Origin of the sequence: Rhizobium sp. R693 (assembly GCF_002211315.1) — a bacterium.
Taxonomy (GTDB): domain Bacteria; phylum Pseudomonadota; class Alphaproteobacteria; order Rhizobiales; family Rhizobiaceae; genus Rhizobium.
The window spans coordinates 1-57,268 of the sequence record NZ_LOKY01000013.1 but is presented as its reverse complement, the minus strand read 5'-3'; the positions used below and the strand labels follow the sequence as shown (position 1 = coordinate 57,268).

The following is a 57,268-nucleotide window of genomic DNA, read 5'->3' as shown; positions in this document are numbered from 1 at the left end:
GGCGACACTCGTCTTTCCTGTTGTTGTGATTTCGTCGAGGCCGTCGCCGTGAACAACCCACACGCTTTCCGAGCCGAGATCGCGCATGACCTCGGCAATCGGGACGACCCACTGCGGCGCGTAGACGCCAAGCAACTGGCGGAGGACACCAGCCGGATTGGAGAGGGGGCCGAGCAAATTAAAGATGGTGCGCGTGCCGAGCTCGACACGCGTGGGGCCAACATGGCGCATGGCGGAGTGATGCTGCTGGGCGAACATGAATCCCACACCAGCCTCGCGAATGCACCGCGAGATCACCTCAGGGGTTACATCCAGCTTGACGCCGAGAGCGGCAAGGCTGTCTGCCGCACCCGATTTCGAGCTCAGGGCCCGGTTGCCATGCTTCGCCACAGGTACACCAGCACCGGCGACGATAAGGGCGGCCAGCGTCGAGATATTGTAGGTCCCGCTTGCGTCGCCGCCGGTCCCGACAATGTCGATTGCGTCAGCAGGTGCATCGACGGTCAGCATCTTCGAGCGCATCGTCGTGACGGCGCCGACGATCTCGTCGACAGTTTCACCGCGGACGCGCAATGCCATCAGGAAACCGCCGATCTGCGAAGGCGTCGCCTGACCGGACATCAGAATCTCAAAGGCCTCGCGGGCCTCCTCACGTGTCAGCGGCTCGCGGCTCGCAGCCTTCGCCAAAAGCGGCTTCAGATCGGTCATGCGCTTCTGTTCCCCTTAGCGGACTGCCGCCTGATCGGCGAGAGACTGATTGATCGATGCGCCGTACTGCGTTTGCAGCAGGTTGACCATCTGATCGAGAATGTCGTCGCCGGCGGCGTTTGCCGTTGCTGTGATCTGCTGGTCCTGGTTGTTGAGCACGTCACCCGTCGGTTCCGTGTTGACTTCAGTGACCTTGAGAAGGATTTGCGTTGTCGGGTCGGCGCCAACGGCATTGGCAATCGTGTCAATCGGGCCGGAGAATGCGGCGCTGACACCGGCGCGGCCAAGAACGGCGTCATCCGTGCCACGGGTGATGCCACTCTTGCTTTCAACCGTAATGCCAAGCGGCGCGGCGATATCGGCGAGCGATGTTCCCTTCTGTGCCTGCTGCTTCAGTTCCTCGGCCTTCTTGGCAAGTTCGAGCTTCTGTTGTTGGGCCGTCCAGTCGGCGACGGCCTTATCGTGCACTTCGCTCAGTGGGCGGTCGCGCTCCGGTGTGACATCACGGACTTCGAACCAGAGATAGCCGTCTGTACCGATCGAAAGGGAAGGCGCGTCCGCGCCGGCGTCCGTCCGGAAGGCTGCGCCAAGAACCTGCTGCTTGGCCGGAATATCCTTGACCTCATTGCCATCCTTGTCGAGGCCAGTGGCATCGACGGCATCGATCACGACTGCCTTCAGCTTAAGCTGCTCTGCAATCTGTTCCAGCGTCGACCCAGAGCCACGCAGATCCTCGATCTGATCGTGTACATTGATGAGTTCTTGCGAGGCATTGGAGACGGCCAATTGCTTACGGATCTCTTCCTTGACCTCGTCAAGGCTCTTCACGCTCTCGGGCTTGATGTTGCTGACGCGGAGAATGACCGGGCCGAAGGTACCATCGACAACAGGTGTCGTTCCGCCATCCTTCGACACTGCAAAGGCCGCATCGGCAATTGCCTGATCAGGAACCTTGTCCTTGGAGAACTCACCCAGGAACACGTCGGTTGCCGTCTTGCCCTGATCGGTCACCAGTTGATCGAACGTCGTACCGGTCTTCAACGCGGTTGCGGCAGCGTTGGCAAGATCCTTGTTCTGGAAGGTCAGCTGCTCGATCGTGCGGGTCTCGGGAGTGCGGAAGCTGTCCTTACGCTTTTCGAAATCCTCGCGGATCTGATCGTCCGTAACAGACGCAGCATCGGCGATATCCTCCGGCTGAAGCTTGAGGAAAGCGACCTTGCGATATTCCGGCGCGCGGTAGCGCGTCTTGGCACCTTCAAACCACTTGGCGAGCACATCCTCGGCAGGCGCCTTGATCGGCTCGATATTGGCATTGGTCAGCAGGAGGTAATCGATGCCACGGCTTTCCTGGCGATGGAGCTTGAGCGCATCGACGAGCGTCTTCGGCGCCGTGAAGCCGTTCGAGATAGCGTCGACGATCTGGCTGCGGACGGCAACCTTGCTGCGCTCCTTGATGTAGTCGTCCTCGCGGATACCGGCATTACGCAGTCGCGACGTAAAGAGCGTGCGGTCGAACTGGCCGTTGACCGCCTTGAAGGCCGGGTCGTCACCGATCAACTGCGCTAGCCGATCCTGCGACAAGCCAAGGTTCATGTCGTTCGCCAACTGGTCGAGCGATGCGCCGGCGACGAGCTGTGCCAGCACCTGCTGTTCGACGCCAAAGGCGCGAGCCTGGTCGGGCGTCAGGCGCATGCCGAACTGTTGGCTGAGATTTGCGACCTGTCGCTGATAAGCCAGACGAAATTCGTTTACATCGACGTGCTGGTCTCCAACGCTGACGACCGTCGTGCTGCTGCCACCTGATATCAGCGACCGTGACACGCCCCAGATGCCGAAAGAGGCGACCAGAAGCAGCATGAGGAGCTTGGCAACCCAGGTATGAGCAGCTCTTCTCAGAAGATCGAACATCGAAACGCAAACCTCGCATTATATTCGCCCGTTCGCGGGCAAAGCTTTCGACGTTCCTTAGAACAAAGCCGGCAGGAAATGAAGGGTTATCGCGCGAAAACATCTGCGCTATACCTGCAACCATGCAGGAGCACCTCGCGCCGCAAAAGATCCCGGATGCCGGAACCTTTCCCGGGACTAAATCGTTGAACAGCATCCGGAAAAGAGGAGCAGACCATGGCCGATATGAAAACCGCCTCCGCCCAGTCAGCAACCGCGCGTGTGAAGGCGGAGATCGCGGCAGACGATCTTTCCGCACAGGTCGCAGCATTGCGTGAAGACCTTGCACGCCTGTCCGAAAGCGTTGTGGCGCTTGGACACGGCGCCAAGACCGCCGTAGCCGACGAAGCCTCGGTCATGACGGAACGACTGCGCGACAAGGTACGGGAGGAGCCGATCTTCGCGCTCGCCGTGACAGCCGGCGTCGCCTATCTTTTCGGATTGATGAGCCGTCGATAAGATCGGTCGGCATTTGACCAGGCGAGGGCCGGGCGTATTGGCGCCCGGCTTTTGATTTGTCGTCTAGCGACGTATGACCCGCCCAACGGCAATGAGCAGGCACGCGCCGGCAAAACCAGCGATTAGGTAACCGAGCCAGCCAGCAAGCGTGATTCCCAATCCCGACAGTATGGCATTGGCGACAATTGCACCCACAATACCGAGTATTATGTTCATCAACAGACCCATGTTGCTGTTCATGAACTTTTCCGCGAGCCACCCGGCAATGCCACCGATAATGATAGCGGCTACCCAACCTACGCCTGCGTCTTCCATATGATTTTCCTTCCAACGAAAAAACGAGGTCCGCGCTAGCGAGGGAATTGAGGCGGCTCTGCGAACGAGGCTACCCAGGAGCGACAAGTGATCGGTAGCCTGAAGACAGGCCTGGAACCCGAACGATGTTGCAAACCTTGCGCTCGCATAAAGACTCAACTCTCCCACAAGAAAAAAGATAGGCGATCCGTTTGGTTGCGCAACGCAAATGTTCGCCTGAAGACGAGCGAGGCGAGGCCAGTTGACGTGACCCGTCGCTAAGTTCGGTCAAGCGTTGCCGGTCCACTTGGCGACAACGATCCGCCTAAATCGACTTATCACAACCACTAGGCGCAGTCTCTAAAAAACTCGACATTATGTCGAGTAACTCCTTCAGCGTTTTCGAAGGTCTGTGAGACCTCCTTAGCGCGCGTCTCAGAAGGGAAGCCTATTGCATCGCATTCCGCGATAGAGCGCAGAACAAGCGCCGTATTTATCAGTTCCTACGACCATGCGAAAATGCATACCAATCTTGAGAGATCCGGCCATATCAGCCACGTACTAACAATACCAATATACGATCAGTTTTGTTGGCTCTGAAGGCTCGTCGTCTTCTGCGGCTAGCGAAACCGACCACACTCTGAAGAGTATTAGCGGCCGATTATGCCGTGAATCGTATTGCCGACCCCGCATATGTGTACGAAAAAGCTCATTCCCAACGAAATCGCAGCCTTTCCTTAAGCATTTGCTTGCTCAACCTGCAATCTATGTCATGGTAACTCCTTCACATGAGAGGGGTTCCAGCCATGATTAATCTACAGTCGGCCCATAATGACACCACCCATGACCAACGTCTGCTCGATTGCCGTGCCGACGTTGAACCCGCACTCCATCAGATCATCCGCGATGCGCAGCAAAAGGGATGGGCGCCGGCGGAGGTCGCGATGGCCATCGCGGATGCGGCGGACGACTATATTCTGTTGTTGGCCAGCCGGAAGGCGACGTCACATTGACAGGTCGCGCATTGGAATTGGGGGCAAGGACACGAAAACGATCTGCGGACAGGTAGCGACAATGAAATGGGCATTTGCCCGCAGAGACCACCGCATACGAGAAGGGGCTTGATTTCGCGCTGCGGTTCGAACGGAATTCGTTCCGCCGTGTTTCATGCCCTTGCCATCGATCGGCCTCAGTGACCGAACGCGGACAAACTGGTGGCAACGACGCGGTCGAGCGCGTGGGTCTAGACCGAGCAAGGCCGCTCCTGCAGCTATTAGGTAGCAAGCGAGCGAGGCCGCGGCGAGGCGCTCATCACCGCGAATTCATACTATGTCTTTGATTCTGTTGGTGAGAGCGTCGGGGTTCGAACCCGAGACCTACTGATTAAAAGTCAGTTGCTCTACCGGCTGAGCTACGCTCTCCCTGGAGCCGAGTGGTTCGCCCGGCTGGAAGTGCGCGGAACATATGCAGGTGCCCCATTGCGGTCAACCAAAAAATCATCGTTCCCTGTGCATTAGGCACATTTCTTGCGAATGGCCCTGAAAAGTCAGCTGACGGCCCATCCGCCGTTTCGCCTGTCACCGGGTTTTCACCCTGATTGCGAAGCTCGGCACTCGCATGTGAAGCGACCACAAAAGAAAAGCGCCCGAAGGCGCTTTGTCAAAGTTGGGGGAAACGAGACCATGAACCGGACGGGCGAAAGCTCGAGTGCCGCTTCGTTGGCCACCCGGGAAAGCGGAAAAATCCGGGCATCCTTTCGCGCCGCCATGTCCGCTTGGCGCGGCTCATAATCTCGCCTTATAAATGCACGAAGCGTCAGAAGGTTCCCGAAAAAAACTTAAATCGAATCAAACCCTTCCGAGGACCATTCGACATCTTCACAAAGTCACGCGACGCTCTAGCTAGCCCCTTATACAACCAAGGAGAATGCGATGACCAGCGTGACCACAGCCACACCGACGACGACCCGAAAAGTGTTGCGCGGGCGACCTTATAGCCTCGGTGAATTTGCCAGGAAATATCGTCTCGAGGAAACCGAAGCGAAGCGTCTCTACGAAAAGTTCGGGCCATCTGCCACAGAACTCGATCTCCTTATGGCGGCCAAGCGTCGTTTGCCGACTCACTGATTTGTCAACGCACTTCCGAAACGAGCTGCGCCACAACAGCGACGGTCGGAAGTCGAGTGGTTCCATTTTCATCGTCCTCGGAGTTTGGCGGCGATGCTCGCGGCGATCCGAATTCGTTCGCTGAATGGCGCTCCAAACGATCCCGCCGTCTCAATGCATTGGATCGAATGCTGCTAAACCTGGCTGTGTCCGAGAGATGGCGCCGAGCAATGCGAGGCGGATGCGCTCGATGCCGTTGATCCCACGGAAAACTGAACTCTCATTACCAAGATTTCATTTCATTCTATCAGCATTTCGTGCCAATCCGGGCCGATGCTAATCTGCCGTTCAGCTTCGACATGGTCATCTTGCTGACGCTGCATTGGCGGCTTGTTGACAGAGGCCGGAATGAACGACGTCACGAATACGCAAAAAACCAAGCCGACAAAGGCGAGCGCCGATCTGGCGACCGTTCTTGCCGCCTCGCGCAAACAGTCCAAGGGCCGTTGGCGTGGTCGCCTATTGGTATTGCTGCTGCTGATTCTCGCCGGCGGCGGTGTAGCTTACTTCTATTCGCGGCAGGAGGGGAACCAATACAGCTACGCCACCCAGCCCATCAAACGCGGCGACCTGACCGTGCTGGTTACGGCAACGGGGTCGGTGCAGCCGACGGAGCAGGTGGACATCTCGAGCGAGCTGTCTGGCACGGTTCGCGACGTGAACGTCGACTACAACAGCGAGGTCAAGGCCGGCGAGGTTCTTGCCGCCCTCGATACGAACAAGCTTGAGGCTGACGTCAAGAGTTCGCGGGCGAAGCTCGATTCGGCCAAAGCAAACGTCGTGAAAGCGACAGCTGACCTCGAGTCGGCGGAGAGCTCTTTCCAGCGCTCTCGCAACCTCGTTCAAAGCAACGTTTCTACGCAGCAGAGCCTCGAGGATGCGCGCTACAAGTACGATTCGGCGGTCGCCGCGAAGGACATCAACGTCGCTGCCGTGGCCTCTGCAGAGGCTGATCTCCGGCTTGCCGAAGTCAACCTCGCCAAGGCGAAGATCGTTTCGCCGATCAACGGCGTGGTTCTCACTCGTTCTGTCGACCCGGGCGCGACGGTCGCGGCATCGCTGTCGGCGCCCGTCCTCTTCGTTATCGCCGGCGATCTGAGGAAGATGGAACTGCAGGTCGATGTCGACGAGGCCGATGTAGGCCAGATCACGGTCGGTCAGAAAGCAGCCTTCACAGTCGACGCCTATCCCAATCGGAGCTTTCCGGCCGAGATCAAGCAGATCCGATTTGCGTCCGAAACAACGAACAACGTCGTGACCTACAAGGCGATCCTGTCGGTCGACAATGCTGACCTGTTGCTGCGCCCCGGCATGACCGCCACAGCTGACGTAACAGTAGAGGCGGTCAAGAATACCCTCATGCTTCCCAATTCGGCACTTCGCTATGCCCCGCCGGCCGCAGAATCTCCTCGCAGTCGCGGCATTTTCGGCCTGCTCAGGCCACCGCGCATGGGACCGCGGACCAGCAACCAGGGTGGCGAATCCCTGACTGGAGCCAAGCGGCGCATTTGGGTGTTGAAGGCAGGCAAACCGGCTGCTGTCGTTATTCAGGTAGGGTCTTCCGACGGACAATTCACGCAGATCGTTTCCGGTGACCTGAAAGAAGGCGACGCCGTGGTCACCGACACCACCTCGCAGGCGAAGTAGGCGGGGCTCACGATGACGAGCCCGCCACTCATCGAATTCAAGCACGTCTCCAAGATCTATGGCCAAGGAGAGGCGGCAATTCGCGCCCTAGATGGGGTCGATCTGTCGATCCGTGAACACGAATTCGTTGCCATCATGGGGCCCTCCGGCTCAGGCAAGTCGACCGCCATGAACATTCTTGGCTGCCTCGATGTGCCGAGCGCGGGCGACTACGTCTTCCAGGGGGTATCCACACAGGGCTTCGACCGCAGCCAGCTGACATTGTTGCGCCGTCATATGCTCGGTTTCGTGTTCCAGGGGTTCAACTTGCTGCCGCGCACCTCGGCTTTGGAAAATGTGGAGCTGCCACTGATCTATCGCGGCATGCATGCGAGTGAGCGCCACCGAAAGGCAAAGGAGGCGCTCGGGCTTGTGGGTCTTTCCGGTCGCGAGCATCACAAGACACAAGAACTTTCCGGTGGCCAGCAGCAACGCGTCGCCATTGCCCGCGCGATTGTGACCGAACCCTCGCTGCTTCTGGCGGACGAGCCGACCGGCAATCTCGATACCAAGACCAGCGTTGAGATCATGGATTTGATGACGCGCCTGAATCGTGAACAGGGCATCACGATCGTCATGGTGACGCATGAGCCTGACATTGCCGCCTATGCGCAGCGCCTGCTGCGCTTCATCGATGGCAAGCTGGAGACGGAACTCGAGCATCGCGGGAGGGCGGATCATGTTCTTTGAGACGCTGAAACTTGCGCTACGAGCGATCAGCCGGAACATGCTCCGCTCCTTCCTCACCGTGCTCGGCGTCGTCATCGGCGTGGCGGCGGTCATCGCGTTGGTAACGATTGGCAACGGAACGACCGCCCAGGTCTCGGCCGAGCTTTCGAGGCTCGGCACCAACATGCTGTTTGCGCGTCCGGGCCAATTCGGCCCGGGTCGCGCGAGCTCGGAAGCCCGCCGCTTCACTGTCAAGGACGTCGATGCCATCCGCGATCAGGTTAACGGCCTCCGTGCCACTGCGCCGCTCAATCAGACGACCGCAACGGTCATTTACGGCGGGCAGAGCCACTCGACGACCGTGATGGGGACGACCAACGACTACTTCATCGCACAGGATTGGGACATGGCGACCGGCCGCACTTTCGATGCGGCAGAGGAACGCGGACGCCCGCGCTGCATCCTCGGCGAGACGGTCCGCTCGCAACTCTTCGGCGCCGCCGATCCCACGGGGCAACAGATTCGCGTCGGCAAGATTTCGTGCAGCGTCATTGGCGTTCTTGCCAAGCGTGGCCAGTCCGGCATGGGCAACGACCAGGATGATGTCGTCGTTATGCCCGTCAAGGTCTATCAACGCCGGATCGGCGGCAAGGCGAACGCCAATGTCCAGATGATCGTGATTTCGGCGCGCGACGGAGTATCGACGTCGAAGGTCCAGGACGAAACCGAAAACCTGCTTCGCGAACGGCGCAAGATTATCCCCGGCCGCGAGGATGACTTCAACGTCAATGACATGACGCAGATTGCGGATGCAATGACCGGCACGACGACGCTGCTGACCAGCCTGCTCGGAGCCGTCGCCGCGATCAGCCTGCTCGTTGGCGGTATCGGGATCATGAACATCATGCTAGTGTCCGTGACCGAGCGCACCCGCGAAATCGGCATACGCCTGGCAATTGGTGCGCTGGAAAACCAGGTGCTGTTGCAGTTCCTTGTCGAGGCCGTCGCACTCTCGGTATTCGGCGGCATCGCTGGGATCCTGCTTGGGGTCGGCCTCGGCTATGGGGCGGTGACGGTCCTCAAGGTGCCTTTCGTCGTCAGCCCGACGATGATTGCAGTGGCGTTCGCGTTCTCTGCAGCGATCGGGATGGTGTTCGGGTACTTCCCGGCGCGTCGCGCGGCACAACTCAATCCGATCGAGGCACTGAGACACGAGTAATCGGTCGCGTAGCCGTCTTCTTGACCTTCGCGGTGAATGCTCCCGACATTAGCCACGAGCACGATCGGGCAGGGACGGGCGCTACCCCGTTCGCCCTGCGCCGCCACGCCATTTGTTAGCAGATCGGAAGCGCTTGACGGGGAGGAACGTCGCTCTCACGTCACGCTTTCTCGGTGCCAGCTTGCCGTTCGAAAGCGCACTGATATATCATCAGCTTTTATAGTCGCCTCCGCGACCCGCAGACATTTTCAGAAGCCACGGATACGCGAATGCAGAACTCTCTCAGCCACCTTGCCTATCTCACCTTGGAGCACGCGATCGTGACGTTGACGTTGCAGCCGGGCGCCTTGGTGACTGAAAAGCACCTGATCGACCTTGCCGGCCACGGGCGTACGCCGGTGCGCGAGGCGATTCAGAAGTTGGCTTGGCAAGGGCTGATCGTGGTGAAACCGCGTGTCGGGCTACAGGTGGCGGAGATCAAGCCGACAGACCATAACAATGTGATGCAGGTTCGCCGCGAACTCGAGCCGATCGCCGCCGCATTGGCTGCCGAATTTGCGACAGTAGAGCACCGAAGAGAGCTGGGCGAATGCGCACAGGCGATGGAAGTGTGCGCCACAACCGGCGATTTGGCGGCATTCTTCGCCGCGGACAAGGCCTTTGACGAAATTCTGGAGGAAGCCTGCCCCAACGCCTTTATTACGTCGGCCCTTGGACCGGTTCAGACTCATTCGCGTCGCCTCTGGTCCGCGTCCACGAGCCCTGGCCGTATGGATCAATCCATCTCGTTACACGTGACAGTCATGCGAGCCATCCAGCAAGGCAAATCCAAGGATGCCGGCCAAGCCATGAGCGCGCTGATCGACTATCTCAGCAACCACAATTGAAAACGGCCCCGTTCTGGGGCCGCAGATCAGTTTATCTTGATGAGTTTAACCAACGAATGCTCGTTCGATCACGAACTCTGCTGGCTTGCTGTTTGCGCCCTCGTTGAGGCCGGCCTTTTCCAGCAGATCCTTCGTATCCTTCAGCATCGCGGAGGAACCGCAGATCATGCCACGATCGATTGCCGGATCGAGCGGCGGGACGCCGAGGTCGGTAAAGAGCTTGCCGGACGAAATCAGGTCGGTGATGCGGCCGCGGTACTCAAAGTCCTCGCGAGTGACTGTCGCGTAGTGGCGCAGCTTGTTGCCAACGACTTCCTGCAGGAGTTCGTCGTTCTTGATCTCTTCGACCAGATCGAAGCCATACTTCAGTTCGGCTACGTCGCGGGTTGTGTGGGTGAGGATGACTTCCTCGTACTTCTCATAGGTTTCAGGATCACGGATCAAGCTTGCGAAGGGCGCAATGCCGGTGCCGGTCGAAAACATATAGAGACGACGGCCAGGCGTGAGGGCGTCAAGCACCAGCGTGCCCGTTGGCTTCTTGCGCATCAGGACCTGGTCGCCTGGTTTGATCGCCTGCAGATGCGAGGTCAGCGGGCCGTCCGGAACCTTGATCGAGAAGAACTCAAGCTCTTCTGCCCAGGCGGGGCTTGCGATCGAGTAGGCACGGAAGATCGGCTTGCCCTCGACCATCAGTCCGATCATAGCGAATTCGCCGGACCGGAAACGGAAGCCCTGCGGACGCGTCATCGTAAACCGAAACAGCCGATCCGTGTAATGGGTCACGCTGAGCACGGTTTCGGCATAGACTCCGGCCGGAAGCGGGGAGGCGAAGTCTTCGGTCTTTGCAGGGGCGTTCATTTCGGTATCGGATCCCGTATTCGTCGCACGATGATTTCAATGCCAGCGAGATATTACAAATAGTGTCGCGATTAAAGGTATTCCATTCTTTCTCAGGCGACTTGCACGAAATATGCGTGTCGCGGTCAGGATTCCGTGGCCTTGCAGCGCTTCCTCGCTTTTGCGCTGGCGAAGCGAAGCAAAGGATGCATATTAGGCAAAAACCGCGTCTGCCGGGCGCGGACGCCATAGGCTGCTCGGGGAAACATGAAGATTTTCAATTACAAGCGCGTACCTTACGCGGAAATGCGCGCATTCTCCGTCCATATTCTGACGGCATCCGGCTCCTTTCTCGCGTTTCTCGGCGTCGTCGCGGCAGCCGAGCACAGGTTCATCGATATGTTCTGGTGGCTCGGCCTCGCGCTTCTCGTTGATGGCATCGATGGACCGATTGCCCGCAAGGTCAGCGTCAAGGAAGTGCTGCCAAACTGGTCGGGCGATACGCTCGACAATATCATCGATTACGTGACCTATGTCCTGCTGCCGGCTTTCGCGCTCTATCAGAGCGGCATGATCGGCGAGCCATGGTCCTTCGTGGCGGCAGGGATGATCGTCGTATCAAGCGCAATCTACTATGCCGATACGGGCATGAAGACCGAGGAGTACTTCTTCTCGGGCTTTCCCGTGGTCTGGAACATGATCGTCTTCACCTTGTTCGTCATCGATGCCAGCGCGATCGCGGCTCTCGCCGTCGTCCTCGTCTCCGTCATCCTTACCTTCCTGCCAATCAATTTTCTGCATCCAGTCCGCGTACAGCGCCTACGGCCGCTCAATCTCGGCGTCTTCTTCTTGTGGTCGGCGCTCGGAATGTATGCATTGCTGATGCATTTCGTGATCCCGCAATGGGCGCTTGTCCTCTTTATCCTCAGTGGTATCTACCTCTACTGCATCGGCGCCGTGCTGCAGTTCTTCCCGGCGCTTGGACGGCGCGATTAGGGAGAAGGCAATGGCAAGAACGCAGGCGGTTTCATTCAGCAAGACTGGCGGACCTGAAGTTCTCGAATACATCGATATCGAGCTGCCGCCTCCCGGCGCAGGAGAAGTCCAGATCAAGCACGCGGCCATCGGCCTGAACTTCATTGATGTCTACTTCCGGACCGGTCTCTATAAAGCGCCGCATCTGCCTTTCGTGACTGGCAAGGAAGCGGCCGGTACGATTACGGTAGTCGGCCCCGGCGTGGAGGAGTTTAAGGTCGGCGATCGCGTCGCCTATGCCGGTTCGGATGGCGCCTACAGCGTCGAACGAAACATCGAAACGAAGCACCTCGTGAAGGTTCCGGACGGTATTCCCCTGGAGACGGCCGCTTCGATGATGCTGAAGGGAATGACCGCGGAGTATCTTCTCAACCGGACCTACAAGGTCGACCCCGGGACCACGATCCTGTTTCATGCCGCAGCCGGTGGCGTCGGTCTCATCGCCGGGCAATGGGCCAAGGCGCTCGGCGCAACCGTGATCGGCACCGCGGGCTCGGACAGCAAAGTGCGTCTAGCTCTCGGGCACGGATACGACCACGTCATCAATTACAATACCGAGAATTTCGCAGAACGTGTGCGCGAGATTACCGCTGGCGCTGGCGTTCACGTCGTCTATGACTCGATCGGCCGCGACACGTTTCCACAATCGCTCGACTGCTTGAGACGGCTCGGCATGTTCGTGTCATTCGGCCAGTCTTCAGGGCCGATCGAGAACTTCACACTTGCCATGCTCGCGCAGAAGGGGTCGCTCTTTGCAACGCGGCCCACACTTTTCACCTACATCGCCACACGCGAAGAGCTAACCAATTGTGCAAACGCGTTATTTGATGTTGTTTTGAGCAATAAAGTGCGTATCAATATCAACCAAACCTATCCATTACGTGAGGTCGGGCGGGCGCACATGGATTTGGAGTCCAGAAAAACTACCGGAACTACGCTGCTGATCCCATAATGACCTGAATGGGCAGGGTCGGCAGAGGGAAATGAGGGGAACGTGTCGTTATCTGATGTGCCGGGTCCCGGCGCGTTGTTGTCGGTCCAGCAACTGACGAAACTCTTCGGCAGCTTTGCCGCCTGCAACCATATCGATCTCGATATCGCCCCCGGCGAAATCCATGCCCTCCTTGGTGAAAACGGCGCTGGCAAATCGACGCTCGTCAAGATGCTGTTCGGCGTCCTTGAGCCGACCGAGGGCAATATTCTATGGGAAGGCCGGCCGGTCGCAATCGGCTCGCCAGGCGACGCCCGCAAGCTCGGCATCGGCATGGTCTTCCAGCATTTCTCGCTCTTCGAGGCGCTGACCGTCGCTGAAAACATCGCGCTTTCGCTTGATGACAGCATCCCGATCGGCAGAATTGCGGAAGAAGCAAGGGCGCTCTCACGCGCTTATGGCCTGCCGCTCGACCCGCATGCCCACGTTGCCGATCTTTCCGTCGGCGAACGCCAGCGTATCGAGATCGTGCGCGCACTGCTGCAAAACCCCAAGCTCATCATTCTTGACGAGCCAACTTCGGTGCTGACACCGCAGGAGGCAGACAAGCTTTTCGAAACGCTCTTCAAATTGAAGGCGGAGGGCAAATCGGTCCTCTACATCAGCCATCGGCTCGAGGAAGTTCAGCGCATCTGCGATCGCGCGACCGTGTTGCGCAATGGCAGGGTCACAGGCGCCTGCGATCCACGTCAGGAGACGCCGGCTTCTCTCGCCCGGATGATGGTCGGAAGCGACGTTGCGACCGTTACGCATCCCGATCGCGGCAACAAGGGCGAGGTGCAACTTTCCGTCGCCAATCTTTCCGTCGCCGCACGCACGCCCTTCGCCATGCCCTTGAAGGACGTGTCCGTGACCGTTCGTTCCGGCGAGATTCTGGCGATCGCGGGCGTTGCCGGCAACGGCCAGGGCGAACTCTTCGATGCGCTCTCAGGAGAGTATCCTGTGAGTTCACCGGATGCGATCACGATCCGCAAGAAGGCCGTGGGCACCCAAGGCATCACGGCGCGGCGTCTGCTTGGCGCCGGTTTCGTGCCAGAAGAGCGTCATGGCCACGCCGCCGTCTCGACGATGAAGCTCTCGGACAATCTCGTCCTGGCGCGCAGCCAATCCGACCGCAGGGCCTTCCTCGCCGGCGGTTTTCTCAACGTCATTCGCCGTGGCGCCGTCAAGACCGCAACGAAGCGGATCGCCGATGCGATGGACGTGCGCAAGAGCGGCGAGGATCCGGCGGCAGGCTCGCTTTCCGGCGGAAACCTACAGAAGTTCATCGTTGGCCGCGAACTCGACCGCCAGCCGGCGGTTCTCGTCGTCAATCAACCAACCTGGGGCGTCGATGCAGGAGCGGCCAGCCGCATTCGCCAGGCGCTTGTGGATCTGGCGCGGAACGGCTCGGCGGTCGTCGTTATCAGCCAGGACCTTGATGAAATATTCGAAGTCGCCACGGAGATTGCCGTGATTTCTGAGGGGCGGCTTTCGCCACCCTTCCCGGCAGGAGAACTGTCTCGGGAAAAGATTGGCCTCTTGATGGGCGGCCTGCACGAGAGCAAGACCACCTCGGAGGCGGCCAATGCGCATTGAACTCGAAAAGCGGCGGCAGTCATCCAAACTCTACGGCTTCGTATCGCCGCTGTTGGCATTGCTGCTGACGCTGATTGCCGGCGCGATCATGTTTGCCATTCTTGGCAAAAACCCGGTCGAAGCCCTCGACGCCTTTTTCCTCGAACCCTTGCTTGAAGTGTGGTCGCTGCACGAACTTGCCGTCAAGGCGGCACCACTGATCATGATCGGCGTCGGGCTGGCGGTCTGTTACCGCTCCAACAATTGGAATATCGGCGCCGAAGGACAGTTTACGATCGGCGCGATCACCGGCTCTATTCTGCCAATCGTATTCACGGAGTGGCATTCACCTGCCGTGCTGCCCCTAATGCTTATCATGGGCGCCATCGGCGGCGCTCTGTTTGCGGCAATTCCGGCGCTGCTGAAGGCGCATTTCAATACCAACGAAATCCTGACGAGCCTGATGCTAGTCTACATCGCACAGCTTTTCCTCGATTGGCTGATCCGAGGCGCCTGGCGTAATCCGCAGGGCTTCAACTTTCCCGAAAGCGTGCCATTTCCACCGGAAGCCACGCTGCCGGCGATCTGGGAAGAATCTGGCCGGGCGCACTGGGCCTTCGTCTTTGCGATCGTCGCTGCGTTGCTCGTCTGGTTCATGCTGAAATACACGCTGAGGGGCTTTGAGATCGTCGTGCTCGGCCAGTCCGAGCGGGCAGGGCGGTTCGCCGGCTTTTCGTCGAAGAAAATGATCTGGTTCAGCTTCCTGTTTTCGGGGGGGCTTGCCGGACTTGCCGGTATCTCCGAAGTATCTGGATCGATCGGACATTTGCAGCCCGCGATTTCCCCCGGCTATGGCTTCACGGCGATCATCGTCGCGTTTCTCGGACGTCTCAACCCGCTCGGCATCATTGCGTCCGGTCTCGTGCTGGCTTTGACCTATCTCGGCGGCGAGGCTGCGCAGCTATCGCTTGGCGTATCCGACAAGGTGACGCGCGTCTTCCAGGGCCTGCTGCTCTTTTTCGTGCTCTCCTGTGACACCCTCATTTATTACAAGATCCGCGTCGTCTGGTCGCGGGTAAGGGGAGGTGTCGTGTGAGCATCTTCGAAGCCATTCTACTGACGGTCATTACAGCCTCCACGCCTCTAGTCATTGCCGCGCTGGGCGAGCTCGTCGCCGAGCGCTCGGGTGTTCTCAACCTCGGCGTCGAAGGCATGATGATCATGGGGGCCGTCGCGGCCTTCGCGAGCGCGCAGATTTCGGGCTCTCCTTATATCGGGCTGCTTGGCGGAATTGTCGCCGGCGCATTGTTTTCGCTGCTGTTCGGCTTTCTGACTCTGACGCTGGTTGCCAATCAGGTGGCGACGGGTTTGGCACTGACCATCCTCGGACTTGGCGTTTCAGGAATGTTGGGTGAGGGCTATGTGGGTGTGCCCGGCGTCCGCCTCGCGCCGATCGTCATTCCGTACCTTTCCGACATTCCGCTCGTCGGTTCTGTGCTGTTCCATCAGGACCTGACCTTCTATCTGTCGCTTGCACTGCTGTTCGGCGTCAGTTGGTTCCTGTTCCGCAGCCGCACCGGCCTGAAGCTGCGCGCCATCGGCGACAGTCACAGCTCGGCCCATGCCCTTGGCATCAGCGTCATCCGCACGCGCTACCTCGCCGTTATGTTCGGTGGCGCCTGTGCCGGTTTGGCGGGCGCACAACTTTCCCTCGTCTATACGCCGCAATGGGTGGAGAACATGTCTTCCGGCCGCGGCTGGATCACGCTCGCCCTCGTCGTCTTCGCATCCTGGCGTCCATGGAGGGTTTTTGCGGGTGGCTATCTGTTCGGCGCAGTCACAATCCTGCAGCTTCACGCACAGGCTTTCGGGGTTGGAATTCCAGCCCAGTTTCTGTCGATGCTCCCCTATGCTGCCACTATTGTGGTTCTTGTCATCATTTCTCATAATCGACGCACGACGTTGATCAACACGCCCGCGTCGCTGGGAAAAGCATTCGTGCCGGAGCGCTAAACAGAAGAATGAAACGCGCTTCCGGAAATTCCAAACCAACAGGGGTTATCATGAAAAAACTCGCACTCGCATTTGCCGCATCGGCTGCTGCGGTCCTGAGCGTCGGTTCCGCCGCGCAGGCTGCAGACAAGACCAAGGTCTGCTTCGTCTACGTCGGATCGCACACGGACGGCGGCTATTCGCAGGCTCACGATCTTGGCCGCCAGCAGATCCAGAAGGAATTCGGCGACAAGATCGATACGCCTTACCTCGAAAACGTGCCGGAAGGCCCCGACGCCGAACGTGCGATCGAGCGTCTGGCGCGTTCGGGCTGCAAGCTGATCTTTACGACCTCCTTCGGCTTCATGGACGCCACCGTGAAGGTCGCCGCCAAGTTCCCGAACGTGAAGTTCGAACACGGCACCGGCTATAAGTCAGGCCCGAACCTTGCCACCTACAACTCGCGCTTCTACGAAGGCCGCTACATCCTCGGCCAGATCGCAGCAAAGACCTCGAAGAACCATGGCGCCGCCTACATCGCATCCTTCCCGATCCCGGAAGTCGTGATGGGCATCAACGCCTTCGAGCAGGGCGCTCGCTCCATCGATCCCGACTTCAAGCTGAAGGTGATCTGGGTGAACACCTGGTTCGACCCGGGCAAGGAAGCCGATGCCGCGAAGGCCATGGTCGACCAGGGCGTCGATGTGCTGACGCAGCACACGGATACGACTGCTCCGATGCAGGTCGCCGAGGAACGCGGCATTCATGCATTTGGCCAGGCCTCGGATATGATCGCGGCCGGCCCGAAGGCTCAGCTGACGGCAATCGTCGACACCTGGGGCAACTACTACTCCAAGCGCGTTCACGCTCTCCTCGATGGCACCTGGAAGTCCGAGCAGAGCTGGGACGGCTTGAAGGATGGTATCCTCAAGATGGCCGACTACACCAACATGCCTGATGACGTGAAAAAGATGGCCCAGGAAACCGAAGCCAAGATCAAGTCCGGCGAATTGCATCCCTTCACCGGCCCGATCAACAAGCAGGATGGCACGCCTTGGCTGAAGGCTGGCGAGAAGGCTGACGACGCCACGCTGCTCGGCATGAACTTCTACGTCGAGGGCGTCGACGACAAGTTGCCGAAGTGATTTCGGCAAATTGTTAGCACATGCGAAAAGGCGCTCGTTTCGAGCGCCTTTTTTGTTGCGCTGCATACCAGAAAGTGCATTTACAAAAGTAATACTATATGATTTTTTCCTCCTGTGCCGCGTGGAGGCGGCTTTGGGAGGAAATTATGAAATTGAAGACTGCACTCTTGGGTGCCACGATCTTGGCTGCCTGCATGTTCGGCTCTGCATCGGCTGCTGAACTTGTTGTCGGCTTTTCGCAAATCGGCTCGGAATCCGGCTGGCGTGCTGCCGAAACCACCGTCACGAAGGAACAGGCCAAGAAGCGGGGCGTGGACCTGAAGTTTGCTGACGCGCAGCAGAAGCAGGAAAACCAGATCAAGGCGATCCGCTCCTTCATCGCCCAGGGCGTCAACGCCATCTTCCTGGCTCCGGTCGTGGAGACCGGCTGGGACGCGGTTCTGAAGGAAGCGAAGGAAGCCGAGATCCCGGTTATCCTGCTTGACCGGACGATCAAGGCGCCTGAAGACCTCTACCTGACCGCCGTTACCTCGGATCAGGTTCACGAAGGCAAGGTTGCTGGCGACTGGCTGGTAAAGACTGTCGGCGACAAGCCTTGCAACATTGTCGAGCTTCAGGGTACGACCGGTTCTTCGCCGGCTATCGCCCGCAAGAAGGGCTTCGAGGAAGCCATTGCAGGCAAGGCAAACTTCAAGATCGTTCGCAGCCAAACCGGTGACTTCACCCGCACCAAGGGCAAGGAAGTCATGGAAAGCTTCCTGAAGGCAGAAAACGGTGGCAAGGATATCTGTGCGCTTTATGCTCACAACGACGACATGGCCGTGGGCGGCATCCAGGCGATCAAGGAAGCCGGTCTGAAGCCGGGCAAGGATATCCTGGTTGTCTCGATCGATGCCGTGCCCGATATCTTCAAGGCCATGGCCGCCGGCGAGGCGAACGCGACCGTGGAACTGACGCCGAACATGGCAGGTCCCGCGTTCGACGTGCTCGACGCATACCTGAAGGACAAGAAGGCTCCGGCGAAGTGGATCCAGACGGAATCGAAGCTCTACACGCCCGCTGACGATCCGATGAAGGTCTACGAGTCGAAGAAGAACCTCGGCTACTGATTTTTGAGGCTAGAACCGCACCGGCCCATCTTGGGCCGGTGCGGACCTACCGAATGCCAGTTGGGACTTCATATCCGTCCACAGCGCGGCAGTGTCGGTTCATATCAGGAAAAGCCGCCTTCATGTTTCAAGATTACGAGACTGTTCTAACCGCTTCCGGGATATCGAAATTCTTCCCGGGCGCCATTGCGCTCGACAAGGTCGATTTCGCGCTGCGCAAGGGCGAGGTGCATGCGCTTCTGGGCGAAAACGGCGCGGGAAAATCCACGCTTATCAAATGCATCACGGGCGCCTATCACCGCGACCAGGGTCGGCTCGCGCTTGACGGCACTGAGATCAATCCGTCCGATACACTTGCTGCCCAGAAGCTCGGCATCGGCACTGTGTACCAGGAGGTCAATCTCCTGCCCAATCTCAGCGTCGCCGAAAACCTATATCTCGGTCGCCAGCCGAAACGGCTCGGCATGATCGATGTACGTGCGATGAACCGGCAGGCGCGGGCACTGCTCGATCAGTACGGCATAGACGTTGACGTCACCGCGCAACTCGATCGGTTTTCGGTCGCCGTGCAGCAGGTGGTAGCAATCGCGCGAGCCGTGGATTTGTCCGGCAAAGTTCTTATCCTCGACGAGCCGACTGCAAGTCTTGATACCCAGGAAGTCGCGATGCTCTTTCGCATCATGCGTAACTTGAAAGAACGCGGCCTTGGCATTGTCTTTATTACTCATTTTCTGGAACAGGTATACGAAGTCAGTGATCGCATCACGGTGCTCCGAAATGGCAGGCTGGTCGGCACCCGCGAAACGTCGGAGCTGTCTCGCCAGAACCTCATCTCCATGATGCTCGGGCACGAATTAGCGAATGCCGAGGCCACGGCGCGGGCACACACTGTTAACGCTGGCCCGGTCAGATACAGGTTTGAAGGCTACGGCAAGCGCGGCAAGGTGAAGCCGTTCGATCTCGACGTCCGTGTCGGCGAAGTGGTGGGCGTCGCGGGGTTGCTCGGGTCAGGCCGCACGGAGACTGCCGAGTTGCTTTTTGGAATCGAGCAGGCTGACAGCGGAACGGTAAAAGTCGATGACAAGAAGGTGACGCTGTCGAACCCGCGCGCCGCGATCCGCAATGGCTTCGGCTTCTGTCCGGAAGATCGCAAGACTGACGGGATTATCGGCGACCTCTCGATTCGCGAGAACATTGCGCTGGCGCTGCAGGCACGCAGGGGCTGGGCCCGCCCGATCTCTCGTGCCGATCAAAACGCTCTGGCCGACCGCTACATCAGTGCTCTCGACATCCGCACGACGGACAGGGAGAAGCCGATCCGTCTGCTGTCCGGCGGCAATCAGCAGAAAGCAATCCTGGCGCGCTGGCTTGCTACGAATCCGGACTTCCTGATCCTGGATGAGCCAACCCGCGGCATCGACGTCGGTGCCCATGCCGAGATCATTCGCCTGATCGAAGATCTCTGCGCGAAGGGTATGTCGCTGATCGTTATTTCTTCGGAATTAGAAGAGCTTATCGCCTATAGCTCACGTATTTTGGTCCTTCGCGATCGCGAGCACGTCGCGGAACTGACGGGTGACAATCTCAGCACCGCTAGCATCGTCGATGCCATCGCCGCCGCCCAGAAGAAGACGGAGGACGCATGAAGTCGTCGCTCAATGCACTGCTGATCCGCCTAGCGCCACAACTCATCGCTCTGGCAGTCATTCTCCTATTGAATTTCATGATGTTTCCGCAGTTTTTTAATGTTGTTGTTCAGAATGGTCGGTTTTACGGCAGCTTGATAGATGTGCTGAACCGCGGTGCGCCAGTCGCCTTGCTGGCAATCGGCATGACGCTGGTAATTGCGACCAAAGGGATCGACCTGTCGGTCGGCGCTGTGATCGCGATCTGCGGGGCGGTTGCAGCCTCATCCATCGTGTCCGGTCATTCGCTTGCGATGACGCTGTTGGTAACGGTCGGGGTCGGGCTCCTTTGCGGCGTATGGAACGGACTGCTGGTGGCCGTGCTGAATATCCAGCCGATCATCGCGACGCTCGTGCTGATGGTGGCCGGACGCGGGATCGCGCAGCTCATCACGGAGGGGGTCATCATGACGTTCAATGATGAAGGGTTGATCGCGCTCGGCAGCGGCTCCTTCGCATTCCTGCCCATGCCAGTGATCATATGGCTGGTCATGGCCGCGCTGGTGATCCTGCTTGTGAGGCGCACGGCGCTTGGCATGCTGATCGAAGCGACCGGCATCAATCGACGTGCCAGCATGCTTTCTGGCGTACGGACGCCGGTACTGCTGATGGCCGTTTATATGTTGAGCAGCCTTTGCGCTTCCATTGCCGGGATCATCGTCGCGGCCGATATCAAGGGCGCGGATGCGAACAATGCCGGTCTCTGGCTGGAGCTCGATGCGATCTTGGCGGTCGTCGTCGGTGGCAACTCGCTGCTGGGCGGACGCTTCAGCATCCTGGGATCGTTGATCGGAGCTATGATTATTCAGGCTGTGAACACCGGCATTCTGCTCTCAGGATTTCCGCCGGAATTCAACCTTATCATCAAGGCGGTGATTGTCATCGTGATCCTTGTCATTCAGTCGCCGGCGGTTCAATCGGCGGCGGTAATTCTCAGCCGGCGATCGAGCAGCGTCAGGGAAGGGCAGATTCAATGAACTCGAAATATCTGCCGCTGCTGGCAACGGTCGTCATCTTCGTTCTCTCCTACGCGATCTGCACCCTGCAGTATCCGAACATCCTGTCCACCCGCGTGATTGGCAACCTATTGACCGACAATGCCTTTCTCGGCATCGCCGCGGTCGGCATGACGTTTGTGATCATTTCGGGCGGGATTGATCTATCGATCGGCTCGATCATCGCGTTCACCGGCGTCTTCCTCGCGGTCATCCTGCAGAACACTACAATCCACCCGCTCGTTGCGTTTGTGCTAGTGCTGATCATCACGACCGCCTTCGGCGCAGCAATGGGCGCGATCATTCACTATCTCGAAATGCCGGCTTTCATCGTGACGCTTGCGGGCATGTTCCTGGCACGCGGTATGGCGTTCGTGTTGTCGATCGACAGCATCCCTATCAATCATGACTACTACACCACGCTGACAGGCCTCTATTACAAGATGCCGGGTGGCGGGCGGCTGACGCTGATCGGCGGCATCATGCTTGTCGTCTTTGCGGTGGGGATATTCCTGGCGCATCGCACGCGCTTCGGCACGAATGTCTACGCGCTCGGCGGCGGGTCGCAAACGGCGCAACTCATGGGCGTTCCGGTGGGCCGTACCACGATCCAGATCTATGCATTATCCGGCTTTCTCGCCGGCCTATCCGGAATCGTTTTTTCGCTCTATACGTCGGCCGGTTATTCTCTGGCAGCAGTCGGCGTCGAACTGGATGCGATCGCGGCAGTCGTCATCGGGGGGACGCTGTTGACCGGCGGGGCGGGATTCGTGGCAGGTACCTTCATCGGTATCCTGATACAGGGCCTCATTCAGACCTACATCACCTTCGACGGGACGCTGTCGAGCTGGTGGACGAAGATCTTGATTGGCCTTTTGCTTTTTGCATTCATTCTAATGCAGAAGGTTATTCTCTTCCTTTCCAGTATGAATAAGAGGTATGCCTGAACGGGGAGGTATTCGTTGCGTAACAGATTGCTTGAGACCGGAAAGACAGCGCGCAAATCGCGAACGAGCCACGCACAGGTCGTGGATGAGCTCGGCAGGGCAATTGTTGCCGGAACCTATCCTGTGGGAAGCATTCTGCCGGGAGACGCCGAACTTGCGCAGCGCTTCAAGGTCTCACGCACCGTCCTTCGGGAAACGATGAAGACGCTCGCTGCAAAAGGCATGATCGTCGCCAAGGCCCGTGTCGGGACGCGCGTCACAGAGAAAAACCTCTGGAACATGTTCGATAGCGAGATTATAGCCTGGCATTTCGATAGTGGCGTGACGGAAGAATTCCTGCTGCAACTTTACGACATCCGGCTAGCTTTCGAGCCGTTTGCTGCTGGCCTCGTCGCAGAGCGGGCGAGCAAGGAAGACATTGAACATCTGCGTGAACTTGCAACGGAGATGGCCGCGCCGGGGCACACCAGCGACAGCCTAGCTCTCGCCGACCTCCATTTCCACCTCGCCGTTGCCGACGCCTCTCACAACCCGTTCATGCGAACGCTGGGAAGCCTGATAGAAGCCGCGCTGGTCGGCATGTTCCGTATCAGTACCCCCCCCTCGCAGAACGGTTTCTCGGGCATCGCGGACACCCACATGCGCATTGTCGAGGCGATCGTCGCCGGCGATGTCGATGGCGCCCGTAAGGCCATGGAACTCGTGATCGTCGACGGCCGCGATCACGTCCGCGATGCCTATGCGGCGATGACCAAGGCATCCGCCTGATCCATTTTTGATCTTTGTTCCGCACTTGTCTTGCTGCTATGAGGCAGCGAAAGCTGCATACAATGGATTCTCGGAGCGCATTATGGAACGCACTTGTCTCGCTATCATTCTCGCTGCGGGTGACAGCACGCGAATGAAGTCGTCGAAATCGAAAGTGCTGCACGCCGTCGCGAACCGCCCAATGATCGCTCATGTCGTGGATGCCGTGGCAAAAAGCGATACTTCATCTGTAGCGCTCGTCGTTGGGCGCGATGCCGACGACGTGGCGAAGGCCGCCCAAGTCGGAAGCGTCAAAATCGAAACCTATCTGCAGAAGGAGCGACTCGGCACCGGTCACGCGGTCCTGGCAGCACGCGACGCCATTGCCCGCGGATATGACGACATCATCGTGACCTACGGCGATGTTCCGTTGCAGACCGAAGGGCCACTCAAGGCTGCACGGCAGGGCCTTGCCGACGGCAGTGATGTCGTTGTCATCGGTTTCCACACCGACAAGCCGACGGGTTACGGCCGCTTGCTCGTGAAGGACGGCGAACTAATCGCCATCCGCGAGGAACGGGAGGCCACGGATGCCGAGCGTGCGGTGAACTGGTGCAACAGCGGCCTGATGGCGATCAACGGCCGCAAGGCGCTCGATCTCCTATCCCGCATCGGCAATGCCAATGCCAAAGGTGAATACTACCTGACTGACCTCGTGGAAATTGCCCGTTCCGTCGGCGGCCGCGTCACGGCTGTCGACGCACCTGAAATCGAAATGACCGGCTGCAACAATCGCGCGGAGCTCGCCATGATCGAGCGGCTCTGGCAGGAGCGCCGACGCGACGAGATGATGATTTCAGGCGTGACGATGATTGCACCGGAGACCGTGTTCCTTTCCTATGATACTGCGATCGCGCAGGACGCGCTGATCGAGCCGAACGTAGTGTTCGGTCCGGGTGCGACGATCGACAGCGGCGCGATTATTCATGCTTTCTCACATATTGAAGGCGCACATGTCAGCGCCGGCGCAATCGTTGGCCCATTCGCCCGCTTGCGTCCGGGAGCCGATCTTGCCAAGGGCTCGAAGGTCGGCAACTTCTGCGAAGTCAAGAACGGGACGATCGGCGAGGGCGCCAAGGTCAATCATCTCACCTATATAGGCGACGCCAAGGTCGGAGCCGGGGCGAATATCGGTGCCGGTACGATCACCTGCAACTACGACGGCGTCAACAAGCACGAAACGCTGATTGGGGCGAACACCTTCATCGGATCAAGCTCCTCGCTCGTGGCGCCGGTCAGCATCGGCGACAACGCTTACGTGGCCGCCGGTAGCGTCATCACCGCCGATGTTCCCGCCGATGCGCTCGCCCTGGGCCGGGCGCGCCAAGAGCTGAAGCCGGGTAGGGCCTCCGTGCTTCGCGCGCGCGCGCTGGCGATCAAGGCTGCAAAGAAGGCCAATGCATAGGCTTCCGCGTAACGCGCGGAAACCGAAAGTGACCGCCGAGGCCATTGAGAAAACAGACAGAATCGTTACGAGTGGCCTCTAATATGGAAGGCTTTGGGGACTTTTATGTGCGGTATTGTTGGAATCGTTGGAAGCAGCCCGGTTGCGGGACGTCTCGTTGATGCGCTGAAGCGGCTCGAGTACCGCGGCTACGACTCAGCTGGTGTTGCCACCATACATAACGGCGAGATGGCGCGTCGTCGTGCCGAGGGGAAGCTCTTCAATCTCGAAAAGCGCCTCGATAGCGACCCACTGCCGGGAACGATCGGTATCGCACACACCCGCTGGGCTACGCATGGCGTTCCCAACGAGATCAACGCACACCCCCATTTCGTCGAGGGCGTGGCCGTCGTCCATAACGGCATCATCGAGAACTTCTCCGAGTTGCGTGACGAGTTGACCGCCGAAGGTGCCGTCTTTGAGACTCAGACAGACACCGAAGTCGTCGCCCACCTCATGGCGAAGTATCTCCGTGACGGCCTTGAGCCTCGCGCGGCGATGCTCAAGATGCTGAATCGGGTAACCGGCGCCTATGCGCTTGCGATCATGCTCCAGAACGACCCCGGCACGATCATGGCTGCACGATCCGGCCCGCCGCTTGCCGTGGGCTACGGCTCGGGCGAAATGTTCCTCGGCTCGGATGCGATCGCGCTTTCGCCCTTCACCAATGAGGTCACCTACTTGGTCGATGGCGATTGGGCCGTACTTACACGAGACGGCGCGACAATCCTCGACTTCTCCGGCAACGAGGTGAAGCGCCCGCGGCAGATATCACAGACGACTGCCTATGTGGTCGACAAGGGCAATCACCGCCACTTCATGGAGAAGGAAATCTACGAGCAGCCTGAGGTCATCTCGCATGCCCTCAGCCAGTACGTCGACTTCGCCAGCAACACGATAAGCGACAGCATCAAGGCGATCGATTTCAAGGCCACCACCAGCCTGGCGATCTCGGCATGCGGAACCGCCTATCTCGCAGGTCTCGTCGGCAAATACTGGTTCGAGCGCTACGCGCGTTTACCGGTCGAGATCGACGTCGCGTCCGAATTTCGTTATCGCGAGATGCCGCTGTCGCCCTCGCAGGCCGCGCTCTTCATCTCGCAGTCAGGCGAGACGGCCGACACGCTGGCATCGCTCCGTTACTGCAAGGAGAACGGGCTGAAGATCGGTGCGGTGGTCAACGTGAAGGAATCGACCATCGCCCGCGAGTCGGATGCCGTTTTCCCGATCATGGCAGGTCCGGAAATCGGCGTTGCCTCCACCAAGGCCTTCACCTGCCAGTTGGCCGTCCTGGCATCGCTGGCGCTCGGCGCCGGCAAGGCAAGGGGAAGCATCAGCGCGGAGCAAGAAAGGGAACTGGTCCGCCATCTCGCTGAAATGCCGCGTATCATGAGCCGCGTGCTGAACCTCATCCAACCGCAGATGGAGAGCTTGTCGCGCGAGCTTTCGAAATGCCGCGACGTCCTCTATCTCGGCCGTGGCACGAGCTTCCCGCTTGCCATGGAAGGGGCGCTGAAGCTCAAGGAAATCTCCTATATCCATGCCGAGGGTTACGCCGCAGGTGAACTCAAGCATGGGCCGATTGCGCTCATCGACGAAAACATGCCTGTTATCGTGATCGCGCCGTTTGACCGCTTCTTCGACAAGACCGTGTCGAACATGCAGGAAGTTGCCGCGCGTGGCGGGCGCATCATCTTCATTACCGACGAGGCGGGTGCGGCTGCATCGAAGCTGCCGACGATGGCGACGATCGTGCTGCCTGATGTCAACGAGATCATCGCGCCGATGGTCTTCTCACTGCCGATCCAACTGCTAGCCTATCACACGGCCGTTTTCATGGGCACGGACGTCGACCAGCCGCGCAATCTGGCCAAGTCGGTCACGGTGGAGTGACCGCTTGTTCGCCCCCAGAAGACTTGTGCGCCTTGGTAATTTCTGGCAGCTTTCAGCCAGGAAAGCATGGGGGAGCTGATTTCCGATAGCCGGCCTGCTCAACGGAGTTATCAGCACGCGATGAAGGAAAAACTGCCCCGACTGCCGATAGCCACTCGTCTCAGGAACGACTTTCTGGCGGGGCTGATTATTTGTGCGCCGGTCGCTATTACCCTGTGGCTGACATGGTCGGTCGTGCGGTGGGCGGATAGCTGGGTCAAGCCCTACCTCCCGGCTCGCTATGACCCGGATAATTACCTCAATTTTGCGGTGCCAGGCTCGGGCCTGTTGATCGCGCTTGTCGCGATCACCCTTATCGGCTTCCTCGGTAAGAACCTCATCGGCCAGAGTATCGTGCAGTTCAGCGAATCGCTGGTGCGGCGCGTGCCGCTGGTGCGCAGCATCTATCAGAGCGTGAAGCAGATTTTCGAGACGGTGCTGAAGGACAAGACAAACTCCTTCAAGAAGGTCGGCCTCATCGAATATCCCAGCCCCGGCCTCTGGGCGCTCGTCTTCATCTCGACGGATGCAAAAGGCGAGATTGCAACGAAGTTCAAGGCGATGGGCGAGGACATGGTTTGCGTATTCCTGCCGCCGACACCGGTGCCGACGGCAGGTTTCTTGATCTTCACGCCGCGCGAAAAGATCGTTCCGCTCGATATGTCACCGGAGGACGCTGCAAAGCTCCTGATCTCCGGCGGCCTGGTCACGCCAGAAGAGCTTGCCGGGCGGATGACAAAACAGGAGCGGACACGCAAGCCGCTGCCGGCGCCCATCGAGATGTAACTTCCATACCGGCTCGCCCCGCAGCGGCATTAGGTCTGTTTGTTCCGCCGTGTTGCCGTGCGATGGGTTGAAGGATGACATACGCAATGCTGATCAGACCCGCCACCGCCGAAGACCGTTCCTCTATCTGGACCATGATCGAGCCGACGATCCGAGCCGGGGAGACCTATACGCTCGATCGCGACATGAGCGAGACCGATGCCCTCGCTTACTGGCTGGGGCCGGACAAAGAGACCTTCGTCGCCGAAGACGAGAGTGGCGAGATTCTCGGCACCTATTATCTCCGCGCCAACCAGGCGGGTGGTGGTGCGCATGTTTGCAATTGCGGCTACATGACCGCGGCGGCGGCGACCGGCACGGGCGTGGCGCGACAGATGCACGAGCACTCGCTCGTCCGAGCCCGCGAGCGTGGTTTCCGGGCGATGCAGTTCAATTTCGTTGTCAGCGCCAACGAACGCGCAGTTCGCCTCTGGCAATCGTTGGGCTTTGAGACGGTCGGGCGCTTGCCCGGCGCCTTCGAGCACCCGACAAAAGGCTACGTTGACGCTTTCGTAATGTTCCGGACGCTGTGAGGCCGGGCTCGGCTTCACCCTGCGTGCAGGAAGCGGATCGCCTCATCACGACGGAATAGGTAGAGCAGGGTACGTACGGCCTTGCCGCGCTCGCTGGTAAGTTCCGGATCGCGCTCGATCAGATAGGCCGCATCGCGGCGGGCGATTTCCAGCAGATCGGCATGTGCCTCAAGGCTCGCGATGCGAAAGCCTGGGGTTCCCGACTGGCGCGTGCCGAGCAACTCGCCTTCGCCGCGCAGCTTCAGGTCTTCCTCCGCGATACGGAAGCCGTCTTCGGTTTCACGCATGATCGAGAGACGGGCATGAGCTGTTTCGCCAAGAGGCCCCTTGTAGAGCAGAATACAGGTCGAAGCCTCGTCACCGCGCCCCACGCGTCCGCGAAGCTGATGCAGCTGCGCCAAGCCGAAGCGCTCCGCATGCTCGATCACCATGATTGTTGCATCAGGAACATCGACGCCGACTTCCACAACTGTTGTTGCGACCAAAAGGCGGATTTCGCCGTTCTTGAACGCCATCATCACGGCGTCCTTTTCCGGGCCGCTCATACGGCCGTGGATCAGGCCGATGCCGGGACCGAGAGACGAGACGAGAATTGCATGGCGCTCCTCGACAGACATCAGATCGCTCTCCTCACTCTCCTCGACGAGCGGGCAGATCCAGTAGGCCTTCTTGCCTTCCGCCAGCGCGCTCTTGAGACGCCCGACGATCTCGCCGGTACGTTCAGCTGGGATAGTAATCGTCTGTATCGGTTTCCTGCCGGCGGGCTTCTCCGTCAGCTTGGAGACGTCCATGTCGCCGAAGGCGGCAAGCACGAGCGTTCGCGGGATGGGAGTGGCCGTCATGACGAGCATGTGGGGCGTGATGCCTTTCGCCGTCAGCCGGAGGCGCTGGTGGACTCCGAAGCGATGCTGCTCGTCGACAACGGCCAGCATGAGGTTGCGGTAGTTGACGCTATCCTGGAAGAGGGCATGGGTACCGATGATGATCTGCGCCTCTCCGGATGCGATCCTTTCGAGGATGTCTTCGCGTTCACGACCCTTGGTGCGGCCGGTAAGAACCTCGATTCCGAGGCCCGCGGAAGCGGCAAATTTGGAGATCGTCGCGTGGTGTTGACGGGCTAGAATTTCCGTTGGGGCCATGAGAACGGCCTGGCCGCCGCTTTCGATGATCGCCGCCATTGCCATCAGCGCGACCAGCGTTTTGCCGGAGCCGACGTCACCTTGCAGCAGACGCAGCATGCGGTCTTCGCCGGCCATGTCCTTCAGGATATCGGCAATCGCGGTATTCTGGCTGTTGGTCGGTGAGAACGGCAGAGCCTGCAGGATCTGGGCGCTGATCTTTCCGGTCGGATGAACAGGCTGGCCGGCAACCTTGCGCAGTCGCTGGCGCACCAGGCTTAGGGATAGCTGGCCGGCCAGGAATTCGTCGTAGGCAAGGCGGCGGCGAGCAGGGGCTTGCGCATCAATATCCGAGGGATCATGTGGCTCGTGCAACCCGTGGAAAGCGTCTGCCACCGAGGGTAGGCCCTGTTTCTGCGCGAGGGCCAGGTCGATCCATTCCGGCAGTTCCGGCGTGCGCGGCAGTGCCGCTTCGATGATCTTGCGCAGTGTCTTCGGCGAAAGCCCTGCTGTGAGCGGGTAGATCGGCTCGACGAGGGGCAGGTTCTCGGCTTCGCTGGCCTTCACGATGTAATCAGGGTGAACCATTGAGGCGCGGCCATTGAACCAGTCAATCTTGCCGCTGACGGTTACCTCCTCGTCCAATGGCAGCTGCTTTTCCAGCCATGCCGCCTGGCCGCGAAAGAAGACAAGCGTCAGTTCACCGGTCTCGTCGTGCAGCATGACCCGATAGGGAACGTTGCTTTTGCCCCGCGGCGGCGCCTGATGGCGATCGACGCGTGCTGTGACAGTCACGATGGCGCCTTGCGGCGCGCGGGCGATACCCGGCTGGTTTCGACGATCGATCAAAGAATGCGGCGCATGAAACAGCAGATCAACGACGCGCGTATCGTCAGGCGCTTCGCGCCCCAGCAGCTTCACCAGCAGCTCGGCGATCTTTGGACCGACACCGGGCAGAGCGGAAACTGGCGAAAACAGCGGATCGAGAATGGCTGGGCGCATGGCGGCAAAATGCGATGAACAATGCGGCCTTGGCAAGGCTGACAAGCCGCTTTCGAGGGTCTATAGAGGCGCATCAACAGGAAGGTAAAGCCATGACGGGTGTGTCACTCTCGAGCGCCGATCTTGATCCGCGCCGCCGCCGAATCCTCTTTCGCTGCTGGCATCGCGGTATCCGCGAAATGGATCTGGTCTTCGGGCAGTTCGCCGAAAAGGAGATCGCCACCCTGTCGGAGGCCGAACTCGACGAGTTCGAAACCATCATGGCCGAAGAGGACAACGATCTTGTACGCTGGATCATGGGAACATGGCCGGTACCCGAGCGTTTCCAGACGCCAATGTTTGCACGCCTTACCGCTTATAAGCCCGATTTCGAATATCCAGCCGACGCCCTGCCCAGGAATGCCTAATGACCTCAGGTTTTGACGCAAGGAAGCTGTCAGCCGTCGCCGAGCCGCTGACAATCGGCAACGTGCCGACAGGTATGGAGGCTCTGTTGCTGGCCGATCTGGCAAGGGCAGGAGAGCCAGTCGCCTATGTGCTTTCCGATGGCCAGAGGATGGTGGACCTCGAGCAGATGCTCGGCTTCGTTGCGCCCGAGATCCCGGTCCTCACCTTGCCGGCCTGGGACTGTCTCCCTTACGACCGCGTTTCGCCGAGCGCCGACACGTCGGCGCGCCGTCTCGCGGCGCTGGGCGGTCTGATCGCGCATCACAAGAAACCACACGCGGCGATCGTGCTGGTGACCGTCAATGCGATGCTGCAGAAAGTCGCTCCTCAAGAGATTATCGAAAGCCTTGCCTTCTCGGCCCGTCCCGGGAACACCGTGCGGATGGACGATATTGCCGGGCGCCTGGAACGCAACGGCTTCGACCGCGTCGCAACGGTTCGCGAGGTCGGCGAATATGCTGTGCGCGGCGGCATTCTCGACGTCTTCGTGCCGGGTTCCGAGGAACCCGTTCGCCTCGATTTCTTCGGCGACACGCTGGAAAGCATCCGCAGCTTCGATCCGGCAAGCCAGCGCACAACAGGGCAGGTCCGCTCTCTCGACCTGAACCCGATGAGCGAAGTGACGCTGACGCCCGATACGATCAGCCGCTTCCGGAAGAATTACCTCTCCTCGTTTGGCGCGGCGACTCGCGACGATGCACTCTATCTCGCCATATCGGAGGGGCGGCGCTATCCTGGCATGGAGCATTGGCTGCCGCTCTTCTACGAGAAGCTAGAGACGGTGTTCGACTATCTCAGAGGCTTCCGGATGGTCACCGATCATACTGTGCGCCAGGCCGCTGAGGAACGCTCCAAACTCGTCTTCGACTACTATGACGCACGCCTAAATTCCGGGCAGCCCGCCAAGGGGCAGATGGCGCAGGGAACGCCCTACAAGCCGGTGACGCCCGGCCAGCTCTATTTGGACGGAAAGACTTTCGCCAACACGCTCGATGCTTTCAATGCGATGCGCATTTCCCCCTTCAACGAACACGAGGGAGAGGCGCGGCGCGTGATCAATCTAGACGCTCGCCAAGGCGAGCGCTGGGCGCGCTCGAATGCCGAGGGTGGCGGCAATGCCGAGCGCATCAATGTGTTCGACGCTGTCGTAAAGCACATTGCCGACAAGCGCTCCTCTGGCGCGAAGGTGCTGATTACTGCCTGGACGGAAGGCTCACTGGAGCGTCTGTTGCAGGTGCTGAACGAACACGGGCTCGAGCGCGTGAAGCCGGTCGGTGCGCTGAAGGAGATCGACGGCCTTGCCAAGGGCGAGGCGGCGGCCGGCGTGCTCAGTCTCGAATCGGGATTTGAAGTCGGCAATCTCGTCGTTATCGGCGAACAGGACATTCTCGGCGACCGTATGGTGCGGCGTTCGAAGCGGCGCAAGCGCGCTGCCGATTTCATCTCCGAGGTTGCCGGGCTCGACGAGGGTTCGGTCGTCGTCCACGCACAGCATGGTATCGGCCGATTTGTAGGCCTGCGAACCATCGAAGCGGCCGGTGCACCGCATGCCTGCCTTGAACTGCAATACGCAGACGAGGCGAAGCTCTTCCTGCCGGTCGAGAACATCGATCTCCTGTCGCGCTATGGCGGCGAGGGGACGGAAACGCAGCTCGACAAGCTCGGCGGCGGCGCATGGCAGATGCGCAAGGCCAAACTCAAGAAGCGGCTGCTCGATATGGCGGATGCACTGATCCGCATCGCCGCCGAACGCCTGACGCGTCATGCGCCTGTGCTGACGACGCCGGAAGGGCTTTACGACGAGTTCGCCGCCCGCTTCCCTTACGACGAGACAGAGGATCAGGATAATGCCATCGAGGCTGTGCGCTCCGACCTTGGAGCGGGCAGGCCGATGGATCGCCTCGTTTGCGGCGATGTCGGCTTCGGCAAGACGGAAGTGGCGCTTCGTGCTGCTTTCGTTGCGGCGATGAACGGCATTCAGGTTGCTGTCGTCGTGCCGACCACCTTGCTGGCGCGCCAACACTTCAAGACCTTCTCCGAACGCTTCCGCGGCTTGCCTGTGCGCATCCAGCAGGCCTCACGCCTCGTCGGCTCGAAGGACCTAGCATTGACGAAGAAGGAAGTGGCAGACGGCAAGACGGATATTGTCGTCGGCACCCATGCGCTTCTTGGCGCCGGGATCAAGTTTGCCAATCTCGGACTGCTGATCATCGACGAAGAGCAGCATTTCGGCGTCAAGCACAAGGAGCGCCTGAAGGAGCTGAAAAGCGACGTCCACGTCCTGACACTCTCGGCGACGCCGATCCCGCGCACGCTGCAGCTGGCGATGACAGGGGTGCGCGAGTTGTCGTTGATCACGACGCCGCCGGTCGACCGCATGGCGGTTCGCACCTTCATTTCGCCATTCGATTCGCTCGTCATCCGCGAAACACTGATGCGCGAGCATTATCGTGGCGGCCAGAGTTTCTATGTCTGCCCGCGGCTTGCCGATCTCGAAGACGTGCATGCCTTCCTGCGGTCGGACGTACCAGAACTGAAGGTCGCGGTCGCGCACGGCCAGATGCCGGCCGGCGAGCTTGAGGACATTATGAATGCCTTCTACGAGGGCCGTTATGACGTACTGCTGTCGACGACCATCGTGGAATCGGGGCTGGACGTGCCGACGGCCAATACGCTGATCGTGCACCGCGCCGACATGTTCGGTCTGGCGCAGCTCTATCAGCTGCGTGGCCGCGTCGGACGTTCGAAGGTGCGAGCCTTTGCGCTGTTCACGTTGCCCGTCAACAAGGTCCTGACGGCGACGGCCGAGCGCCGTCTCAAGGTGTTGCAATCGCTCGACACGCTCGGCGCCGGATTCCAGCTTGCCAGCCACGACCTCGACATCCGCGGCGCAGGAAACCTGCTCGGCGAAGAGCAGTCCGGCCATATCAAGGAAGTCGGTTTCGAACTTTACCAGCAAATGCTCGAAGAGGCGGTTGCCGAGGTGAAGGGCGTCGATGAGATCCAGGATACCGGCTGGTCGCCGCAGATCTCGGTCGGCACGTCAGTTATGATTCCAGATGGTTATGTGCCTGATTTGCACCTGCGTATGGCACTCTATCGCCGCCTCGGCGAGATCACGGAATTGAAGGAAATCGATGCCTTCGGCGCCGAAATGATCGATCGCTTCGGCCCGATGCCGATCGAGGTCCAGCACCTCCTGAAGATCGTGTACGTGAAATCGCTTTGCCGCGTCGCCAACGTGGAGAAGCTTGATGCAGGCCCGAAAGGCATCGTCATCCAGTTCCGCAACAAGGAGTTTCCGAACCCCGCTAACTTGGTTGGCTATATCGCCAAACAGGGGACCATGGCGAAGATCCGGCCGGACCAGAGCGTGTTCCTCACACGCGACCTGCCAACGCCGGAAAAGCGGCTGCAGGGCGCAGCCGTTATCATGACGCAACTTGCGGAAATGGCGAAGGTGTAACGACGCTCAATTCATGCCGGCGCGCGCTTCCGCCTTCGCCTTGGCGATGTCTCGAAGCGCGCCCGCCAACACATCAGGCGTCTGCGCGCCGCTGACGGCGTACTGCTGATCGAAGATGAAGAAGGGGACACCGTTCACTCCCATCTTCTGCGCGGCCTCGATCTCAGCGATTACGAGGTCCTTGTCGGCGTCGGACGCCAGCAGGGAGGAGACGACGGCACGGTTCATGCCAGCCTTCTCCGCGATATCGAGCAGAACGGCATGGTCACCGACATTGCGGCCTTCCTCGAAATTCGCCTTGAACAGGGCATTGACGACAAGGTCCTGCTTCTCGCGATCCTCGACCATCGCCCAGTGGATCAGGCGATGGGCATCCAGCGTATTCGGACCGATCTTGATCGCGTCGAAGTTGAAGTTGATGCCGACCTCACGACCAAGCTCACTCAGCATCTTGTGCCCCTGAGCGACGCGCTCGGGACCGCCGAGCTTCTGCTCCAGCGCCTTCTTCTGGTCGACGCCATCAGGCGGGTAATCGGGGTTGAGGCGGTACGGGCGCCAGTTGATGTCCACACCGACCTCGTCCTGAACTTCAGCGATCGCAAGCTCAAGCCGCGCCTTGCCGAGATAGCACCACGGGCAGACGACGTCAGAGACAACGTCGATGGTAATGCGTTCCATGGGCTTTTCCTTTTTTCTTCCTGAAATCGAAACCTTCCCGCCATCTAGGCCCTGCGGCGGGCGACTTCAACCAGGCAGGAAAAAGGAACTTCCTATTGCACGCTCTGATCCCACCACGCCGGCAACTGATAGCCGTAGAGCGGGACGGTGTCTGGATGACCGATGCGCTTGCTACGGGCAACCCATTGCTGATCAACGTGGTAAAGCGGCAGGACATAGTGCCCCGACAACAGCATGCGATCATGAGAACGCACCGCTGCCGTAAAGTCTTCGGCCGAGCGTGCCGTAAGGATGTGCTGGATCAGCGTATCGACGTCGGGATCGGCAACGCCGGCGAAGTTGTCAGTGCCTTCGCGCTCCTTGGCGCCGGAAGACCATCGTCCCAACTGTTCGATGCCGGGAGACAGAGATGACGTGTAGGACTTCACGATGACGTCGTAGTCGAAGCTGTTCGTACGGCTCTGATATTGTGAATCGTCGACCGTGCGGATCGTCGCGCCAATGCCAAGGAGTTGCAGTGAACGCTGATAGGAAACGGCAAGTTTTTCCTGATCGGTGTTCTGAGTCATGATCTCGAAAGTAAGCGGCCGGCCGCTGGCGTCGCTCATCTTGCCATTCTTGATCGTATAACCTGCTTCCTTGAGGAGCGCGGCCGCCTGTTTCAGGACATTGCGATCGCGGCCCGATCCGTCCGTCACCGGAAGCTTGTAGGTTCCGTCCAGAATCGCCGGATCGATTCGATCCTTGATCGACCCTAGAAGCTTCAGTTCGCGTTCGTCAGCTGGCACCCCGAAGCTCGACAGATCGGAGTTCTGCCAGAAACTCTGGGTGCGGATATAGGCATTCGAGAAGAGGTTCTTATTCGCCCATTCGAAATCGAAGATCAGCGACAGTCCCTCGCGAAGCTTCACATTGGCGAAGACCGGTCGCCGAGTATTAAAGACGAAGCCAAACATGCCGCTCGGCAGCTTCGGTTCGAACGTGTCCTTCACGACGTTGCCTGATGTGACAGCAGGAAAGTTGTAGGCGCTTGTCCAATGGACGGGACTGCCGTCCGGGTAGATGTCAATGTCACCCTTCTTGAAGGCCTCGAAGAGTGTCGTGTCCTGCAGGAAATACTGGACCGATATCTGATCGTAGTTGTCGAGGCCGACCTTGGCCGGAATGTCCTTGCCCCAGTAGTTGGGATCGCGCTCGAACGTGATGCTTTCGCCGGGCTTCAAGGACTTGATCTTGTAGGGGCCGGATCCCACCGGAGGCGTGAGCGACGAACGATCGAATGTTTCCGGATCGATGGCATGTTTCGGCAAGATCGGCGTCGATCCGGCGAGAATCAGCGGGAATTCGCGATCGGCCTTGTCGTTGAAGGTGAAGCGAACGCCGTGGTCTCCGACCTTCTCCATCTTCTCAACGGCATTCAACCGGGTGCTGAAGGGAACGCGGCCCTTCTCCTTGAGCAGATTGAGCGTGAAAATCACGTCATCGGGTGTCACCGGCTGACCGTCAGACCATTTGGCAGCGGGGTTGAGATTGAACTCGATAAAGGTCCGGTCTTCGTCCCATTCAACGGATTCCGCCAGCAGCCCGTAGAGCGTGAAAGGTTCGTCGCGCGAGCGCAGCATCAGTGTCTCGAAGACAAGGTTTCCGTATTCCGGGTCCCACATGCCGCGCGCCGTCGTGCGCATGCTTTTCAGGATGAAGGGATTGAGGCTATCGAAGGTGCCGACGACGCCATAACTGATCTTCCCGCCCTTTTTCACATCGGGATTGACATAGGGAAGGTGCTTGAAATCGGCGGGTAGGGCCGGCTCACCATGCATCGCGATGCCATGCACGGGCTCTGCGAGAGCTGCACTGCCAACCAAGGTGAAAATGACGGGGAGAACGATCCGGAGCATCGTTGAGGTCCTTTCCGGGAACGGCACGATTCGGCGCAAGACTATCACGCAGCCACCGCAGTTCACCATCCGCGCCGAATTCTTTCGGATGACCCCGAAAAGGTCAAAGAAACACTGGATATCTCACGCGACGCGATGTAACAGGGGAACCCGAAGTCGGGGGGTCATGCATTTGCCTCATTGTTTTAAGAGGTGGAATGCGAACAACCCTGTTGGTGAGGATGGCACGTTGTCGTCCCTAAGGGATTTCAGGAGACGGAATTCGTTATGATGTTCAAGGCTGAAAACAAAACGCGGGCGGCCCTGTCCGTTCTGGCAGTGATGCTCGGTGCTGCAGCAGCTCCCGTGTCGTCCTTCGCGCAGGATGCGGCGGCCTCCGCCGACGCTCCCGCCACGGCTGCCGGCGCCCCACGTCTCGGCTGGTACAAGACCTGCAGCAAGCAGGAAGACAATGACGTGTGCGTCGTCCAGAACGTCGTTCTCGCAGGCGGTGGCCAGCTCGTCACCGGCGTTGGCCTCATCAGTGTCTCGGGCAAGATCAACAACAAGAGCCTTCAGGTCTCGGTGCCGCCGGCCCGTCTGATCCCGCCAGGCGTGGCGCTGCAGATTGACGGCGGCAAGGCCCAGAAGATCGACTACCTGATGTGCATGCCCGACCGTTGCGTCGCCCAGATCCCGCTGACCGACGCCATGGTCGCCAGCCTGAAAAAAGGCACTGATCTGGTTCTGACCTCGATCAACTTCCGTCGCGCGCCGAACCCGATCAAGATCTCGCTCGAAGGCTTCACCGGCGCATTTGATGGCGAACCGGTTTCTGCTTCCAAGCTCGCCGAAAGCCAGAAGAGCCTGCAGGACAGTATGCAGAAGAAGGCTGACGAAGCACGCAAGAAGCTCGAAGAAGCCCAGAAGGCTGCCAAGGCCCAGTAATTCCGAGCCATCGGAATTCTCGAAGAGCCCGGCCCTGCGCCGGGTTTTTTGTTGCGTGATCCAGGCAAAGAAAAACCCCGCCGGAAGCGGGGTTTTTGAATGACGGCAGTGGACGTTAGTGGGCGAAGCTCATCTTGGGTTTGAACTGCCCCGTCGGTGCCATATCGAAGATCTGGTAGACCTGCTCGTTGCGGAGCGGAACACCGCTCTCGTCGTTGACCAAGTTCTGTTCGGACACGTAGGCAACGTATTCGTTTTCATCATTCTCGGCCAGCAGATGATAGAAGGGCTGATCCTTGCTGGGGCGCACTTCGGCGGGAATCGAGTTCCACCATTCTTCCGTGTTCGCGAATTCCGGATCGACGTCAAAGATGACGCCACGGAATGGAAACACCTTGTGCCGAACCACTTCGCCGATACTGAACTTTGCTACTCTTTCTTTCATGGTACGACTTCCTTTCATCACCTGATTTGGTGATTGGCCCCACTCAAATCAAGATTTGTGCGGGATCTCGTCACATGAGTGTCATATCCGCCCTCGGCAGCCATGACAGCGGTAGGCGAAGCCCCGGCCAAGCCGGGGCTTCGTTTCTTGATGATCAAGCCGAATAGTACATATCGTACTCGACCGGATGCGGCGTCATGTCAAAGCGCATGACCTCTGCCATCTTGAGCTCGATGAAGCTGTCGATCTGGTCGTCGTCGAACACGCCGCCGGCGGTCAGGAACTTGCGGTCCTTGTCGAGGCTTTCCAGCGCTTCGCGCAGCGAGCCGCACACCGTCGGGATCTTCTTCAGTTCCTTCGGCGGCAGATCGTAGAGATCCTTGTCCATGGCCTTGCCGGGATGGATCTTGTTCTTGATGCCATCGAGGCCTGCCATCAGCATGGCGGCGAAGGCGAGGTAGGGGTTTGCCATCGGATCCGGGAAGCGAACTTCGACGCGCTTGGCCTTCGGGTTGGTGCCGAACGGAATGCGGCACGATGCCGAGCGGTTGCGCGCCGAGTAGGCGAGCAGAACCGGTGCTTCGTAGCCCGGGACGAGACGCTTGTAGGAGTTCGTCGACGGGTTGGTGAAGGCGTTCAGCGCCTTGGCGTGCTTGATGATACCGCCGATGTAGTAGAGGCAGGTTTCGGAGAGACCCGCGTACTCATCGCCGGCGAAGGTCGGCTTGCCGCCCTTCCAGATCGACTGATGGACGTGCATGCCCGAGCCGTTGTCGCCGAAGATCGGCTTCGGCATGAAGGTTGCCGTCTTGCCATAGGCGTTCGCGACTTGGTGCACGACGTACTTGTAGATCTGCATCTTGTCGGCGTTGCGGACGAGCGTGTCGAACTTGATGCCGAGTTCGTGCTGGGCAGCCGCCACTTCGTGGTGGTGCTTTTCGACGACGACACCCATTTCGGACAGAACCGTCAGCATTTCCGAACGCATGTCCTGGCAGCTGTCGATCGGCGGAACCGGGAAGTAACCACCCTTGACGCGCGGACGGTGACCGAGGTTGCCGGTTTCATATTCGGTGTCGTCGTTCGACGGCAGTTCGGTGGAGTCGAGCTTGAAGCCGGTGTTATACGGGTCAGCCTTGTAGCGCACGTCGTCGAAGACGAAGAATTCAGCTTCCGGACCAACGAAGACCGTGTCGCCGATGCCCGAGGCCTTCAGGTAAGCCTCAGCCTTCTTGGCAGTACCACGCGGATCGCGGTTGTAAGCTTCGCCGGAAACCGGATCGAGAATATCGCAGAGAATAACCATGGTGGACTGTGCGAAGAACGGGTCCATGTGAACCGTTTCCGGGTCCGGCATCAGCACCATGTCGGATTCGTTGATGGCCTTCCAGCCAGCGATCGAGGAGCCATCGAACATGACGCCATCAGCGAACATGTCCTCATCGACACAGACGACGTCCATGGTGACGTGCTGCAGTTTGCCCTTCGGATCGGTGAAGCGCAGGTCCACGAACTTTACATCGTTTTCCTTGATTTGCTTAAGAATTTCGCTTGCGGTCGCCATTAAATAGTTCCTTTATTTGAGATGACGATACTTTGGCTCGCCGGAAGGCGATAAAGATTAGATCGCGTCGATACCGGTTTCGCCGGTACGAATGCGGATAACTTCTTCCACATTCGAGACGAAAATCTTGCCGTCGCCGATACGACCGGTTTGGGCGGCCTTGCGGATTGCCTCGATCACAGCTTCCGCGTTTTCGTCCGCGAGGACGACCTCCACCTTCACCTTCGGCAGGAAATCGACGACATATTCCGCGCCACGGTAAAGTTCCGTATGGCCTTTCTGGCGACCGAAGCCCTTCGCTTCCGTAACTGTAATGCCCTGCAAACCGACTTCCTGAAGGGCTTCCTTCACTTCGTCGAGCTTGAAGGGTTTGATGATCGCTTCGATCTTTTTCATGAGAAAATGACTCTCCGCTTCTCCCGTTAATCGCAGGCTCAAACCTGCTTGCCGTCATGATGCAGTTATCGTGCCAGTTGGGAAGCGGATTTTTCGAAAATCGAGCCCGATCGCACGCAAAAGCCCACAATCTTGGGAATTATCCTGGATTTTCGGCTAAGATTTTTCAAAAATCGATGCTGCAGACGCAAATCTGGGTCATTTTCAGAAATATTTGCCCGCACTAATAATCCCCAACGAAACGCACGCGCAGCCTTCTTTTTATGCATTTGCCTATTTGTTGCCCTTTGCGACAATCAACGAACCGGTTGTTATTTAGGCGATTTCTGTTTGAATGCGGCGATGACCGAGGAAATCTCCAAGCTGCTCCTCACTCCGGAAGAAATGACCGCAGTCGATGCGGCTGCCGCCGCGTCCGGTATCGACAGCTATGCCCTTATGGAGCGAGCGGGCGCCGCAGTCGCAGCCGCTCTGTTGCGTGATTTTCCTGCCGTCCGTCGCGCCGCCGTTCTTTGCGGGCCTGGCAACAACGGCGGCGACGGCTATGTTGCCGCGCGCCACCTGGCTGACAGCGGCGTTACCGTAGACGTATTCCAGATGGGGGAACCGGCGAGGCTCAAGGGAGATGCCGCCCGGGCCAGGGACAATTTCCCAACAGCCACGCAGCCACTTGAGTCCTATCAGCCTCGGAGCGGCGATGTGGTAATCGACGCCCTCTTTGGGGCTGGCCTTGCCCGCGATGTTCCGGCCAGTGTTCGAGATGTGATCGAACAGGTAAACGGGACTTCTGTGCCGGTGATTGCCGTCGACCTGCCATCCGGCATCGATGGTCGCACCGGAACAGTCAGAGGGGCGGCATTTGCCGCAAATCGGACCGTCACTTTCATGACGCGGAAGCCCGGCCATCTCTTGATGCCGGGGCGGGAACTCTGTGGCGAATTGGAAGTCTTCGATATCGGCATACCCGGGCGCATCATCCGCGCCGAGAAGAAACAGCAGATCGCCGAGAACCGGCCCGAACTTTGGCGCCAGGCGCTGCCGTCAGGCGGACTTGAGACACACAAATATAAGCGTGGACACCTCGTCGTCTTTTCCGGCGAAGCGAGCAAGACCGGCGCCGCGCGGATGTCTGCTATGGCGGGACTGAAGGCCGGGGCAGGGCTTGTAACAATCGCAGCGCCCGAGGACGCCGTCGGGGAGAATGCGGCTCATCTCACGGCGATTATGCTGCATCCGATCGACGACGAGGCCGCTCTCCGCGATTGGCTGCATGACGAGCGGCTGCAGACGTTCGTTATTGGCCCTGGCTTCGGTGTCGGAGAAAAGGCACGTCAATTCGTTGCCGCACTTTCCGAGCGACATCTGGTGCTGGATGCCGATGGGCTTTCCTCGTTCAAAGATGCCCCCGACGAGCTGTTCTCCCAGTTTTCCGGCAAACCGCGGCTCGTGCTTACGCCACACGAAGGCGAGTTTGGCCGACTGTTTCCCGATATTGCCGCCGACGCAGCCATGGGAAAGATCGAAAAGGCGCGGGCTGCAGCGGCGCGGGCAAACGCCGCGATCGTCTACAAAGGCGCTGATACCGTCATCGCCGCACCCGACGGTAGAGCCTACGTCAACACCAACGCGCCGGCTTGGCTTGCTACCGCAGGCTCCGGAGATGTCTTGGCGGGGATCATCGGAGCACTGATGGCCCAGGGTGCACCTGCTTTCGAGGCGGCTTCTGCCGGCGTCTACATGCATGGAGAGGCCGGGACGCGGGCAGGCAAAGGGCTAACGGCGGAAGAACTGGCGACGCAGGTACGTCCGCTCTGACGGCAGGCCTATCGCGACACCGCTTCTTGTAGTGCCATGGCCCCGAAGGGCGCATTGACTTTGCCTTCGTGAATCATGAAGGCAAAGATGTCCCGCGGCTCGGTGGCAACCTTGCGATCGCCATCGATCAGAGGCAGATCGCCGGGAACCTTGCCATCCGCCCAGGTTTCGAGGCGCGCGGCCCAGGCCTTCAAATCGCCCGGCGTATAACAGGTCTTGATCTCATCCGAGCCCTTCTGGAGACGCGCATACACGAAATCGGTCGTCACATCGGCGATCATCGGGTAGTCGAAATGCTCGGCGCAAACTGGCGCAACGCCGTATTTCGCAAGCAATGCTATGAATTCCGGCACCTTGAACGAGTCGTGACGCACCTCGACGACGTGTTTAAGAGACAAGCTATCCTGCTTGTCGGGCAGCAACTTGAGGAAGCCCTCGAAGTCATCCGGATCGAACTTCTTCGTCGGCGCGAACTGCCAAAGGATTGGTCCCAGGTGCGGACCGAGCTCCGTCAGACCCTGGGTGAGAAAACGCTCCATCGACTCGCCAGCCTCGGCCAACACGCGGCGATTGGTGACAAAGCGACTGGCCTTGAGTGAAAAGATAAATCCATCCGGCACATCCGCCGCCCATTTGGCGAAGGTTTCCGGCTTCTGCGAGCTGTAATAGGTGCCGTTGATCTCAATGACCTTCAGTTTCCGGCTTGCATAATGCAGTTCGTCCTTCTGCTTCAGATCTCCAGGGTAGAAATGATCCCGCCATGCCTCGAAGGTCCAACCGCCGATGCCGACGCGAATGTTGCCGGATTTCGCCATTTCTTCCTCCTCTGATTATATCTGGCCGCTGACCGGCTTTGCCATGTCGACGATCACCCATCCTGGCCTATGCGGATTTTCGCGACGACCTGTTTCCTGAAAGCCAAACGCTCGATAGAGCGCAATATTCCGTTCCATGCGCGCGTTGGTATAGAGACGAACTTCCGGAAGCCTCCATTCACGCGCAATCTCCTCCACCCATCTCAGAATTGCGAGGCCGTGACCACTGCCCTGGAATCTCGGGGAAACAGCAATGCTGAAGAGCATCACATGATCAGGATGCCGTTCAACGACGGCTAAACCGGCAAGCTCGCCATGCACCTCCCGCAACCAGACCTCGCCGCGACCAATGCGCGGCGCGTAGTCCTCGGTTACAGGGATCGGCGGGCGTCCAAGGAGACGCGTGTATGGGGCATAGGCTTCAGTGGTCAGCGCTTCGACCGCCTGCAGATCATCGGGCGACGCCGCTCTCAGCATCACTCGGCTGCCGCCACGGCTTTTCGAGCAGGGCGCCTCTCAAGCAATTCCTTCAGGAACTGCCCGGTATAGGACCGCTTCTCCTTGACGATCGTCTCCGGCGTACCGACCGCGACGATCTCGCCGCCGCCATCACCGCCTTCCGGACCGAAATCGAGAATCCAGTCCGCGGTCTTGATAACCTCGAGATTGTGCTCGATGACGACGACCGAATTGCCCTGATTGACCAGCTCCTGCAGCATTTCCAAGAGCTTGGCGACGTCGTGGAAATGCAGGCCGGTCGTCGGCTCGTCCAAGATATAGAGCGTCCGGCCGGTCGATCGTTTGGACAATTCCTTTGCCAGCTTGACGCGCTGCGCCTCGCCACCCGACAGCGTATTCGCCTGCTGTCCGACCTTGATGTAGCCGAGGCCGACATCTTTCAACGCCTGCAGCTTGTCACGCACCGCCGGGACGGCAGCGAAGAAGTCAACGCCTTCCTCGACGGTCATGTCGAGCACGTCGGCAATCGACTTGTGCTTGAATGTAACGTCCAGCGTCTCCCTGTTGTAGCGCTTGCCATGGCAGACGTCGCAGGTGACGTAGACATCAGGCAGGAAGTGCATCTCGATCTTGATGACGCCGTCGCCTTGGCAGGCCTCGCAGCGTCCTCCCTTGACGTTGAACGAGAAGCGTCCCGGTTGGTAGCCGCGCGCCTTCGCTTCCGGCAGACCGGCGAACCAGTCGCGGATCGGAGTGAATGCGCCGGTATAGGTCGCCGGGTTGGAACGCGGCGTACGACCGATCGGCGACTGATCAATATCGATGACCTTGTCGATATGCTCGAAACCGTCGATGCGGTCGTGATCGGCGGGAATTTCGCGCGCTCCCATGACGCGCCGGGCGGCCGATTTATACAGCGTCTCGATCAGGAACGTGGACTTTCCGCCGCCTGATACGCCAGTGACCGCCGTAAAGACGCCAAGCGGGATGGAGGCAGTGACGTTCTTCAGATTGTTACCGCGGGCACCGACGACCTTGATCTCCTTGCCCTTCTTTGGCTTGCGCCGCTCGTCAGGAACCGGGACACCCAGCTCGCCGGACAAATATTTTCCGGTCAGCGACTTCGGGTTTGCCATGATTTCCCGTGGTGTGCCGTGGGCAATCACTTGGCCACCATGGATGCCGGCCGCCGGACCGATGTCGACGACGTCATCGGCCGTCAAGATCGCGTCCTCGTCATGCTCGACCACAATCACCGTGTTGCCGATATCGCGAAGGTGCTTCAGCGTATCGAGCAGGCGAGCGTTATCGCGCTGGTGCAGGCCGATCGACGGCTCGTCGAGGACATACAACACACCGGTCAGACCGGAACCGATCTGCGACGCCAACCGGATACGCTGACTCTCGCCACCCGACAGGGTGCCGGAGTTTCGCGACAGACTGAGGTAGTCCAGGCCGACGTCATTGAGGAAGCGCAGGCGGTCGCGGATCTCCTTGAGAATGCGAACAGCAATCTCGTTCTGCTTGGCGCTCAGTGATTGCGGCAGGACCTCGAACCAGTCACGGGCGACGCGGATCGACATATCGGTCACCTGGCCGATATGCAGCGTGTTGATCTTGACGGCCAGTGCCTCCGGCTTCAGGCGATAGCCGCCGCAAGACGGGCAGGGGGCGGCCGACATATAGCGCTCGATTTCCTCGCGCGCCCAGGCGGAATCCGTCTCCTTCCAGCGGCGCTCGAGGTTGGTGATGATGCCTTCGAAATTCTTGTGCGTCGTGTAGGACCGCGCACCATCGGCATAATGGAACTCGATCTTCTCGTCGGTGCCATTCAGGATCACGTCCTTGGCCTGTTCCGACAGGTCGTTCCAACGGGCGCCGAGCTTGAAGCCGTAGTGCTTGCCGAGGGCTTCAAGTGTCTGGTTGTAATAAGGAGAAGTCGACTTTGCCCAAGGTGCAATGGCGCCATCGCGCAGCGTGCGCTCAGGCTCTGGCACGATCAAGTTGGCGTCAATCTTCTGCTGGGCGCCGAGGCCGTCGCAGGTCGGGCAGGCGCCGGCTGGATTGTTGAACGAAAAAAGTCGCGGCTCGATCTCGGGAATGGTGAAGCCCGACACCGGGCAGGCGAACTTTTCCGAAAAGAGAACGCGTTCGTGCGTTTCGTTGAGCGATTTGTTGGCAGAGCCGCCGGCGGCAGTTTCTTCCGGCGGCAGCGGCTTGTCAGCGAATTCCGCAACCGCCAGGCCGTCGGCAAGCTTGAGCGAGGTCTCGAAGCTGTCGGCAAGGCGCGAAGCCATGTCCGGCCGCACGACAATGCGGTCGACCACGACGTCGATGTCGTGCTTGTATTTCTTATCGAGAGCCGGCACGTCGGCGATCTCGTAGAACTGACCGTCAACCTTGACGCGCTGGAAGCCCTTTTTCATCAGGTCCGCCAGTTCCTTCTTGTACTCGCCTTTACGTCCACGCACGAGCGGCGCGAGAATGTAGAGACGGGTGCCATCTCCGAACTCCAGTACGCGATCGACCATCTGGCTGACCGTCTGGCTCTCGATCGGCAGGCCCGTCGCCGGCGAATAAGGCACGCCAACGCGGGCAAAGAGCAGGCGCATGTAGTCGTAGATCTCGGTCACCGTGCCGACCGTCGAGCGCGGGTTGCGCGAGGTCGTTTTCTGCTCGATCGAAATCGCAGGTGACAGGCCGTCGATCTGGTCGACGTCGGGCTTCTGCATCATTTCAAGGAACTGGCGCGCATAGGCCGAAAGGCTTTCGACATAGCGCCGCTGCCCTTCGGCATAGATCGTGTCGAAGGCAAGCGACGATTTGCCGGACCCTGAAAGGCCGGTCATGACGATGAGTTTATTTCGAGGCAGATCGAGATCGATGCCCTTCAAATTGTGCTCGCGCGCGCCGCGGATAGAAATCGTCTTCAGTTCGCTCATCGTCTTCTGCTTCTGTGCTGGAACAAGCCCCTTATTTAGTGATGCCGGCTGGCGAGTCGAGGCTGAATGTCCGTCTGCTGCAAAGGTTTTCGATTCGGTTGACAGGATCATAGGGATAAACTAGAACAAATAAAGAACAAAATTCCTTGTGGATGAACCGGCGATGGACACGCATCGCCGGCGCTCTATGGTTTAAGGTGGACCGATTGGTTCAAGCGCCGCCGGGCAGGGCGGCAGGTAAGGTGAAAGTATGGCTGGCAGCGTAAACAAGGTAATTCTGATCGGGAACGTGGGCGCCGACCCCGAAATCCGGCGAACCCAGGATGGCCGGCCGATCGCCAATCTCCGCATCGCGACGTCCGAGACCTGGCGTGACCGCAACTCCGGTGAACGCCGCGAGAAGACGGAATGGCATACGGTCGTGGTCTTCAACGAAGGCCTCTGCAAGGTCGTCGAACAGTATGTGAAGAAGGGCGCTAAGCTCTACATCGAAGGTGCGCTGCAGACCCGCAAGTGGCAGGACCAGAACGGCCAGGACCGCTATTCGACGGAAGTCGTTCTGCAGGGCTTCGGCTCGACGCTGACGATGCTCGACGGTCGCGGAGAGGGCGGAGGCTCCAGCTTTGGCGGCGGTCGCGGCAGCAATGCCGGCGGTGGCGATTTCGGTGGCGGCGGCGGCTACGGCGACGACTACGGTGCGCCCTCGCAATCATCTGGCCGCAGCAGCGGTGGTAGCGGTGGAAACTTCTCGCGCGATCTCGACGACGACATCCCGTTCTGATCGCAGACTATCCTCCGTACATGAATTGGACGGCGCGCCGCGAGGTGTGCCGTTTGCTTTTCAAGCTCAGGGGCTTGGAGATCCCGCGCTTACCGCGACGGAAGCCATTGCAGGCAACCGGCTTTTTGATTTAGCCAACCGGCATCGTGACGAGGGCAGACTTCAAACCGTCGACAACGAACTGCGTGGCGAGCGCTGCCAGGATGACGCCGAGAAGGCGCGTCAGAATTGCGCGCCCTGTTACGCCAAGGAAGCGATCGAGTCTTTCGGCGATGAGCAGCGAGAGAAACAGCAGCAGCAGGCTCAATGCGATGACAATGATCAATTGCGCCCGCTCAAGCGAAGCCTGCATCGACCCAGCAATCAGGATCGTCGCCGAAATGGCGCCTGGACCGGCGATCAGAGGGATCGCCAACGGAAAGACCGAGATATTATGGATGTGATCGACGGTGATCGCGGCCGTGCTCGTCTTCTCCTTACGGTCCTGCCGCTTCTCGAATACCATTTCAAAGGCGATCCAGAATAATAGAAGACCGCCGGCTATGCGGAAGGCGCCGATCGAAATTCCGAGCACGCCGAGCACACTGGCTCCGAACAGGGCGAAGGCGGCAAGAATGACAAAGGCGATAATCGAGCCGCGTAGCGCCACCTGTTTTCTCTGGCTGCGGCTCATACCGGTCGTGAGCCCAAGAAAGAGCGGAGCAAGACCAGGCGGATCGATCGTGACAAGCAGCGTCGTGAAGGCGTTGATCAGTTGGTCGACGCTTGCCATTGTCTCTCCGTGAGCCCATATAAACACTTGGTTTTTGGGCGATTGTGATGCGGAGCGATCAATTTGGCAAATGGTGTTATCCGGGTGGTGTAAATAACCGCCACCGAGGCTCCCGTTGCCCTCATAAGACCGCAAAAGTCTGTTCAAAACCCCTGCCAAAATTAGCGTAGGAACAGGCTTTCCGCTATAAATCTTCAAGTGATTCTAGAAGAGATCGTGATCTGTTTTGACTGAGCAAACACCCCCCGGCGGCGGGAAGCTCCCGCCAGGCATCGAGCCCATCTCCATCATGGAGGAAATGCAGCGGTCGTACCTCGATTACGCGATGAGCGTTATCGTCAGCCGCGCGCTGCCTGATGTGCGCGACGGCCTGAAGCCCGTGCACCGGCGCATCCTTTACGGCATGTCCGAACTCGGCATCGACTGGAACAAGAAATACGTCAAATGCGCCCGCGTTACCGGGGATGTGATGGGTAAATACCATCCGCACGGCAATGCGGCGATCTACGACGCGCTGGCGCGTATGGCACAAGAGTGGTCGCTCCGACTGCCGCTGATCGACGGCCAGGGCAACTTCGGCTCCGTCGACGGTGATCCGCCGGCGGCCGAACGCTACACCGAGTGCCGCCTGCAGAAGGCCGCGCATTCGCTGCTCGACGATCTCGACAAGGAAACGGTTGACTTCCGCGACAACTATGACGGCACACTCTCCGAGCCTGTCGTCGTTCCCGCCAAGTTCCCAAACCTGCTGGTGAACGGGGCAGGCGGCATTGCCGTCGGTATGGCGACCAATATCCCGCCGCACAATCTGTCCGAAGTCATCGACGGCTGCATTGCGCTGATCGACAATCCGGCGATCGAGCTGCCTGACATCATGCAGATCATACCGGGCCCGGACTTCCCGACCGGCGCCAAGATCCTTGGTCGCGCCGGCATTCGCTCGGCCTACGAGACAGGTCGTGGCTCCGTGATCATGCGCGGTGTCGCCACCATCGAGCCGATGCGCGGCGATCGCGAACAGATCATCATCACCGAGATCCCGTATCAGGTGAACAAGTCGACGATGATCGAAAAGATGGCCGAACTGGTACGCGACAAGCGTATCGAAGGCATCTCCGACCTGCGCGATGAATCTGACCGCCAGGGCTATCGTGTCGTCGTTGAATTGAAGCGCGACGCCAATGCCGACGTCATCCTGAACCAGCTTTATCGCTACACGCCGCTGCAGACCTCCTTTGGCTGCAACATAGTGGCACTGAATGGCGGCAAGCCGGAACAGTTGACGCTGCTCGACATGCTGCGTGCCTTCGTCTCCTTCCGCGAGGAAGTCGTTAGCCGGAGAACGAAATTCCTGCTGCGCAAGGCGCGCGAACGCGCTCACGTCTTGGTTGGCCTCGCGATTGCTGTTGCGAATATCGACGAAGTCATCCGCGTTATCCGCCAGGCGCCAGATCCGCAGTCTGCCCGTGAAGAACTGATGACGCGCCGCTGGCCGGCATCCGACGTCGAAAGCCTGATCCGCCTGATCGACGACCCGCGTCACCGCATCAACGAGGACCTGACGTATAACCTCTCGGAAGAGCAGGCGCGCGCCATCCTCGAACTGCGTCTGGCCCGCCTGACCGCTCTCGGCCGTGACGAAATCGGCGACGAACTCAACAAGATAGGCGAAGAGATTAAGGATTATCTTGAAATCCTGTCGTCACGTATCCGCATCCAGACGATCGTCAAGGAGGAGCTTGCCGCCGTTCGCGATGAATTCGGCACGCCGCGCCGCACCGAGATCATGGATGGCGGCCTTGAGATGGACGATGAGGATCTCATCGCCCGCGAAGACATGGTCGTGACCGTCTCGCATCTCGGCTACATCAAGCGCGTACCGCTGACGACCTATCGCGCCCAGCGCCGCGGCGGCAAGGGCCGCTCCGGCATGACCACGCGCGACGAAGATTTTGTTAGCCAGCTATTTGTTCTCAACACGCATACACCGGTTTTGTTCTTCTCGTCGCGCGGCATCGTCTACAAGGAAAAGGTCTATCGCCTGCCGATTGGCACACCGACCGCGCGCGGCAAGGCGCTCATCAACATGCTGCCGCTGGACCCCGGCGAACGCATCACGACGATCCTGCCGTTGCCGGAGGATGAGGATAGCTGGGACAAGCTCGACGTAATGTTCTCGACGACGCGCGGAACGGTTCGCCGCAATAAGCTTTCCGACTTCGTCCAGGTCAACCGCAACGGCAAGATCGCGATGAAGCTCGAGGAGGAGGGCGATGAAATCCTCTCCGTCGAGACCTGCACCGAGCACGACGATGTACTTCTGACGACAGCGCTCGGCCAGTGCATCCGCTTCCCGGTCGACGATGTCCGCGTCTTTGCGGGCCGTAACTCGATCGGCGTTCGCGGCATCAATCTCGGCGATGGCGACCGCATTATCTCGATGACGATCGTCGGGCATGTGGACGCTGAGCCATGGGAGCGCGCTGCCTATCTGAAGCGGGCCGCAAGCGAGCGGCGCCTTACGACAGGTGACGCAGAGGAAATCTCGCTCGTCGGCGAGGAAGTCGCCGAGGAAGGTCAGCTGAGTGACGAACGCTATGAGGAACTGAAGGCACGTGAGCAATATGTCCTGACGGTTTCGGAAAAGGGCTTCGGCAAGCGTTCCTCGTCTTACGATTTCCGGATTTCGGGCCGCGGCGGCAAGGGCATTCGCGCCACAGATACGTCGAAGACGGCGGAGATCGGCGAACTCGTCGCTGCTTTCCCGGTCAACGACGGCGACCAGATCATGCTGGTTTCCGATGGCGGCCAACTGATCCGCGTTCCAGTGGGCGGCATTCGCATCGCGAGCCGTGCAACGAAGGGCGTCACCATTTTCTCGACGGCAAAGGACGAGAAGGTTGTATCCGTCGAGCGCATCAGCGAGCCGGAGGAAGAGGCAGAAGACGTTGCCGGGAATGGCGACGACATTGTCGCGACCCCGGAAGGCGCGCCCGATCCGGAAGCTTGATGTTCTGACGTTTTGATCTTGAAAACCGGGCAACTGCCCGGTTTTCTTTTTTGAGCTTCTCGGAACGTTTGAGGCGCGGATAGCGCGCAGTCGAAGGAGGACCAGATTGATCCGGATTCTCGGTATTGATGACGTTGCAATCTTTAAAGCCATTCGGCTGGAGGCATTGCGAACCGAACCGGCAGCCTTTGCCAGCAGCGCCGAAGACTGGGAGGCGCTGTCAGACGACGAATGGCGCAAGCGATTGGTTGAAGGGCCGGTATTTGCGGCCTTCAAGCGCGGCGATCCGATTGGCATCATGGGGCTGAGCAGACAACGTGCTAGCAAGATGGCGCACCGTGCGACGCTAATCATGGTCTATGTGCGTGGCAGCGAAAGGGCCGGAGGCCACGCCAAGGAACTACTGGAGGCAACCGTAGCCTATGCGCGTAAGAACGGAATTCGGCAGCTGGAGCTCGCGGTCAGTGCCGAGAACACGGCCGCCAGACGATTTTATGAACGCGAAGGTTTCCACGAGGCCGGGCGCATTCCCGGCGGCTTCATCCATAACAGCAGGGAAATCGATGATGTCATCATGGTTCGGCGCATCAACGATCAAGAGAATGTCGGTTCGCGCCGTTGAGCGACAGTTACCAGTATCATCTTCAGGCATGAGAAAGGCCGGACGACATGGTCATCCGGCCTTGAGTGGTCAAAACGAATTCCCAGAATAGCGGCAGCGGCTAGAACCAACTGTGCTTTCCATCGACCTTCTTTACCTCTTCGTTTTCATGGCGAAGGGCGGCGATAGTGGATGCCACGGACACGACAAACATGATGCTGATAAGGGCGGTTAGCACTGTTAGTATCGTGAACATGAGCAATCCTCCTGGGCTTTGCGTTCACGTTCCTTAGTACTGGCTCATAACCGCCGTGCGAGCGGACGCATAGGGGCCATATACCTTGGACGCATCTCCTTTGTGATCGTAGAGCGCGACTGTCGCTGCAAGCATACCGGTCATCATTACCATCCAGACAGCATTAATCATGGTAATCTTATTGGGCATATTTTCTTCCTTGTGCGGCGTATCGCGTTACGCTGGTTGAGTGAACGCATCGGTGCGAAAATGGTTCCAGGGGTATTGACCGGTCGTTTACCAAGGCCGATCTGAAGCGACTTTGAATACACCGTTCATCTGGCGTTCAGAATTCTTAATCGGTTTAAACCCCACGTTTCCTGCTGCACGCACGATTGCGTGGTGTTCCCGGACGCTTGGCCGAACCCAGCTTGCATCCTGGATATCCCGCACGTAACCGTAGAGAAATTCGGCAAGCAGCGAAGCGATGACAGCGATTGCAACAAGGATGATCAGCATGAACGTTTTCCGGGGAGGGACCGATGCCGGAATGACATCGGCGGTTGACGCTCTCCTTTATAGACATGCGGCCTGAAGCCGCCTTGAATGGCGCATTCATCAGCCGTTCAGCGAACGGGTAAATGACTTGCGGGCGGCCCTTATCCATGACAAAAGGTCGTCGAAACAAACGGCTAGGCCAGATGACGACAGCTTTTTATCCGGGGTCGTTCGACCCGATCACCAACGGACATCTGGATGTTCTTATCCAGGCACTGAGCGTTGCATCCAAGGTTATTGTCGCGATCGGCATCCATCCCGGCAAGACGCCGCTCTTTTCCTTCGACGAGAAGGCGGATCTCATTCGTCGGTCGTTGGCGAAAGCGCTGCCTGAAAAGGCGGGCGATATCTCGGTTGTGGCCTTCGACAATCTCGTCGTCGACGCGGCGCGCTCCCATGGAGCGACGCTTCTGATCCGCGGCCTCAGGGACGGCACCGATCTCGACTATGAAATGCAGATGGCCGGGATGAACCGCCAGATGGCGCCCGACATTCAAACGATCTTTCTGCCCGCCGGAACGGCCTCACGGCCCATAACCGCCACATTGGTCCGGCAAATCGCTACCATGGGAGGCGATGTCAGCGCCTTTGTGCCGGCTGCCGTCTTGAAAGCCCTTCAATCCAAGCGCAAATCCTAGGCGATTTTCTCGCCGCAACGGAGCCAACATGAAACTTTTCTCTCTCGCCTTTGCAGCCGTGCTTTCCCTTGCCTCGTTCGGCGGCAGCGCATTCGCACAGTCAGGCAACACGCTGACGATCCAGCTGAAGGACGGTCCGGTCGTGATCCAGCTTATGCCCGAAGTCGCACCGAAGCATGTTGCCCAGATCGAAGCGCTCGCCAAGAAGGGCGCGTATGACAACGTCGCCTTCCATCGCGTTATCGAAGGCTTCATGGCGCAGACCGGGGACGTGAAGTTTGGCAACATGGAAAAGGGTTTCGATGCGAGCCGTGCCGGAACCGGTGGCTCCGACCTGCCTGACCTGCCGGCAGAATTTTCGAAGACGCCTTTTGTTCGCGGAACGGTCGGCATGGCCCGCTCGCAGGATCCGAACTCGGCGAATTCGCAGTTCTTCATCATGTTCGCTGACGGCTCGTTCCTCAATGGCCAGTATACGGTCGTCGGCAAGGTCGTCTCCGGTATGGAGAATGTCGACAAGATCAAGCGCGGCGAAGGCCAGAACGGCGAAGTCAGCAATCCCGACCGGATGATCAAGGTCACCGTCGGAAGCAAGTAAGTTTCAAGACAAGTAGGAGAAGAAGAATGGCCGAGATCAAGGATCCCGAAAACACCATCATCCTGGAAACCACCAAGGGCAAGGTTGTCATCCAGCTGCTGCCGGAAGTGGCACCGGAACACGTCGCCCGCATCAAGGAACTCGCTCGCGAGAAGGCCTATGACAACGTTGTATTCCATCGTGTCATCAACGATTTCATGGCGCAGACCGGCGACGTGAAGTTCGGCAAGAAGGGCGGCGAGAGCTTCAACCCGAGCCGCGCCGGCATGGGCGGTTCCGAAAAGCCTGACCTCAAGGCTGAATTCTCGGCAGTCAGCCACGTTCGCGGCACCTGCTCGATGGCCCGCTCGCAGAACCCGAACTCGGCCAACTCGCAGTTCTTCATCTGCTTCACGGATGCTCCCTGGCTGAACAAGCAGTACTCCGTCTGGGGCCAGGTCATCGAAGGCATGGACAACGTCGACAAGATCAAGAAGGGCGAGCCGGTTGTCGATCCGGACTCGATCGTCTCGATGCGGGTTGCCGCTGACGTCTGATTGTGATTTCTGCTGAAACCCGCCCTTGCGCGAAAGCGTGGGGCGGGTTTCGCTTTGCCCGGACTTGAGTAATGCGCGTAGACCTCTTTGATTTCGACCTGCCGGATGAACGGATCGCACTGCGGCCAGCCGAGCCGCGCGATAGCGCACGTCTGCTCGTCGTCGATCCAGCCGGCGAAGTACAGCTATCCGACCATCGGGTCAGCGATCTGCCTGATTTCCTGAGGGCAGGGGACGCGCTTGTCTTCAACGACACCAAGGTGATCCCGGCGCAGCTCGAGGGTATCCGTCATCGCGAAGGCGCCGGTGGTCAGCAGGTTTCGGCGACGTTGCACATGCGCGTTGGTGCAAGCCGCTGGAAGGCCTTCGCCAAGCCCGGCAAGCGCATCAAGATCGGCGATCGTATCTCGTTCGGCCACGACGGTAGCAGCTGCCTTCTCGGGAAACTTGAATGCACGGTCGAAGAAAAGGGCGAGGGCGGAGAAGTCACGCTTGCCTTCGATCTTTCCGGACCGATGCTCGACGAGGCCATCCATTCCGTCGGCCATATTCCGCTACCGCCCTACATCGCCGCGAAACGCGCTGAGGACGAGCGCGACCGCGCCGACTACCAGACGATTTATGCCCGCGAGGAGGGTGCCGTCGCTGCCCCGACGGCCGGGCTTCACTTCACGCCTGATCTTTTCGAAGCCATCGACAAGGCGGGTGTCGGGCGGCATTTCGTGACGCTGCATGTCGGTGCGGGCACCTTCCTGCCTGTGAAGGCCGACGACACCGACGATCACAAGATGCATCTCGAGAGCGGCTATGTCAGCGCCGAGACGGCGGCGAGCCTCAATGCCGTCAAGGCGAGGGGCGGGCGCATCATCTGCGTCGGTACGACTTCATTGCGGCTGATCGAAAGTGCCGCGCAGGAGAACGGCGAGATTCGCGCCTGGGCCGGTGCCACCGGCATCTTCATCACGCCGGGCTACAGCTTCAAGGCGGTTGACATGCTCATGACGAACTTCCATTTGCCTCGCTCGACACTGTTCATGCTCGTTTCGGCCTTCGCGGGCTTCGAGACGATGCACGCAGCCTACCAGCACGCGATTTCGACGGGCTACCGCTTCTATTCTTATGGCGATTCCAGCCTTCTTTTCCGGAAAGACTAAATGACCGAGAACTTTCAGTTCACTCTCAAGAAGACAGACGCCGGTGCGCGGCTGGGCGAAGTCTCGATGCCGCGCGGCACGATCCGCACGCCGGCCTTCATGCCCGTTGGTACCGTCGGCACGGTCAAGGCGATGTATCTCGACCAGGTTCGTGAAACGGGCGCCGATATCATCCTCGGCAATACCTACCATCTCATGCTGCGCCCGACGGCCGAACGTGTTGCGCGCCTCGGCGGCCTGCACAAGCTAATCCGCTGGGAGCATCCGATCCTGACCGATTCCGGCGGGTTCCAGGTGATGTCGCTCTCTGGCCTCCGCAAGCTCGACGAACAGGGCGTGACTTTCAAGTCGCATGTCGACGGCAGCCTGCATCACATGTCTCCGGAGCGCTCGATCGAGATCCAGGGATTGCTCGATTCAGACATTCAGATGCAGCTCGACGAATGCGTGGCACTTCCGGCGGAACCGCGCGAGATCGAGCGCGCCATGGAGCTTTCGTTGCGCTGGGCGGAACGATGCAAGGTCGCCTTCGGCGATCAGCCGGGCAAGGCGATGTTCGGCATTGTGCAGGGCGGGGATGTGCCCGCGCTGCGCATCCGGTCAGCCGCAGCACTGACCGATCTCGACCTCAAGGGCTATGCCGTTGGCGGTCTCGCTGTCGGCGAGCCGCAAGACGTCATGCTGAAGATGCTTGAAGAGACGCTGCCGGTTCTTCCTACGGAGAAACCGCGATACCTCATGGGCGTCGGTACGCCTGACGATATCCTGAAGTCCGTCGCTCGCGGTATCGATATGTTCGACTGCGTCATGCCGACCCGCTCCGGCCGGCACGGGCTTGCGTTCACCCGGCGAGGTAAGGTCAACATCCGCAACGCCCGTCACGCCGAGGACATGCGGCCGCTCGACGAACAGTCGAACTGCCCAGCCTCGCGCGACTACTCGCGTGCCTACCTGCATCACCTCGTACGTGCCAATGAGGCGCTCGGTGGGATGCTTCTTTCCTGGCATAATCTTGCCTATTATCAGGAACTGATGCAGGGCATCCGCAAGGCGATAGCCGAGGGACGCTTCGCCGATTTCATGGCCGAGACCATGGAGGAATGGGGGAGGGGCGACCTGGAGCCCATCTAAGGGCAACTAGCGAGGGGCGGTGCACTGCGAATCCCGCCTGCCCGCCACTCAGATGCCCTTGCTTGCGGTATTCGGCACGATCTGGACGCCGTTGATCTTGTAGCTCCCGTCAGGTTGACGGGCCACCTGATAGATCGCGGTCCAGTCTTTGCCGTCACGGCCTGATATCAGTACCTCGTGATAGATCATCGCGCCATTGTCGATCGAGCGGCTGCGCCCGAAGGCATAGTTGCCAGGGTGATAGACCGGCCCGTAGCTCTTCTTGACCATGGCGAAGAAGACGTTCTTGTCTGGATAGATCGCCTTGATCCCGGGTGCGGCAAAGGAATAGGCCGTATCAACGTCGTCGTTCAGGAACGCTTTGATCTGCGCCTCGATCATCGTGCGCGTCGTGTCGATCGGATCTTCGGCGCGAGCGGTCGCGAGCAAAACGAAGGACGCGACACACAGAATGAAAACTGCGAGAAAGGCGCGCATGGCAACGGCTCCGACTGTCCCAGGGGATTGTAGGGCAGTCTACGCACAAAGAAAGGGTGTAGATTAGCGAGCTCTTTCCACCTTGTCCGATCTTCTGTGGCGGAGAAGTTGGGTTGTGAGTTCATGCTGAACCGCGACTTGCGGGCTTGGTCAAGCTAACCTGCATACCGCATCTGGGCGAGCAGTTTCTTGCGGAAGACCTCTGCGGGCGTTCGATAGCCAAGACATTTGCGTGGCGTATCATTGAGCCGATTGCAGATGTCGATCAGGTCGGCGTCGGTCACGGACAGTGGATCGACCTCTCTCGAAAGCCATTTCCGGACCCGGCCATTGGTGTTCTCGACGGTGCCTTTTTGCCAGGGCGATTGCGGATCACAAAACCAGGTTTGGGCGCCGATGCTGGCTTGCAGATACGGCCAGTCAGTGAACTCCGTCCCCCGGTCGAAGGTGATGGAACGGCGAGCAAGGTGGGGCAGGGCCTGCAGTGCTTGAACAAGGCCGTCCATGACAGGACGGGACTGACGGTCATTGTTGCGCAGGAAGATCGCGAAGCGGCTGACTCGCTCGACCAGCGACGTCACATTGGCCTTTCCGAACTTTTTCCGAAACTGGATCAGGTCGCATTCCCAATGCCCAAACTGCTTGCGCTCGGCAACGACATCTGGGCGCCGCAAGATGTTGAGTTCCGGGCTAAACCGTTGACCATGCTTGCGTCGGGCATGTCGTGGTCGGCGTCGCGCACGATGCTCCGGTAGGTGCCGCCACAGCTTGATGGCGTGCCCGTCGGGCGAATATGCGAACTTGTAGATCGTCTCGTGGCTGACAGAGATCGGATGGCGTTCCAGGCGCATGCGTCCTGCAATCTGCTGTGGCGACCAGCCGTGTACGATCCGGTCGATGACAGATTGTCTGACGTCAGAGAAGCGCGCCAGCTTCC

Annotated in this window: 53 protein-coding genes and 1 tRNA gene (1 of these 54 cut by a window edge); 34 read left to right on the top strand and 20 right to left on the bottom strand. The window is 59.3% G+C overall.

The window, feature by feature from the left end; translation table 11 throughout:
* On the bottom strand, window positions 1-708 hold the 5' portion of the coding sequence (trpD, locus tag ATY79_RS14615; RefSeq protein ID WP_088692773.1) for an anthranilate phosphoribosyltransferase. Its footprint begins 309 nt before the window's first position; 708 of the gene's 1,017 nt are visible here — the first part of the coding sequence; it begins with the start codon at window positions 706-708; the stop codon falls past the left edge of the window.
* A 15-nt stretch (window positions 709-723) separates the two neighbouring features.
* Window positions 724-2,616: a peptidylprolyl isomerase gene (locus ATY79_RS14610; RefSeq protein ID WP_088692772.1), complete on the bottom strand. Its 1,893-nt coding sequence runs from the start codon at window positions 2,614-2,616 to the stop codon at window positions 724-726.
* A gap of 216 nt (window positions 2,617-2,832) precedes the next feature.
* Here ATY79_RS14610 and ATY79_RS14605 point away from each other — a divergent pair, with 216 nt between their 5' ends.
* The gene (locus ATY79_RS14605; protein ID WP_007793703.1) at window positions 2,833-3,114 is read left to right on the top strand and encodes a hypothetical protein; all 282 of its coding nucleotides are present in this window, start codon (window positions 2,833-2,835) and stop codon (window positions 3,112-3,114) included.
* A gap of 63 nt (window positions 3,115-3,177) precedes the next feature.
* Here ATY79_RS14605 and ATY79_RS14600 read toward each other — a convergent pair whose 3' ends face one another.
* Complete coding sequence (locus ATY79_RS14600; RefSeq protein ID WP_088692771.1) at window positions 3,178-3,429, bottom strand: GlsB/YeaQ/YmgE family stress response membrane protein; 252 nt, start codon at window positions 3,427-3,429, stop codon at window positions 3,178-3,180.
* A 785-nt stretch (window positions 3,430-4,214) separates the two neighbouring features.
* Here ATY79_RS14600 and ATY79_RS14595 point away from each other — a divergent pair.
* On the top strand, window positions 4,215-4,421 hold the full coding sequence (locus ATY79_RS14595; RefSeq protein WP_088692770.1) for a hypothetical protein: 207 nt from the start codon (window positions 4,215-4,217) through the stop codon (window positions 4,419-4,421).
* A 332-nt stretch (window positions 4,422-4,753) separates the two neighbouring features.
* Here the strand turns inward: ATY79_RS14595 and ATY79_RS14590 are convergent.
* Window positions 4,754-4,829: transfer RNA gene (locus ATY79_RS14590), tRNA-Lys, on the bottom strand.
* Window positions 4,830-5,339: 510 nt separating this feature from the next.
* Here ATY79_RS14590 and ATY79_RS14585 point away from each other — a divergent pair.
* The 5 genes from ATY79_RS14585 to ATY79_RS14565 all read left to right on the top strand — a co-directional run bounded on the left by ATY79_RS14585 (window position 5,340) and on the right by ATY79_RS14565 (window position 10,034).
* Window positions 5,340-5,534: a hypothetical protein gene (locus tag ATY79_RS14585; protein ID WP_088692769.1), complete on the top strand. Its 195-nt coding sequence runs from the start codon at window positions 5,340-5,342 to the stop codon at window positions 5,532-5,534.
* Between the two features lie 387 nt (window positions 5,535-5,921).
* Window positions 5,922-7,220, top strand: a complete 1,299-nt coding sequence (locus tag ATY79_RS14580; protein WP_088704215.1) for an efflux RND transporter periplasmic adaptor subunit — start codon at window positions 5,922-5,924, stop codon at window positions 7,218-7,220.
* 12 nt (window positions 7,221-7,232) lie between these two features.
* A complete protein-coding gene (locus tag ATY79_RS14575; RefSeq protein WP_088692767.1) occupies window positions 7,233-7,949 on the top strand; it encodes an ABC transporter ATP-binding protein in 717 nt (238 codons plus the stop codon).
* Window positions 7,939-9,147, top strand: coding sequence for an ABC transporter permease (locus tag ATY79_RS14570; protein ID WP_088704214.1), 1,209 nt, complete (start codon window positions 7,939-7,941; stop codon window positions 9,145-9,147). The genes ATY79_RS14575 and ATY79_RS14570 overlap by 11 nt, the downstream gene beginning before the upstream one ends.
* A gap of 269 nt (window positions 9,148-9,416) precedes the next feature.
* Window positions 9,417-10,034: a GntR family transcriptional regulator gene (locus tag ATY79_RS14565; RefSeq protein WP_088692765.1), complete on the top strand. Its 618-nt coding sequence runs from the start codon at window positions 9,417-9,419 to the stop codon at window positions 10,032-10,034.
* Between the two features lie 45 nt (window positions 10,035-10,079).
* On the opposite strand, the gene ATY79_RS14560 is transcribed toward ATY79_RS14565, so the two are convergent.
* Window positions 10,080-10,892 carry a ferredoxin--NADP reductase gene (locus ATY79_RS14560; protein WP_088692764.1) on the bottom strand — a complete coding sequence of 271 codons (813 nt, stop codon included), beginning with the start codon at window positions 10,890-10,892 and terminating at the stop codon, window positions 10,080-10,082.
* A gap of 246 nt (window positions 10,893-11,138) precedes the next feature.
* Between ATY79_RS14560 and pcsA the strand changes: the two genes are divergently transcribed.
* The 15 genes from pcsA (at window position 11,139) to ATY79_RS14485 (ending at window position 27,868) form a co-directional block, all read left to right on the top strand.
* Window positions 11,139-11,867, top strand: a complete 729-nt coding sequence (gene pcsA, locus ATY79_RS14555) for a phosphatidylcholine synthase (RefSeq protein ID WP_088692763.1) — start codon at window positions 11,139-11,141, stop codon at window positions 11,865-11,867.
* 10 nt (window positions 11,868-11,877) lie between these two features.
* The gene (locus tag ATY79_RS14550; RefSeq protein WP_088704213.1) at window positions 11,878-12,858 is read left to right on the top strand and encodes a quinone oxidoreductase; all 981 of its coding nucleotides are present in this window, start codon (window positions 11,878-11,880) and stop codon (window positions 12,856-12,858) included.
* Between the two features lie 42 nt (window positions 12,859-12,900).
* Window positions 12,901-14,475 carry an ABC transporter ATP-binding protein gene (locus ATY79_RS14545; RefSeq protein WP_088704212.1) on the top strand — a complete coding sequence of 525 codons (1,575 nt, stop codon included), beginning with the start codon at window positions 12,901-12,903 and terminating at the stop codon, window positions 14,473-14,475.
* The gene (locus tag ATY79_RS14540; protein ID WP_088704211.1) at window positions 14,465-15,550 is read left to right on the top strand and encodes an ABC transporter permease; all 1,086 of its coding nucleotides are present in this window, start codon (window positions 14,465-14,467) and stop codon (window positions 15,548-15,550) included. Before ATY79_RS14545 ends, ATY79_RS14540 begins: the two co-directional genes overlap by 11 nt.
* Window positions 15,547-16,467 carry an ABC transporter permease gene (locus ATY79_RS14535; protein WP_088704210.1) on the top strand — a complete coding sequence of 307 codons (921 nt, stop codon included), beginning with the start codon at window positions 15,547-15,549 and terminating at the stop codon, window positions 16,465-16,467. The genes ATY79_RS14540 and ATY79_RS14535 overlap by 4 nt, the downstream gene beginning before the upstream one ends.
* 50 nt (window positions 16,468-16,517) lie before the next feature.
* Complete coding sequence (locus ATY79_RS14530; protein ID WP_088692758.1) at window positions 16,518-17,591, top strand: BMP family ABC transporter substrate-binding protein; 1,074 nt, start codon at window positions 16,518-16,520, stop codon at window positions 17,589-17,591.
* A 146-nt stretch (window positions 17,592-17,737) separates the two neighbouring features.
* Window positions 17,738-18,700, top strand: a complete 963-nt coding sequence (gene ytfQ, locus ATY79_RS14525) for a galactofuranose ABC transporter, galactofuranose-binding protein YtfQ (protein WP_088692757.1) — start codon at window positions 17,738-17,740, stop codon at window positions 18,698-18,700.
* A gap of 122 nt (window positions 18,701-18,822) precedes the next feature.
* The gene (gene ytfR, locus ATY79_RS14520) at window positions 18,823-20,346 is read left to right on the top strand and encodes a galactofuranose ABC transporter, ATP-binding protein YtfR (protein WP_088692756.1); all 1,524 of its coding nucleotides are present in this window, start codon (window positions 18,823-18,825) and stop codon (window positions 20,344-20,346) included.
* On the top strand, window positions 20,343-21,362 hold the full coding sequence (locus ATY79_RS14515; protein WP_088692755.1) for an ABC transporter permease: 1,020 nt from the start codon (window positions 20,343-20,345) through the stop codon (window positions 21,360-21,362). The genes ytfR and ATY79_RS14515 overlap by 4 nt, the downstream gene beginning before the upstream one ends.
* Window positions 21,359-22,327 (top strand): galactofuranose ABC transporter, permease protein YjfF, encoded by a 969-nt coding sequence (gene yjfF / locus ATY79_RS14510; protein ID WP_088692754.1) that lies wholly within the window; start codon window positions 21,359-21,361, stop codon window positions 22,325-22,327. The genes ATY79_RS14515 and yjfF overlap by 4 nt, the downstream gene beginning before the upstream one ends.
* A 15-nt stretch (window positions 22,328-22,342) precedes the next feature.
* Window positions 22,343-23,095, top strand: coding sequence for a FadR/GntR family transcriptional regulator (locus ATY79_RS14505; RefSeq protein WP_088692753.1), 753 nt, complete (start codon window positions 22,343-22,345; stop codon window positions 23,093-23,095).
* Window positions 23,096-23,177: 82 nt separating this feature from the next.
* Window positions 23,178-24,539, top strand: coding sequence for a bifunctional UDP-N-acetylglucosamine diphosphorylase/glucosamine-1-phosphate N-acetyltransferase GlmU (glmU, locus tag ATY79_RS14500; protein ID WP_088692752.1), 1,362 nt, complete (start codon window positions 23,178-23,180; stop codon window positions 24,537-24,539).
* 105 nt (window positions 24,540-24,644) lie between these two features.
* Complete coding sequence (glmS, locus tag ATY79_RS14495; RefSeq protein WP_088692751.1) at window positions 24,645-26,471, top strand: glutamine--fructose-6-phosphate transaminase (isomerizing); 1,827 nt, start codon at window positions 24,645-24,647, stop codon at window positions 26,469-26,471.
* Window positions 26,472-26,591: 120 nt separating this feature from the next.
* Window positions 26,592-27,296: a DUF502 domain-containing protein gene (locus tag ATY79_RS14490; RefSeq protein ID WP_088692750.1), complete on the top strand. Its 705-nt coding sequence runs from the start codon at window positions 26,592-26,594 to the stop codon at window positions 27,294-27,296.
* A gap of 86 nt (window positions 27,297-27,382) precedes the next feature.
* Complete coding sequence (locus ATY79_RS14485) at window positions 27,383-27,868, top strand: GNAT family N-acetyltransferase (protein WP_088692749.1); 486 nt, start codon at window positions 27,383-27,385, stop codon at window positions 27,866-27,868.
* A 14-nt stretch (window positions 27,869-27,882) separates the two neighbouring features.
* On the opposite strand, the gene recG is transcribed toward ATY79_RS14485, so the two are convergent.
* A complete protein-coding gene (gene recG, locus ATY79_RS14480) occupies window positions 27,883-29,988 on the bottom strand; it encodes an ATP-dependent DNA helicase RecG (protein ID WP_088704209.1) in 2,106 nt (701 codons plus the stop codon).
* Window positions 29,989-30,080: 92 nt separating this feature from the next.
* Between recG and ATY79_RS14475 the strand changes: the two genes are divergently transcribed.
* Window positions 30,081-30,395, top strand: coding sequence for a succinate dehydrogenase assembly factor 2 (locus ATY79_RS14475; RefSeq protein ID WP_088692747.1), 315 nt, complete (start codon window positions 30,081-30,083; stop codon window positions 30,393-30,395).
* Window positions 30,395-33,901, top strand: coding sequence for a transcription-repair coupling factor (gene mfd / locus ATY79_RS14470; protein ID WP_088692746.1), 3,507 nt, complete (start codon window positions 30,395-30,397; stop codon window positions 33,899-33,901). Before ATY79_RS14475 ends, mfd begins: the two co-directional genes overlap by 1 nt.
* Before the next feature lie 6 nt (window positions 33,902-33,907).
* Here mfd and ATY79_RS14465 read toward each other — a convergent pair whose 3' ends face one another.
* Window positions 33,908-34,579 carry a DsbA family oxidoreductase gene (locus ATY79_RS14465; RefSeq protein WP_088692745.1) on the bottom strand — a complete coding sequence of 224 codons (672 nt, stop codon included), beginning with the start codon at window positions 34,577-34,579 and terminating at the stop codon, window positions 33,908-33,910.
* Window positions 34,580-34,671: 92 nt separating this feature from the next.
* Window positions 34,672-36,477, bottom strand: a complete 1,806-nt coding sequence (locus ATY79_RS14460; RefSeq protein ID WP_088692744.1) for an extracellular solute-binding protein — start codon at window positions 36,475-36,477, stop codon at window positions 34,672-34,674.
* 267 nt (window positions 36,478-36,744) lie between these two features.
* Between ATY79_RS14460 and ATY79_RS14455 the strand changes: the two genes are divergently transcribed.
* Window positions 36,745-37,404, top strand: coding sequence for an invasion associated locus B family protein (locus ATY79_RS14455; RefSeq protein ID WP_088692743.1), 660 nt, complete (start codon window positions 36,745-36,747; stop codon window positions 37,402-37,404).
* Between the two features lie 115 nt (window positions 37,405-37,519).
* Here ATY79_RS14455 and hspQ read toward each other — a convergent pair whose 3' ends face one another.
* From hspQ to ATY79_RS14440, 3 genes are all read right to left on the bottom strand, one after another.
* Entirely contained in the window at window positions 37,520-37,849 is a 330-nt protein-coding gene (hspQ, locus tag ATY79_RS14450; protein ID WP_016553964.1) for a heat shock protein HspQ, read from the bottom strand.
* A 154-nt stretch (window positions 37,850-38,003) separates the two neighbouring features.
* The gene (gene glnA / locus ATY79_RS14445; protein ID WP_088692742.1) at window positions 38,004-39,413 is read right to left on the bottom strand and encodes a type I glutamate--ammonia ligase; all 1,410 of its coding nucleotides are present in this window, start codon (window positions 39,411-39,413) and stop codon (window positions 38,004-38,006) included.
* Between the two features lie 57 nt (window positions 39,414-39,470).
* A complete protein-coding gene (locus tag ATY79_RS14440) occupies window positions 39,471-39,809 on the bottom strand; it encodes a P-II family nitrogen regulator (protein WP_015339877.1) in 339 nt (112 codons plus the stop codon).
* A 342-nt stretch (window positions 39,810-40,151) separates the two neighbouring features.
* On the opposite strand from ATY79_RS14440, the gene ATY79_RS14435 reads away from it, so the two are divergent.
* Entirely contained in the window at window positions 40,152-41,624 is a 1,473-nt protein-coding gene (locus ATY79_RS14435; protein WP_088704232.1) for an NAD(P)H-hydrate dehydratase, read from the top strand.
* An 8-nt stretch (window positions 41,625-41,632) separates the two neighbouring features.
* Here the strand turns inward: ATY79_RS14435 and ATY79_RS14430 are convergent, their stop codons facing one another.
* From ATY79_RS14430 to uvrA, 3 genes are read right to left on the bottom strand one after another with little or no spacing between them, the layout of a single operon-like run.
* Window positions 41,633-42,439 carry a DUF72 domain-containing protein gene (locus tag ATY79_RS14430; RefSeq protein WP_088692740.1) on the bottom strand — a complete coding sequence of 269 codons (807 nt, stop codon included), beginning with the start codon at window positions 42,437-42,439 and terminating at the stop codon, window positions 41,633-41,635.
* Between the two features lie 15 nt (window positions 42,440-42,454).
* A complete protein-coding gene (locus ATY79_RS14425; RefSeq protein ID WP_088704208.1) occupies window positions 42,455-42,919 on the bottom strand; it encodes a GNAT family N-acetyltransferase in 465 nt (154 codons plus the stop codon).
* Window positions 42,916-45,840: an excinuclease ABC subunit UvrA gene (gene uvrA, locus ATY79_RS14420; protein ID WP_088692822.1), complete on the bottom strand. Its 2,925-nt coding sequence runs from the start codon at window positions 45,838-45,840 to the stop codon at window positions 42,916-42,918. The genes ATY79_RS14425 and uvrA overlap by 4 nt, the downstream gene beginning before the upstream one ends.
* A 250-nt stretch (window positions 45,841-46,090) precedes the next feature.
* On the opposite strand from uvrA, the gene ATY79_RS14415 reads away from it, so the two are divergent.
* The gene (locus ATY79_RS14415; protein WP_088692738.1) at window positions 46,091-46,621 is read left to right on the top strand and encodes a single-stranded DNA-binding protein; all 531 of its coding nucleotides are present in this window, start codon (window positions 46,091-46,093) and stop codon (window positions 46,619-46,621) included.
* Between the two features lie 130 nt (window positions 46,622-46,751).
* Here the strand turns inward: ATY79_RS14415 and ATY79_RS14410 are convergent, their stop codons facing one another.
* Window positions 46,752-47,393: a MarC family protein gene (locus ATY79_RS14410; protein WP_088692737.1), complete on the bottom strand. Its 642-nt coding sequence runs from the start codon at window positions 47,391-47,393 to the stop codon at window positions 46,752-46,754.
* A gap of 226 nt (window positions 47,394-47,619) precedes the next feature.
* Here ATY79_RS14410 and gyrA point away from each other — a divergent pair, with 226 nt between their 5' ends.
* Window positions 47,620-50,403, top strand: coding sequence for a DNA gyrase subunit A (gyrA, locus tag ATY79_RS14405; RefSeq protein ID WP_088704207.1), 2,784 nt, complete (start codon window positions 47,620-47,622; stop codon window positions 50,401-50,403).
* A gap of 106 nt (window positions 50,404-50,509) precedes the next feature.
* Entirely contained in the window at window positions 50,510-51,025 is a 516-nt protein-coding gene (locus tag ATY79_RS14400) for a GNAT family N-acetyltransferase (RefSeq protein ID WP_088692735.1), read from the top strand.
* A gap of 100 nt (window positions 51,026-51,125) precedes the next feature.
* On the opposite strand, the gene ATY79_RS31905 is transcribed toward ATY79_RS14400, so the two are convergent.
* From ATY79_RS31905 to ATY79_RS14395, 3 genes are all read right to left on the bottom strand, one after another.
* Entirely contained in the window at window positions 51,126-51,260 is a 135-nt protein-coding gene (locus ATY79_RS31905) for a hypothetical protein (protein WP_280950678.1), read from the bottom strand.
* Window positions 51,261-51,293: 33 nt separating this feature from the next.
* On the bottom strand, window positions 51,294-51,449 hold the full coding sequence (locus tag ATY79_RS30875; RefSeq protein ID WP_189638020.1) for a hypothetical protein: 156 nt from the start codon (window positions 51,447-51,449) through the stop codon (window positions 51,294-51,296).
* 87 nt (window positions 51,450-51,536) lie between these two features.
* The gene (locus ATY79_RS14395; protein WP_088692734.1) at window positions 51,537-51,758 is read right to left on the bottom strand and encodes a hypothetical protein; all 222 of its coding nucleotides are present in this window, start codon (window positions 51,756-51,758) and stop codon (window positions 51,537-51,539) included.
* A gap of 182 nt (window positions 51,759-51,940) precedes the next feature.
* On the opposite strand from ATY79_RS14395, the gene coaD reads away from it, so the two are divergent.
* From coaD to tgt, 5 genes are all read left to right on the top strand, one after another.
* Entirely contained in the window at window positions 51,941-52,435 is a 495-nt protein-coding gene (gene coaD / locus ATY79_RS14390) for a pantetheine-phosphate adenylyltransferase (RefSeq protein WP_088692733.1), read from the top strand.
* A 28-nt stretch (window positions 52,436-52,463) separates the two neighbouring features.
* A complete protein-coding gene (locus ATY79_RS14385; RefSeq protein ID WP_088692732.1) occupies window positions 52,464-53,033 on the top strand; it encodes a peptidylprolyl isomerase in 570 nt (189 codons plus the stop codon).
* A 26-nt stretch (window positions 53,034-53,059) separates the two neighbouring features.
* Entirely contained in the window at window positions 53,060-53,569 is a 510-nt protein-coding gene (locus ATY79_RS14380; RefSeq protein ID WP_018855049.1) for a peptidylprolyl isomerase, read from the top strand.
* 71 nt (window positions 53,570-53,640) lie between these two features.
* Window positions 53,641-54,723, top strand: a complete 1,083-nt coding sequence (queA, locus tag ATY79_RS14375) for a tRNA preQ1(34) S-adenosylmethionine ribosyltransferase-isomerase QueA (RefSeq protein ID WP_088692731.1) — start codon at window positions 53,641-53,643, stop codon at window positions 54,721-54,723.
* Entirely contained in the window at window positions 54,724-55,854 is a 1,131-nt protein-coding gene (gene tgt / locus ATY79_RS14370) for a tRNA guanosine(34) transglycosylase Tgt (protein WP_088704206.1), read from the top strand.
* A 48-nt stretch (window positions 55,855-55,902) separates the two neighbouring features.
* Here the strand turns inward: tgt and ATY79_RS14365 are convergent, their stop codons facing one another.
* Both ATY79_RS14365 and ATY79_RS14360 read right to left on the bottom strand, forming a co-directional pair.
* Window positions 55,903-56,331, bottom strand: coding sequence for a DUF4864 domain-containing protein (locus ATY79_RS14365; protein ID WP_088692729.1), 429 nt, complete (start codon window positions 56,329-56,331; stop codon window positions 55,903-55,905).
* Between the two features lie 155 nt (window positions 56,332-56,486).
* Window positions 56,487-57,268 (bottom strand): IS30 family transposase (locus tag ATY79_RS14360; RefSeq protein ID WP_088704205.1); only part of this gene is annotated, 782 nt, incomplete at its 5' end.

Coding starts and splice junctions, on each gene's coding strand:
- ATY79_RS14530 (WP_088692758.1), top strand. CDS start 16,518: ATGAAAAAACTCGCACTCGCATTTGCCGCATCGGCTGCTGCGGTCCTG.
- ATY79_RS14455 (WP_088692743.1), top strand. CDS start 36,745: ATGATGTTCAAGGCTGAAAACAAAACGCGGGCGGCCCTGTCCGTTCTG.
- ATY79_RS14575 (WP_088692767.1), top strand. CDS start 7,233: ATGACGAGCCCGCCACTCATCGAATTCAAGCACGTCTCCAAGATCTAT.
- ytfR (WP_088692756.1), top strand. CDS start 18,823: ATGTTTCAAGATTACGAGACTGTTCTAACCGCTTCCGGGATATCGAAA.
- glmS (WP_088692751.1), top strand. CDS start 24,645: ATGTGCGGTATTGTTGGAATCGTTGGAAGCAGCCCGGTTGCGGGACGT.
- yjfF (WP_088692754.1), top strand. CDS start 21,359: ATGAACTCGAAATATCTGCCGCTGCTGGCAACGGTCGTCATCTTCGTT.
- hspQ (WP_016553964.1), bottom strand. CDS start 37,849: ATGAAAGAAAGAGTAGCAAAGTTCAGTATCGGCGAAGTGGTTCGGCAC.
- ATY79_RS14485 (WP_088692749.1), top strand. CDS start 27,383: ATGCTGATCAGACCCGCCACCGCCGAAGACCGTTCCTCTATCTGGACC.
- ATY79_RS14410 (WP_088692737.1), bottom strand. CDS start 47,393: ATGGCAAGCGTCGACCAACTGATCAACGCCTTCACGACGCTGCTTGTC.
- ATY79_RS30875 (WP_189638020.1), bottom strand. CDS start 51,449: ATGCCCAATAAGATTACCATGATTAATGCTGTCTGGATGGTAATGATG.
- ATY79_RS14380 (WP_018855049.1), top strand. CDS start 53,060: ATGGCCGAGATCAAGGATCCCGAAAACACCATCATCCTGGAAACCACC.
- ATY79_RS14475 (WP_088692747.1), top strand. CDS start 30,081: ATGACGGGTGTGTCACTCTCGAGCGCCGATCTTGATCCGCGCCGCCGC.
- ATY79_RS14415 (WP_088692738.1), top strand. CDS start 46,091: ATGGCTGGCAGCGTAAACAAGGTAATTCTGATCGGGAACGTGGGCGCC.
- ATY79_RS14595 (WP_088692770.1), top strand. CDS start 4,215: ATGATTAATCTACAGTCGGCCCATAATGACACCACCCATGACCAACGT.
- ATY79_RS14600 (WP_088692771.1), bottom strand. CDS start 3,429: ATGGAAGACGCAGGCGTAGGTTGGGTAGCCGCTATCATTATCGGTGGC.
- ATY79_RS14610 (WP_088692772.1), bottom strand. CDS start 2,616: ATGTTCGATCTTCTGAGAAGAGCTGCTCATACCTGGGTTGCCAAGCTC.
- ATY79_RS14465 (WP_088692745.1), bottom strand. CDS start 34,579: ATGGAACGCATTACCATCGACGTTGTCTCTGACGTCGTCTGCCCGTGG.
- ATY79_RS14435 (WP_088704232.1), top strand. CDS start 40,152: ATGACCGAGGAAATCTCCAAGCTGCTCCTCACTCCGGAAGAAATGACC.
- tgt (WP_088704206.1), top strand. CDS start 54,724: ATGACCGAGAACTTTCAGTTCACTCTCAAGAAGACAGACGCCGGTGCG.
- ATY79_RS14540 (WP_088704211.1), top strand. CDS start 14,465: ATGCGCATTGAACTCGAAAAGCGGCGGCAGTCATCCAAACTCTACGGC.
- ATY79_RS14560 (WP_088692764.1), bottom strand. CDS start 10,892: ATGAACGCCCCTGCAAAGACCGAAGACTTCGCCTCCCCGCTTCCGGCC.
- mfd (WP_088692746.1), top strand. CDS start 30,395: ATGACCTCAGGTTTTGACGCAAGGAAGCTGTCAGCCGTCGCCGAGCCG.
- ATY79_RS14460 (WP_088692744.1), bottom strand. CDS start 36,477: ATGCTCCGGATCGTTCTCCCCGTCATTTTCACCTTGGTTGGCAGTGCA.
- recG (WP_088704209.1), bottom strand. CDS start 29,988: ATGCGCCCAGCCATTCTCGATCCGCTGTTTTCGCCAGTTTCCGCTCTG.
- ATY79_RS14550 (WP_088704213.1), top strand. CDS start 11,878: ATGGCAAGAACGCAGGCGGTTTCATTCAGCAAGACTGGCGGACCTGAA.
- ATY79_RS14585 (WP_088692769.1), top strand. CDS start 5,340: ATGACCAGCGTGACCACAGCCACACCGACGACGACCCGAAAAGTGTTG.
- pcsA (WP_088692763.1), top strand. CDS start 11,139: ATGAAGATTTTCAATTACAAGCGCGTACCTTACGCGGAAATGCGCGCA.
- ATY79_RS14570 (WP_088704214.1), top strand. CDS start 7,939: ATGTTCTTTGAGACGCTGAAACTTGCGCTACGAGCGATCAGCCGGAAC.
- glnA (WP_088692742.1), bottom strand. CDS start 39,413: ATGGCGACCGCAAGCGAAATTCTTAAGCAAATCAAGGAAAACGATGTA.
- glmU (WP_088692752.1), top strand. CDS start 23,178: ATGGAACGCACTTGTCTCGCTATCATTCTCGCTGCGGGTGACAGCACG.
- ATY79_RS14430 (WP_088692740.1), bottom strand. CDS start 42,439: ATGGCGAAATCCGGCAACATTCGCGTCGGCATCGGCGGTTGGACCTTC.
- queA (WP_088692731.1), top strand. CDS start 53,641: ATGCGCGTAGACCTCTTTGATTTCGACCTGCCGGATGAACGGATCGCA.
- ATY79_RS14365 (WP_088692729.1), bottom strand. CDS start 56,331: ATGCGCGCCTTTCTCGCAGTTTTCATTCTGTGTGTCGCGTCCTTCGTT.
- uvrA (WP_088692822.1), bottom strand. CDS start 45,840: ATGAGCGAACTGAAGACGATTTCTATCCGCGGCGCGCGCGAGCACAAT.
- ATY79_RS14395 (WP_088692734.1), bottom strand. CDS start 51,758: ATGCTGATCATCCTTGTTGCAATCGCTGTCATCGCTTCGCTGCTTGCC.
- ATY79_RS14440 (WP_015339877.1), bottom strand. CDS start 39,809: ATGAAAAAGATCGAAGCGATCATCAAACCCTTCAAGCTCGACGAAGTG.
- ATY79_RS31905 (WP_280950678.1), bottom strand. CDS start 51,260: ATGTTCACGATACTAACAGTGCTAACCGCCCTTATCAGCATCATGTTT.
- ytfQ (WP_088692757.1), top strand. CDS start 17,738: ATGAAATTGAAGACTGCACTCTTGGGTGCCACGATCTTGGCTGCCTGC.
- ATY79_RS14385 (WP_088692732.1), top strand. CDS start 52,464: ATGAAACTTTTCTCTCTCGCCTTTGCAGCCGTGCTTTCCCTTGCCTCG.
- ATY79_RS14605 (WP_007793703.1), top strand. CDS start 2,833: ATGGCCGATATGAAAACCGCCTCCGCCCAGTCAGCAACCGCGCGTGTG.
- ATY79_RS14515 (WP_088692755.1), top strand. CDS start 20,343: ATGAAGTCGTCGCTCAATGCACTGCTGATCCGCCTAGCGCCACAACTC.
- coaD (WP_088692733.1), top strand. CDS start 51,941: ATGACGACAGCTTTTTATCCGGGGTCGTTCGACCCGATCACCAACGGA.
- ATY79_RS14580 (WP_088704215.1), top strand. CDS start 5,922: ATGAACGACGTCACGAATACGCAAAAAACCAAGCCGACAAAGGCGAGC.
- ATY79_RS14565 (WP_088692765.1), top strand. CDS start 9,417: ATGCAGAACTCTCTCAGCCACCTTGCCTATCTCACCTTGGAGCACGCG.
- ATY79_RS14490 (WP_088692750.1), top strand. CDS start 26,592: ATGAAGGAAAAACTGCCCCGACTGCCGATAGCCACTCGTCTCAGGAAC.